This is a genomic window from Tenacibaculum aiptasiae, assembly GCF_008806755.1.
GTDB classification, from domain to species: domain Bacteria; phylum Bacteroidota; class Bacteroidia; order Flavobacteriales; family Flavobacteriaceae; genus Polaribacter; species Polaribacter aiptasiae.
Map to the genome: position 1 here is coordinate 116,133 of NZ_WAAU01000028.1, position 57,671 is coordinate 173,803.

Here is a 57,671-nt window from a genome sequence, read left to right on the forward strand (position 1 = left end):
CCAATAGTCTTACCATTCATATTTTGTGCTAACTTTAATTGATCTGTTATTGTAGTCGTTAGCATTCTATTAGGAGATTTCTTTCCTCCATCACCATCATAACCTACAGTATTATAATTACTATCATCTACACAATACACCATTTCTTTAGTGTATTTGTCATACCAAGTGTTACTAATTATAGCATGGTTTGTAGGAGTTGTTCCTGTATAAATTGAAGCATGACCAACAGCAGTATAGGTTGGTATATAATTATAATGAGCATTTTCCAGAGAGAACCCATCTTCTAATAAACGTTTAAATCCATCTTCACCATATTTAGAAGCAAAACGAATTAAATAATCATAGCGCATTTGGTCAATTACTACACCAACAACTAGTTTAGGTTTATGAGTGCTTTTTTTAGGGGCTATTACACAACTAATTAAACAAGTTGTGGCTAAAGCAGCTAAACATATTATTTTTTTCATGATTAATTTTAAAAATTTAGAATCAAAGGTAAGTAAAAAGAGTGCTAAAACTCATAAATAACGTGAAGAGTTAATGGTTTTTTAATACTTTAGCAGTAAAGAAAAATAGAATAGTTTAATGAATTATATTGAGCATATTGGAAAGTACTTTCTAATGCTAAAACAAGTTTTTACAAAACCGCAAAGAGCTAGGGTTTTTCGAGAAGCTTTATTTAGGGAAATTGAAGAGTTAGGACTTAAGTCGTTGGGGATTATAGCTTTTATATCTTTTTTTATTGGGGGAGTTATTGCTTTGCAAACAGCATTGAATTTAGAAAATCCGTTTATACCAAAATCACTAATTGGTTTTGCAGCTAAACGTTCAGTAATCTTAGAATTTGCACCAACATTTTGTTCAATTATTTTAGCAGGAAAAGTAGGGTCTTATATCACTTCAAGTATAGGAACAATGCGTGTAACAGAGCAAATAGATGCTTTAGAAGTAATGGGGATAAATTCGTTAAACTATTTAGTATTACCTAAAATTATAGCTACTTTATTTTTCTACCCTTTCTTAATTGTATTAGCTATGTTCTTAGGGATTTTTGGTGGATGGGTAGCTGGAGTACTTTCAGGACTGTTTTCTGGAATAGATTATATTACTGGGGTTCAAATGGAGTTTAATCCTTTTTTACTTACTTATGCAATTATTAAAACTTTAGTTTTTGCGTTTTTAATAGCTACGGTTCCTTCTTATCATGGGTATTATGTAAAAGGAGGTTCTTTAGAAGTTGGTAAAGCAAGTACGCAATCGGTAGTTTGGACTACTGTAATAATTGTTATCGCTAATTATTTCTTAACTCAAATGTTGTTAACGTAATGATAGAAGTAAATAAATTACATAAAGGATTTAATGGAGTTGAGATTTTAAAAGGAATTACAACCTCGTTTAAACCAGGAGAAACAAGTTTAATTATAGGGCAAAGTGGTTCAGGAAAAACAGTGTTCTTAAAATCATTAATAGGTTTACATACGCCAGAAAAAGGAACTATAACCTATGATGGTCGTGTAAATACAGAAATGACTATAGAAGATAAAAGAAGCTTTAGGAAAGAGCTAGGAATGGTTTTTCAAGGAAGTGCTTTATTCGATTCTCAAACAGTTGAAGAGAATGTGATGTTTCCTCTAAAAATGTTTACAAAACAGCCTGAGAGTGAAATGTTGGATAGAGTAAACTTTGTTTTAAAAAGAGTAAACTTAGAGAACTCAAATAAAAAATTTCCAGCAGAATTATCAGGAGGAATGCAAAAGCGTGTAGCAATAGCGAGAGCAATTGTAATGAATCCAAGATACCTGTTTTGTGATGAACCTAATTCAGGGTTAGATCCACAAACATCAATTGTTATTGATAATTTAATTCAAGAAATTACTGATGAGTATAAAATAACAACTGTTATTAATACCCACGACATGAATTCTGTTATGGAAATAGGAGATAAGATAGTATTTCTTAGAAATGGAGTGAAAGCATGGGAAGGTTCGCACAAAGAAATCTTTAAAACAGACAATGAAGCGATTGTTGATTTTGTGTATTCATCTAATTTATTTAAAAAAGTTAGAAAAGCATATTTAAATGATGTTTAGGTAACTTTCTGTGTATTAAGAAGTAAAAAAATAAGTGCAATTTTTTTGAAAATAAAGTCAAAAAAAAGTTTGTAGAATTAAAAATACCTTCTATATTTGCACCCGCTAACGCGAAAAAAAACAATGACCGGGTAGCTCAGTTGGTAGAGCATCTCCCTTTTAAGGAGAGGGTCCTGGGTTCGAGCCCCAGCCCGGTCACAAGTTTTTTAAAGTTTATTAGATTAGATAAATTTGAAAAGCTCTGGGGAGATTCCAGAGCGGCCAAATGGGACGGACTGTAACTCCGTTGTCTTACGACTTCGCAGGTTCGAATCCTGCTCTCCCCACAAACCTCAGTAAAACTGAGGTTTTTTTATGTTTTAAAATTGTTTGTTTAACTTTTTTGATTATTTGTTGAACAAATTGTATTTTAGCATAGCTTTAAATTTCTGATATATGAAACGTATACTTGTATTGTTGTCGATATTTCAAACATTTTTAACCGTAGGTCAAAATCTAGGAGAAATTTCAGGAAAAATAATTGATTCTAAAACAAGAAAAACAATTCCTTATGTAAATGTATTGGTTTATGGCACTTCAATAGGTGTTGTTTCTGATGATGAAGGTAATTTTAGAATAACTAAGGTTCCTTTAGGTTACAATAAGCTACAAGTTTCATTTGTAGGTTACCAATCGTTAATTACAAATGAATATTTAGTTACTAAAGACAATTCACCTTATATAACAGTAGTACTGAAAGAAAACTCAACAACATTAAAAGAAGTTGAGGTTAAAGCAAACTTATTTAAAAAATCAATAGAGAGTCCTTTGTCATTACAAACATTAGGGGTTGTAGAAATAGAGAAAAATCCAGGTGGAAATAGGGATGTTTTAAAAGTAATTCAATCTTTTCCAGGAGTAGCCTCAAATCCAGGTTTTAGAAATGATATCATTATTAGAGGGGGAGCAACATCAGAAAATAAATTTTATTTAGATGGTATTGAAGTACCTGTAATAAATCACTTTCAAACACAAGGAGCTACTGGAGGACCTGTTGGGATAATGAATGCAGATTTAATTAGGAAAGTAGATTTTTATTCTAGTGCTTTTCCTGCAAATAGAGGTAATACATTGAGTTCGGTTATAGAGTTTACTCAGAAAGTGGGAAATAACAAATCGTTGAATACAAGAGCTACTTTAGGAACTTCAGATGCTGGTATTACATTAGATGGACCTATTGGTGATAAAACGACTTTTATGTTATCTGTGCGTCAATCGTACCTTCAGTTTTTATTCAAGCTGATAAAACTACCTTTTTTACCAACGTATAATGATTTTCAGTTAAATGTAAAATCTGAATTATCTAAAAATAGCGAGTTGTCAATTATAGCGTTAGGGGCTATAGATGATTTTGAGTTAAATGAAACGGTAAATGATGGAGAAACTGATGAAGAAACTATAAAGCGAAACAAAGTAATATTAAATACAGTACCAGTAAATAGTCAATGGAATTATACTATTGGAGCTAGTTATAAATATTTTGCTGAAGAAGCTACACATTTATTGGTTTTGAGTAGAAATGAACTTAAAAATAAGGCTGTAAAGTATTTTATGAATGAAGAGATAGCTCCAAATTTATTATTGAATTATAATTCAAAAGAAACGGAAACCAAGTTTAGATATGAGTTGAATTTGGATACTAAAAATAATTATAAAATAAATATAGGTTCAAATCTTGAAACAGCCACATATTTAAACAACACTTATAGGAAAGTAGCAAATAGTCAAGGAGTTTTTGAAGATGTTTTTAATTCAGAAATAGATTTTATTAAATATGGTATTTTCGGTCAGATTTCAAAGGAATATTTAAATAATAAATTAGGGGTTTCTTTTGGTTTTAGGTTGGATGGTGTGGATTATAACAGTGAAATGAGAAATGTATTTAACCAGTTTTCACCTAGATTTTCTTTGAATTATTTGTTAACAGATAAATGGTCTGTAAATGGATCTATTGGGAGATATTATCAATTGCCTTCTTATACCGTTTTGGGGTTTAAGAATAATGCAGGTGAGTTTGTAAATAAAAAAGGGCTAAAATATATACAGTCAGATCATATAGTGGCAGGTTTATCGTATAGACCTAATACAAGTTCTAAAGTTACTTTTGAAGCATTTCACAAGTCTTATGATAATTATCCATTTTCGGTGAGGGATCAAATAAGTTTAGCAAATTTAGGAGATGATTTTGGTGTTGTAGGGAATGAAGAGGTGGTTTCAAATTCACAAGGAAGATCTTATGGTTTTGAATTTTTAGCTCAAAAAAAATCCTATGATGGTTTATATGGAATTGCATCTTATACATTTGTAAGAAGTGAGTTTAAAAATGCTTTAGGACAATATATACCATCTACTTGGGATAATAGACATCTTATAACTATTACAGCAGGAAAAAAGCTGAAGAAAAACTGGGAAATTGGTACTAAGTTTAGATTGGTAGGAGGAAAACCTTTTACTCCTTATGATTTAAATGCATCGTCGTTAATATCAAATTATGATGTTAGAAATGGAGGTGTTTTAGATTATACTAAATTAAATGAGGAGCGTTTGGATACTTACACACAATTAGATTTTAGAGTAGATAAGACTTGGTATTTAAAAAGAGCGGCTATAAATTTATATTTAGATATACAGAATGTTTATGCTAGTAGTTCTAAGCAACGTCCTTTTTTATTGCCAATAGAAGATCAAAATGGAAGAGTTATAGATCCTAATGATGGCTCAAGATATCTTTTAGAAGAAGTAGAGAGTACTACTGGTAGAGCTTTGCCAAGAATTGGAGTAATTGTAGATTTTTAAGAGTGTGAAATTTTTAATGATAGTTAAAAAATGTAAATTGCTCAGAAATTAAAAATAACCTCATGAAAAAAATCTTAGTAGCTGGAGCTTTTGCAGTTCTTAGTATTGGTTCAATTAATGCACAGAAATATCAATTTAAAGAAATAAAAGATATAGAGAATACTCAAGTAAAGAGCCAAGGTAGAACTGGTACTTGTTGGAGTTTTTCTACAACTTCTTTTTTAGAATCAGAAATTATACGTTTAACAGGTAAGGATATTGATTTATCAGAAATGTATACAGTGCGTAATACGTATTCAGATAAGGCAAATAATTATTTATATCGTCAAGGAAAGGCACAATTTAGTGAGGGAGGTTTAGGGCATGATGTTATCAATTCAGTAGCAAAGTACGGATTGGTGCCAGAAACTGTTTTTACAGGATTAGAAGTAGGGCAAGACAGACATAATCATGCAGAACTGGTAGCGGTTTTAAAAGCAATGTTAGATGCTTATATTAAAAACCCTGCAAGAGAGTTAAGTCCAAGATGGCGTAAAGCTACAGAGGGAGTTTTAGATGTGTATTTAGGAAAGAATAAAAAAGAGTTTACTTTTGAGGGGAAAACATATACACCAAAAAGTTTTGCTGAGTATGTGAAAATAGATCCATCAAACTATGTAACCTTAACATCTTTTGAGCATGCAAGAAAGTATGACAAATTTGTATTAAATATTCCAGATAATTTTTCAAACGGAATGTTTTATAATGTGTCTTTAGATGAATTGGTAAAAGTTACTGAAGATGCTGTAGAAAAAGGATATACTATTGAATTAGATTGTGATGTCTCTGAAAAAACATTTTCATCAAAAAATGGGGTAGCAATCATACCAGCAAGCAGTGCTGATGTAAAGAAAGGATTGACAGAAATTGTAAAAGAAAAGAAAGTAACTTCAAGTTTACGTCAGGCTGAATTTGAAAACTTTAATACAACTGATGATCATTTAATGCATATTGTTGGCTTGGTTAAAGATCAAAAAGGAAATAAGTATTTTAAAGTAAAAAACTCTTGGGGAACTAATCAAGGAAATAATGGGTATGTTTATATGTCAATTCCTTATTTTAAATTAAAAACAATATCAGTTTTATTACATAAAGATGGGATTTCTAAAGATTTAAAAAATAAATTGAAAATCTAAAAAAGAGATATAAACTTTAAGTAAAAATAAAACCTCGAACAATTAGCTTCGAGGTTTTGTTTTTATTGAGTAATGCTGGAATTTTGTATCTTCCCCGAGTTAACAAAAATCAATTTATATGGAAGAAAAGAAGAAGCAGGATGAAAATGTAGAACAATCGAAGCAAGCTGTTGAAAAGAACGCGAAAGGCTTGTGGGAAAATTCAATAATATTTTTAAAAGAGTTACTAGATTTTCGTCATGATACTGATCAAGAAGCTACTATAGAAGCAATAAAAAGTGATATTCCTTTAAAAGGAGCAACCGCATGGATTTTAATTTGTTCAATATTTATAGCTTCGATAGGTTTAAATGCAAATTCAACAGCAGTAGTTATTGGAGCCATGTTAATATCTCCTCTAATGGGACCTATTTTAGGTGTAGGAATGTCTATTGCTATAAATGATATTGATACACTTAAGAAATCGTTAATCAATTTAGCAACAATGATTGTGTTAAGTTTGTTAACGGCTTTTTTATTCTTTGCTATTTTTCCTTTAAAAGAAGAAACTTCCGAGCTTTTAGGAAGGGTAAAGCCAGATATACGAGATGTACTGATAGCCTTTTTTGGAGGATTGGCTTTAATTATAGCACGTACTAAAAAAGGAACTATTGCATCAGTAATATTTGGAGTAGCAATTGCTACAGCTTTAATGCCTCCTTTGTGTACTGCAGGTTATGGATTGGCTATAGGTAATTACGATTACTTCTTAGGTGCAATGTATTTGTTTACAATCAATACTATTTTTATCGCTTTGGCAACCTTTGTAGTACTGAAATTGTTACGTTTTACAATGATTCGTTATGTGAATTCTGTAGAAAGAAAAAGAATTGCACGTTTAGCTTCATTTGTAGCAGTATTGGTAATGGTGCCAGCAGTTTTTACTTTTATTAATGTGTATAATGAAAGTATTATAAATGCAAATTATAAGAAGTTTTTAAAAGAAGAAATTGATTCTAATAAAGATTTATGGTTGCAACGTGAAAAGTTAGATAGAGGAGAGAAAAAAATTAGTTTATTTTTCAATGGAGATGTTAACGATGCTACTAAAACATTTTTAAGAAATGAATTGAAATCATATCCAAGAATTGATACTTATGAATTACTTATTAATGAAAATAAAGCGCGTAGTGTAGATAGGGTAGTAGATGCATATGATAGAGCTATTGTTGAATTGGATCAAAAGGATAATGTAATAAAAGGATTACACAAGGAAATAGAGGAGTTAAAATCAACTATTACTGGGTTAAATCAACGAATAGAAAAAGATGCTTTAAATAGAGATAAAAACTCTGTGCCGTTTAGTACAATAGCAAAAGATGCTAAGATTAGGTATAATGATATTAAAGGTATCAGTTTTGCAAAAATATTAAGTTCTAAAGATTTTATTAAAATAGATACTATTCCAGAGTTGTCAATTACTTGGGATAAAAAAATAAAAGATTCGGTTGTCAATGCAAAAGAAAAAGAATTGAGAACATGGCTTCAAAAGGAACTTAAATTAGATACATTAATAATTAAGAAAAAATAATTTGATTTGTATGTGGTCACTAAAAAAAACCGAGCATTGCTCGGTTTTTTTATTTTCTCATCCTTTTTCTTTTATACTTTTTGAATAGGCTGCGATGAAAGTCGTGTTCTGCCATTTCTAAAGCTAAAATCTTTTTATAAGGAAGTATTTTTGAAATCTTATTATGAAACTTAGCTTTGATTTCATAACGTTGTCTATTAATCGTTCTAATGTTTTTTAGAATTTCTTTAGATTCTTTCTCAGAAAGATTTTCAATACCACCATTTTCCTTGATTCTTTTTCTAATACTTACCCTTTCTTCACGATGAAGCTCCATCATGTTCTTGTCGTATTTGTTATAAATAGGCCAAAATTTTTCTGCTTCACTAGCTGTTAAATCTAGTTTTTCAGTAAGAAAAGAAACTTTGTAAAGTCTAATTTTTTCACTGCTTTTTTTAAACTGAGCGTTTGCTGTTGTAGCAAAGAAGCTAAAAGCTATAAGTGTTAATATTAATTTTTTCATATTATTCTAATTCGTTTAAGTAGGTCGAACTGTCTATACCGTTTAAATATTCTTCTAAATTATCATCGCTAATGTCATTAAAAGTGTCACTTTCTAAATCAGTAGTGTTTAATGCTAAAGCTAATTCGTCATCATTAGTATCACCATATCCATTTTCGTACCAAGCTGATAAATCTGCATCAGAAATGTCGTCTATTGTATAAATTACACTTTTTCCATTAGTGTTAAAGTAATTTAAACCTATGAATAGTAATACAGAAGCAGCTGCGGCAATAGGGACTAATTGTAACACTCTTTTACGTAAAGAAATAACTTTTGTTTCCTTAGGTTCTAGTGTGTTTATTTTAGCAAATATATCATCTTCAATTTTATCAAAATAATTGCTTGGAACTTCAAAGCTATTCTTTTTGGAGAAGCTTTCTGTCTTTATTGAATTCAATACATCTTCTTCTATACCATTAAAATAATTTTTAGGTGTAGAAAAACCAGTTTGCTTACCTGCTTTTTGGTTTATAAAATCTATTTTATTTTTTATCTCTTTATCCATCTCACTTCTAAGACCTTATTTTTTGTAAAAGGTTTAATTGTAGTTTTTTATAAACTGTTCTATTTTTTTTACAGCAATATGGTATGATGCTTTTAAGGCGCCTACAGACGTTTCTAAAACTTCAGAAATTTGATCGTATTTCATTTCGTCAAAATACTTCATGTTAAAAACAAGTTGTTGTTTTTGAGGAAGTGTAGCAATGGCTTTCTGGAGAACTAACTGAATTTCGTCTCCAGAAAACCAATTGTCACTGTCTAGATTAGAAACTAACTGATGCTGGTAATCTGTGATGTCAATATTTCTTTCCTTGGCTTTTTTGTTGATAAATGTGATAGCTTCATTGGTTGCTATTCTATACATCCAAGAATACAGTTTACTGTTTCCTTTAAAATGATTAATGCTTTTAAAAATTTTAATGAAAGTATTCTGTAAAACATCATCTGCATCATCATGACTAATTACAATTTTTCTTATATGCCAATACAATCGCTCTTTATATTGCGATATCAAATGTTTAAAAGCTACTTCTCTTGTTTTTTGATCTTGTAGCTGCTCTATAAGTGTAATTTCGTCAGTCAACTAAATTTATGTTTAGCTGTTAGACTTTAAAGATAATAAAAGGTTTAAAAAGAATCTATAATTTTTTTATTTGCGCTTTCTTGAGCAACCAAATAAACGTTTTTCTTTAATAGTTTCTGATACTCCTTCTGGAAGCATTTCTTCCCATCCATCTTCGTCTTCTTTAATCATTTGCAATACTTTTCTAGAAAAAATATGCAAGATTTCAGGGTCAAAGTTTTGGATGTCTTTTAACTTACCATTGTTTTTAAAGAACTTGTATAGCTCTTTCATTCTAGGATGAACTTTCAGGTTATCACTAGTAATAAACTCACCAGATTCTTCATCTTTATAAGGGTACATATATACTTTTAAGTCTCGGTAAAATAACTTACCGAAAGCTTCTAAAATACCACCACTTAAATCACGATAATATTTCTCATCAAATATTTGAATAAGGTTATAAACTCCCATGGCTAGTCCCATTCTTTCTTTAGTAAATTCACTAAAGTATTCTACCAATTTAAAGTATTCTTGGTAGTTGGTAATCATTACATTTTGACCTAAAGCACAAAGTAATTCAGCTCTATCCAAGAAATCACGTTCATTAATTTCTCCTTCAGCACGAAGGTTACTTAATGTTATTTCAAAAATTATTTGTGTTTTCTCAGGATTTACTTTTTTCTCAGCTAAGAATAATTGTTTCGATCTTTCGAACATGTCCATGTTTACTTTAGTAACAGGACGATAACTACCACGTAAAGCTAAAATGTTCTTTTTATAAAGTACTTGAGCAGGTAATAAGTTATTTCCGTCAGGACCAAACATTACTGCGTTGGTCATTCCGTTTTTAACTAATTGTAAACTCATTAAACGGTTATCAACATACATAAAACGAGGTCCAGAGAAATTAATCATATCAATCTCTAAACGGTCGCTATCTATATTGTCATAAAAAGATTTTAATAAATCTTTTGGATTATCATTTAAGTAATAAGCTCCGTAAACTAGGTTTACCCCTAAGACACCTAAGGTTTCTTGTTGTTGTCTAGCGTCGGTTTCTTTAAAACGAAGGTGTAAAATAATTTCGTTATAATCTTCTAATGGGTCTAATTGAAAACGAATACCTACCCAACCATGACCTTTAAACTTTTTAGTAAAGTTTATAGTTGCCACGGTATTAGCATAACTAAAAAATAATTTATCTGGATGCTTTTGACGATCAAGACGATCTTCAATCAAATCCATTTCATGCTTTAACATTTTCTTTAATCGAGGCTCAGTTACGTATCTATTGTCTTCCTCAATCCCATAAATTGCATCTGAAAAATCTTTATCATATGCACTCATTGCTTTTGCAATAGTTCCCGAAGCACCTCCGGCTCTAAAAAAATTACGAACAGTTTCTTGACCAGCTCCAATTTCTGCAAATGTTCCATAAATGTGAGCATTTAAGTTGATTTTTAGAGCTTTACTTTTAGTAGTAGGTACTGTATTTATCTTCTGATCTCCTTTTAGCGTAATTGCCATTTTTCTATTTTTAGTTACGTAAAACAAATGTACAGAAAATCGGAATTATCAGACAATATTTGTCGTATTTTTGTGATAATAATGGAGAAAAAAAAGCAATTAAAAGTAACTTTTTTAGGTACAGGAACTTCAACTGGAGTTCCTATGCTTACAAGTAAGCACCCGGTAGCTTTATCAAAAGACCCTAGAGACAGACGTTTAAGGTCTTCGGTGCTAATTTCATGGGATGATAATGTTAATTATGTAATTGATTGTGGGCCTGACTTCCGTCAACAGATGATGAGAGAAGAAGTTATGTCTATTAACGGGATTTTATTTACACATGAACATGCAGATCATATTGCTGGTTTAGATGAAATTAGACCCTATTGTTTTCAAATGGGAGAAGTGCCTTTGTATGCATCGGAAAGAGTTCTCAATGTGCTAAAGAAGAGGTACGATTATATTTTCGCTACAGAAAACCGTTATCCAAGTGCACCAAAAGTGTCAACTACTACAATTTCCCATCATGAAAGTTTCTTTTTAGAAGGGGTAGAAGTTACTCCTATTGAAGTAATGCATGGACGCTTACCAATTTTAGGATATCGATTTAATGATCTTGCTTATGTAACCGATATTAAAACAATTTCTGAGGAAGAGAAAGAAAAATTAAAAGATTTAGATGTTTTAATTGTTACTGGGTTAAGAAGAGAATTGCATGCAACTCATTTTAATTTAGAAGAAGCTCTTGATTTTATAGAGGAAATAAAACCTAAAAAAACATATTTAACACATATTAGCGAATTATTAGGTTTGCATGCCGAAGTAGAAAAAGAATTGCCAGATAATGTGTTTTTATCTTATGATGGACTTGTTATTTAATAAGTATCATCTTTTTCAATAGTATTATTAATATAAATTAGTGAAAGTAATTGAGGTTTCTAAAATTGCTTTTTATTTTTACAAAAACATTCTGTTACATGAAAATTATTATATCTCCAGCTAAGTCGTTAGATTTTGAAAATAAAGCTAACACTACTTTATATACTGAACCAAGGTTTTTAGAACAATCAGCAAAATTAAACAAGAAGTTAAAGACTTTGTCAAGAAAGAAATTGTCTGAATTGATGAAAATTTCAGATGATTTGGCTAGTTTAAATTATGATAGGAATCAAGAGTGGTTGCCACCATTTACTATAGATAACGCTAAACAGGCTGTATACGCTTTTACAGGTGAAGTTTTTAGAGGGATAGATGTTAATTCTTTATCAGAAGACAAGGTGCCTAGCTTACAAGAAAAGTTAAGAATATTGTCAGGACTTTATGGTTTATTAAAGCCATTAGATTTAATTCAACCTTATCGATTAGAGATGGGAACAAAATTAAAGGTAGGAAGAGCTGATAACTTATATAAGTTTTGGGGAGATACATTAGCAAATTCTTTAAATGAAGAATTAGAAGAAGGCGAGTTGTTGATTAATTTAGCAAGTTCAGAGTATTTTAAAGCTTTACCAAAGAAAACATTAAAAGTACCGATGATTACTCCAGTTTTTAAAGATTTTAAAAACGGGCAGTATAAGACAATTATGACATTTGCTAAAAAAGCCAGAGGTTTAATGGTGCGTTATATTATTGAAAATGATATAAAGAATTTGGAAGAACTTAAAGGTTTTAATGTAGAGGGATATGGTTTTTCAGAAGAGATGTCAACTGAAACAGAATTAGTTTTTACAAGGTAACAACTAATTAGCATCAAAATATACCCAATGGTTATTTTCTTTGTAGAATTTAGAGTTTTCATGGATAAATTCTAAGTTTCCATTTTCAATAAAAAAAGCTTTAAATTCTACAGTACCATTGGAGTCAGATGGTTTTCCTTCAGTACTTGCTAAAACATCTAATTTTACCCAAGTAACAGATTTAGCCCATGCTAAAATTTCTTTCTTCTCACGTTTAGAAGGACGTTTTTTACTATGATGACTTTTCTGTAAATAATCAATATTCGCTAATGCGAAAGCACTATATCTCGATCGCATTAATTCTTCAGCGGTGTTAGCCATATGAATATCTTTGTGTATTCTTCCGCAACATAATTTATACTCAATATTAGGATCACAAGGGCATTTCATACTTTTTAATTTACAAGTTCATTAGAGTTTTTTATTCTAAAGCAACGTTCTTCTCCTAAATAGAGAGGATTTCCGTGTTTTTCAGACCAAAAGCCATCTAATATATCTTTAGAAAGACATTTATATACAACAACGCCTTTGTATTTGTTTTTATCAAAACCTAGGTAATTAAAATTAATAACTAAAATGTTGTCTTTAAAAAAGCCAGTTCCGTATTGTTCTTGGTCTTTATTGATAATCCATTTAGCTACAATTCTTTTATTAATATCCAATGTCAAAGAAAGAACTCCTTTATATGTATTGGCTTCAGAATCTTGGTTGTTTCCAATAATGTTATAATCTCCAATTAAATCTTCAATAGTCATTTGGTGTGAATATGAAGCAAAAATACTTATAGTATAAGGATAAAAAAAACCTCGATATAATCGAGGTCTTTTTTTAATGTAAATATGTTTTTAAGCTTCTGCTTCCATATAATCTTCAATAGGATTACAAGAACAAATTAAGTTTCTATCTCCAAAAGCATCATCAACACGACGAACTGAAGGCCAGAATTTATTGTCTGCAATATAATCTAATGGGAATGCTGCTTGCTTACGAGAATATGGTAAATTCCATTCATCGGCAGTTAGCATTTCCTGGGTATGTGGAGCGTTTTTCAAAATGTTGTTATTATCATCTTTTGTGGCTTCACTTATTTCTTTACGAATAGCGATTAAAGCATCACAGAAACGATCTAACTCAGCAACACTTTCACTTTCTGTAGGCTCAACCATAATAGTTCCAGCAACAGGGAAAGATACAGTAGGAGCATGGAAACCATAGTCCATTAAACGCTTAGCGATGTCTACAACTTCAATTCCATTTTGTTTAAACTCACGACAGTCTAAAATCATTTCGTGAGCAGCACGATTTAATTCACCAGTATATAAAGTACTAAAGTGACCGCTTAAACGCTCTTTCATGTAGTTAGCGTTTAAAATAGCATTTTTAGTAGAGTTAGTTAAGCCATCAGCACCTAGCATTGTAATGTATCCATAAGAAATTAAACAAGCTAAGGCAGATCCCCAAGGAGCAGCTGATATAGCTGTAATAGGGTTTTCTCCTCCTGTTGAAATAACTGGGTTTGTAGGTAAAAATGGAACTAATTGAGGAGCTACACAGATTGGCCCAACACCAGGTCCACCACCACCATGAGGAATAGCAAAAGTTTTATGTAAGTTTAAGTGACAAACATCAGCTCCAATAGTAGCAGGATTAGTTAATCCAACTTGAGCATTCATATTGGCACCGTCCATATAAACTTGTCCACCGTTGTCGTGAATAATTTGAGTAATTTCTTTAATAGCTTTTTCATATACTCCATGAGTAGATGGGTAAGTAACCATTAAAGCAGCAAGATTATCTTTGTGTTTTTCAGCTTTAGCACGTAAGTCTTCTACATCAATATTACCTCTTTCATCAGTTTTGGTAACAACCACTTTCATACCAGCCATAACAGCAGATGCAGGGTTGGTTCCGTGTGCAGAAGCAGGAATTAAACAGATATTTCTGTTAGTATCTCCATTAGCTTCATGATATGCACGAATAACCATTAATCCAGCAAATTCACCTTGAGCTCCAGAATTTGGTTGTAATGAAGTACCAGCAAAACCAGTAATTACATTTAATTGGTTTTCTAAGTTAGTTAAAACTTCTTGATATCCCTGAGCTTGTTCTACAGGTACAAAAGGGTGAATATTACCCCATTGTGGATTACTTAAAGGTAACATTTCAGAAGCAGCATTTAACTTCATGGTACAAGAACCTAAAGAAATCATTGAATGATTTAAAGCTAAATCTTTACGCTCTAATTTTTTAATATAACGCATCATTTCAGTTTCTGATTGATACGTGTTGAATATTTCGTTGTCTAAGAAAGAAGTGCTTCTTTGAACGTTTTCAGGAATAACATCTAATGAAGTGAATTCTGAAATGGTGATATCCTGAACATTGAAAGCTTGTTCGAAGCAATCAATAATAGCATTAATTTCTTTTAAGCTAACAGTTTCGTTTATAGAAATAGAAACGTGGTTGTTATCTACATAGTTAAAGTTAATAGCATTCTTTTCAGCAACAGAACGTAATTTCTCAGTTTCTACTTCAACTAAAATTGTGTCGAAATAAGAAGTGTTTTTTTGTTTGAAACCTAAACGTTCTAAGGCAGATGCTAGTGTATTAGTTGCTGAATGAACTTTATCGGCAATATATTGCAAACCATCTTTACCATGGTAAACAGCATACATTCCTGCCATAACAGCTAATAAAACTTGTGCAGTACAGATGTTAGATGTTGCTTTTTCACGTTTAATATGTTGTTCACGAGTTTGTAAAGCCATGCGTAAAGCACGTCCACCGTTAACATCTTTGGTAACACCAATTATACGTCCAGGGATACTTCTTTTATAAGCTTCTTTAGTCGCAAAATAACCAGCGTGAGGACCTCCATAACCTAATGGAATACCAAAACGTTGTGTTGTTCCTACCACTACATCTGCACCAAACTCAGCAGGAGCTTTTAGTTTTACTAAAGATAAAATATCAGCAGCTACTGCTACTTTTATGTTTTTGTCGTTACAGTTAGCAACAAAAGATGTATAGTCGTAAACTTGTCCATGTTTTCCAGGGTATTGAACTATAGCACCGAAGAATTCTTCTGAAAAATCAAACTCTTCATGGTTTCCAATTACAAGTTCAATTCCAATTGGGATGGCACGTGTTTGTAATACAGATAATGTTTGTGGTAAGATTTCTTCTGAAATAAAGAACTTATTAACCTCAGCTTTTTTCTGAGCACGTTCACGAACATCAAATAATAAAGCCATGGCTTCAGCAGCAGCAGTTCCTTCGTCTAATAAAGAAGCATTTGCTAATTCCATACCTGTTAAATCACAAACCATAGTTTGGTAATTTAATAAAGCTTCTAAACGTCCTTGAGCAATCTCAGCTTGATAAGGAGTATAGGCAGTATACCAACCTGGGTTTTCTAAAATGTTTCTTTGAATAACACTAGGAACAATAGCTTCATGATATCCTAAACCAATATAACTTTTAAACACTTTATTTTTAGCGCCTAATTCATTAATGTGATTTAAATATTCATATTCACTCATTGCAGGTGCTAAATCCAATTCGTTTTTTAAGCGAATATCGTCAGGAATAGTTTCATAAATTAATTGATCTAAACTCTCTACACCAATAGATGAAAGCATTTGTTTATGGTCTTTTTTACGAGGACCAATATGTCTTAATTGAAATGAATTCGTGTTCATTTGTGTTGTTGTTTTTTAAGTGGCTCAAAAATAGTGAAATTGTACGATTACTGGATGTATATTTTATGTTAAAAACGATATTTTATTAACCAAATGTTAAGGGTGTAAACATAAAAGTTATTTTTGTGTAATGAAGCTTTTAAAAATTATATTAGATTTCTATATAAACTCTAGTGTTCATGTGGCATTAGCAGTATTCGCTTTTGTTAGAATTACCCAATTGTATTTTAAATTATCATACAATGAATCACTAGATTATTTTATCTTTTATGGAACAATTACTGGGTATAATTTTGTGAAATATGCAGGAGTAGCAAAATTACATCATAGAAGTTTAACAACTCATTTAAAGATTATTCAAATTTTTTCATTGATTTGCTTCCTATTGTTATGCTATTATACCTGGCAACTTTCAATAAAAACATTGTTGTTAATTATGCCTTTTGGCTTTTTAACTTTGTTATATGCAGTTCCTTTTCTAAGTGGCTTTCAAAAGAATTTAAGAAGTATAGGGTATTTGAAAATTATAATTGTTGCTTTAGTATGGATGGGAACAACAGTTGTTCTTCCGGTTTATGATGCTGACTTAGGGTTTTCTTATAATGTTGTTTTGATTTCTATACAGCGTTTTTTATTGGTAGTAACTTTAATATTGCCTTTTGATATAAGAGATGTAAAGTATGATGCCATTTCGCTACAAACTATTCCTAAAAAGATAGGGGTTCAAAGTACAAAGAAGTTGGGTTATGTGTTGTTAACCATTTGTTTAGTGTTAGAATTTTTTATAAGTTCTAGTATTGAGTTTAGGATTTCGTTTTTGGTAATTTATTCACTTTTATTGTTTTTGTTATTTAGGTCTTCAGAAAACCAATCGAAATATTACAGTTCTTTTATAGTGGAAGCTATTCCGATTTTTTGGTTCTTTTTTCTTTCTGTTTTTTAGTTTTTTAAAGAATAAACTTCATTTCTAAAAGGAATAATAAGTTAATATGAAAATGTTATCATTTTGTGATACTTTTTTTGCCAATCATTTGTACTTTAGTGGAGTTAAAAAACAATACAACAGCAAAAATAAAAAGAGTAAAAATTTGTAACATGAACTTAGTAAAACGAAATTTCGTTTTCGATTTCGATAGTACTCTAACAAGAGTAGAGGCATTAGATGTTTTAGCAGAAATCACTTTGGTGGGAAACCCAAAGAAGGAAGAGATTATTCAAGAGATAACAAAAATAACTAATCTTGGAATTGATGGGGAAATTTCATTTCCTCAGTCTTTAGAAAGACGCATTCAATTATTGAATGCTAAGAAGTCTGATTTACCCTTATTAATAGGTGAATTAAAAAAGCATGTTTCCTCATCTATAGAGAGAAATAAAGAGTTTTTTGAGAATTTTTCTGATGATATTTATGTGATATCTGCTGGATTTAAGGAGTTTATAGATCCAATAGTTGCGGAGTATAATATTCCGTCAGAAAGAGTCTTTGCAAATACTTTTCAGTTTGATGAGAATGAAAATATTATAGGTTTTGATAAAGAAAATTCTTTATCAAAGCATAAAGGGAAAATAGAATGTCTTCAAAAATTGAATTTAGAAGGAGAGGTCCAAGTAATAGGGGATGGTTATAGTGATGCAGTAACAAAAGAAGCTGGAGTTGCTGATAAGTTTTTTGCTTATACTGAGAATGTTTCACGAGATAAAACGATTGCTAATGCAGATTATGTAACGCCAAGTTTAGATGAATTTTTATTTGTAAATAAATTACCAAGAAATATATCATATCCAAAAAACAGAATGAAAATTTTATTGTTAGAAAATGTACATCCTGATGCATTTGCAAAATTATCAAACGATGGTTTTACAGTTGAAACAGTTTCAAGAAGTTTGTCAGAAGATGAATTAATAGAAAAGTTAAAAGATGTTCATGTGTTAGGTATCCGTTCAAAAACACAAGTTACAAAAAGAGTAATTGAAGCAGCAGAGAAATTAATGGTTGTTTCTGCATTTTGTATTGGGACGAAGCAGATAGATTTAGAAGCGTGTAAGGAAAACGGGATTGTAGTTTTTAATGCACCTTATAGTAATACACGTTCGGTAGTTGAGTTGGCTATTGGAGAAATTATTATGTTAATGCGTAGTGTGTTTAAACGAAGTACAGAACTACACAATGGGCAATGGAATAAAACAGCGCAAGGTTCAAGAGAGGTACGTGGTAAAAAACTAGGGATTGTTGGTTATGGAAACATAGGGAAGCAATTATCAGTTTTAGCAGAGGCTTTGGGTATGGATGTGTACTATTATGATGTTGAAGATAAATTGGCCTTAGGAAATGCAACAAGAATAAATAGTTTAAAAGAATTGTTGAGTATTTCTGATGTAGTTACCTTACATATAGATGATAATGCAGCAAATAAAAACTTTATAGGTGAAGAAGAGCTTAGCTATATGAAGGATGGAGCGCATTTAGTAAATCTTTCAAGAGGTTTTGTGGTAGATATAGAAGCGTTAGTAAAAGCATTGAAGTCAGGTAAATTGGCAGGAGCAGCGGTTGATGTATATCCGGAAGAACCAAGAAAAAATGGTGATTTTTATACTCAATTAAAAGGATTAGATAATGTGATTTTAACTCCGCATGTTGGGGGGAGTACTGAAGAGGCTCAAAAAGATATAGCCGATTTTGTTCCTAGTAAAATAATGGCGTATATCAATTCGGGAAATACAGTAGATGCAGTAAATTTCCCAAATATTAGATTGCCGCGTCAAAAAAATGCTCATAGATTTTTGCATATTCATAGAAATACATCGGGTATAATGGCGAAAATAAATAAGGTGTTAGCAAAGTATGAGTTAAATATTACTGGTCAATATTTATCAACAGATTCTAAAGTAGGATATGTAATTACTGATGTTGATAAAGAATACAATGAAGAAGTAATTGAAAAACTACGTAAAGTAGAAGGAACTCTAAGGTTTAGAGTGCTTTATTAAAATGAATACAATTTTAAGGAAAGCGCCTTGTAATATTTTTTACAAGGCGTTTTTTTATAATGAATCAAAATCTTGTAAAGAGTTTTCGATAATAGAAGCTCCCTTTTGTAATATAGCAATATAGTTTTGGACGTTTTCAATTCTAAATCGACTAGAAGGTCCAGAAGCACTAAGGCTAGCAATAATATTTCCTTTTTTGTTAAAAATAGGAATAGCTATACAGATAAGTCCTAGTTCAAATTCTTCTAAATCTAGTGCGTATTTTTGATTTTGTATCGTTTGTAAACTGTTTTTTAGTTCATTTTTTTTGTTAATTGTATTTTGAGTAAAAGAATTTAAAGTATTGTTTTTGAAATAATTATTTTGCTTTTCTGAAGAAGAAAAAGCTAGTAGTAATTTACCAGAAGCAGTAGCATGAATAGGTTGATAGGATCCAATAGAAGTGCTAATTTTTAATCCTTGCAAACTATCGGCTTTATTAATGTAAAAAACTTGATGGTCTTTTAGTGTGCCTAATAAAACGGTTTCTTGAATTTCTAGGGCAACATTTTTAATAGGTTGATTGGTAATGGTAATCAAAGATTGATACAAAGAAACACGATTACCAAGTTCAAAAAGTTTACTTCCTAAACGATATTTTTCATTTTCATTTTGATGTATAACATTTAATGAAACTAATGTGCTTAAGAGTCTGTGTACTGTACTCTTGTTATAACCTGTTTTGTAGGCTAGTTCTCGAACACCCCATTCTTTTTTATCATTTGTAAAAGCATCTAAAAGAATAAAAGCTTTAATAATAGATTGGTTTAAGTTCTTGTTGTCCATCATATTTAAAAAAAAAACATTTTTGCTAATGTAAGAAAAAAGTGTAAATTTATAAAACACCGTTTCAGATAATGAAACACTTTAGTTTTTCATTTTGCTTGTAAATGAATTATCTTTAGTGTTTCTAAGAAAAGGTTTTTTGAAAAAAAAGAAACATGTATAAAGGAACACTTGATTACGCGCAAGAGCAGGATAAAAAAGATAAATTAGCTTATTTAAGAGAGCAATTTCATATACCAAAAGATAAAGAAGGAAACGACTGGTTATACTTTACGGGGAATTCTTTAGGATTACAACCAAAGTCAACTCAAAAGTATATTCAACAAGAACTAGATGATTGGGCAAAATATGGGGTGGAAGGACATTTTGAAGCAAAAAATCCATGGTTACCATATCATGAGTTTTTAACAGATAGTATGTCTAAAATTGTAGGAGCTAAGCCGTTGGAAGTTGTGGTGATGAATACGTTAACTACAAACCTTCACTTGCTAATGGTCTCTTTTTATCAACCAACAAAAAAGAAATACAAGATAGTAATAGAAAGTGATGCATTTCCATCTGACAGGTATGCAGTTCAATCACAATTAAAGTTTCATGGGTTTGATGTAGAAGATGGTTTAATTGAATGGAAACCAAGAGAAGGAGAAGAGTTGTTAAGGATTGAAGACCTTGAACAGATTGTTTCTGAACAAGGAGATGAAATAGCATTGTTGTTAATAGGTGGAGTAAATTACTATACAGGACAATATTTAGATTTAAAACGTATAGCAGAAATAGGTCATGCTAAAAACTGTTTTGTAGGAATAGATTTAGCACATGGTGCAGGAAATATTTCACCAGAATTACACAATTCGGGAGTAGATTTTGCAGCTTGGTGTACTTATAAATATTTAAATTCTGGTCCAGGAAGTTTAGCAGGGTTATTTGTGCATGAAAAGCATGCGAAAAATAAAGAGTTGCCTCGTTTTGCAGGTTGGTGGAATCATAATAAAGAAACGCGATTCAATATGCGTCAACCATTTGATGTAATGGAAGGAGCAGAGGGATGGCAATTATCAAATCCACCAATATTATCTATGGCAGCAATTAGAGCGTCTTTAGATATGTTTAACGATGTTGGAATGGAAGCTTTACGTGAAAAGTCGGAAAGGCTGACAGGATATTTTGAGTTCTTGATTAATCAAATAGATACAGATAGAATTAAAGTTATTACCCCATCAAATCCAAAAGAAAGAGGATGTCAGTTGTCAATACAGGTACAAAATGCTGATAAAAGTTTACATAAAAAGTTAACAGAGAATAATATAATTACTGATTGGAGAGAGCCAGATGTTATACGATGTGCACCAGTACCAATGTATAACAGTTTTGAAGATGTATTTAAAATGGTAGAAATCTTAAAAAGTTTATTATGAGTTTAGAAGTTCATGTAAAAGATGTTGTAAGAAGAAATGTAGAAGAGATTTTTAAGGCTATAGTTGATAAAGAAAAGATTTCGAAATATTTTGTTTCTGAAGCTAGTGCGAACTTAGTTCAAGGAACTGAAGTGAAATGGGAGTGGAAAGATTTTGATGCAGAATGTATGGTAAGTGTATTATCCGTAACAGAAAATAAAGAAATTGTTTTTAGTTGGGCAGGTAATCAAATTGTAACTGAGGTAGAAATGAAATTTACCAGTAATGATGATGCTACTACAGAGGTTAATATAACTGAAAAAAGTTATGAGAATACTCCAGAAGGAATAAAGAAAACAATGCAACAAACACAGGGTTGGACAGATTTTTTATGTTCACTAAAAGCATATTTGTATACAGGTATCAATCTGAGAAACGGAAAAATGAATTAATTCAGTTTTATGAATAAAAAAGATAATATAGTAGTAATAGGAGCTGGTTTATGTGGTTCGTTATTGGCCTTACGTTTGGCGCAAAGAGGATATAAAGTAGCAATGTATGAGAGTCGACCAGATTTACGTACAACAGATATATCAGCAGGTCGTTCGATTAATTTGGCATTGTCAGATAGAGGTTTTAAAGCTTTACGTTTGGCAGGAGTAGAAGAAAAAGCAAGAGAGATTTGCATTCCAATGTATGGACGTTTAATACACGACACAGAAGGGAATACATTTGCTTCAAATTATTCTGGTAGAAATGGTGAATATATCAATTCAATTTCTAGAGGAGATTTAAATGGAATTCTATTAACAGAAGCAGAAAATCATGAAAATGTAACAATACATTTTAATAAAAAATGTACTTCAGTAGATATAGAAAATACAATAGTTCATTTTAAAGATTACGAAACCAAAGAAGAGTTTTCAGTAAATGCAGACGTTGTTTTTGGAACAGACGGTGCCGGTTCTATACTGCGAAAAAGCTATTATTTAGAAAGAAAGTTTTTGTTTAGTTATTCGCAAAACTATTTAACACATGGATATAAGGAGTTAGAGATTCCGGCAGATGCTTTAGGGAAACATCAAATAAGTAAAGATCATTTACATATTTGGCCTAGAGGGAAGTATATGTTAATAGCATTGCCAAACTTAGATGGGAGTTTTACAGTAACCTTGTTTTTAAGTTATGACGAAGGAGAATACAATTTTAATAACTTAACAACAGAAGAAAAAATTACAGAGTTTTTTGAAAAAGAGTTTCCAGATGCATTAAAGCTGATACCAAGCATAAAAGATGAGTTTTTTAACAATCCTACAGGAGCGTTAGGAACAGTTAAGTGTTCACCGTGGTCTTATAAGGGGAATACCTTACTTATGGGAGATGCAGCTCATGCAATAGTACCTTTTTATGGACAAGGAATGAATGCTTCTTTCGAGGATGTAACAGTTTTTGATGAAATATTAGATAGATGCGATGGTAGTTGGGAAGAGGTATTTAAGGAATATCAAAAGCAAAGAAAAGAAGATACTGATGCAATTGCAGATTTAGCAATAGATAATTATTATGAAATGCGAGATCATGTAGCAAATCCATTGTTTAAACAAAAACGAAAAATAGAAATGGATTTGGAAAGTAATTTTCCTACAGAGTATTTCTCAAAATATTCAATGGTTACTTTTAATGATGAAATTTCATATTCAAAAGCAATGAAAAAAGGAAGAGCTCAGGATAAAGCTCTATTAAATCTCATTGCGGATAATGAAGTGATTACCTCTTTAGATATGACAAAAGAAGAGTTGGCTGTAGTATTAAAAAAGGTACAGGAAGAAACAAATGAAATTCTAGAAGAAGATAAAGTAGCAGGTTTAAAATAATTGTATCATGGAAAATAAAACAATAGAAGAACTTAACAAAAGAATAAAGTTACTAAAGGTGGTAGCTAAAGCTATGGCCGTAGCATTAATACTGTTATTAGCTGTTACTATATATGGTTTGTTAACAAAAGAAAATAAAACAGTTTTTATTACTTTATTACCAATAGTGTTTGGGTTAAGCACAATTCTTTTGTTGCAATATTCAAGCGTAAAAAAGATAAAAGAAGAGATAAAACAAAGAGAAAAGTAGAAATGGTATACATTGTTTTATTACGTGGAATAAATGTCTCGGGAAAAAATAAAATTCCAATGACAGAATTACGAGAGTTGTTAAATGACCTTGAATTTAAAAATGTTCAAACGTACATTCAAAGTGGTAATATTATTTTAGAGTCGGAAGAAACAAAAGAAACTATTAGCAAGAAGATTAAACAAGGTATACATCAAAAGTACGAGTATGATGTTCCAGTAATAGTTAGAACCGTAAGCGAATGGGAAAAAGCAATTAAAGCATATCCTTTTTCTATAGAGAATGAAAAAATAGTGGCTTTTTCATTTTTAAATACAATGTCTAGCCAAACAGAAATTGAAGTTAAAGGAATAAAAGAAGATCAATATAAAATAGATAAAGATATAGTTTATCTGCATTGCCCATCAGGTTTTGGGAGAACAAAATTGACTAATAATATTCTTGAGAAGAAGTTAGATGTAATAGCCACAACAAGAAATTATAAAACAACAGTAAAGTTGCTAGAAATGGCAACAAACCAATAAAGGAAATGGATAGTAAAGTAATCAAAGGGAAAGCAATACCAAGAGGAAAATTTCCACATGTAAAACAAGTAGGGGATTTTATATATGTATCAGGTACAAGTTCAAGAAGACCAGACAACTCTTTTGAAGGAGTAGAAGTAGATGAGTTTGGAACTACAAACTTAGATATAAGAAAACAAACAAGAGCTGTTATAGAAAATATAAGAGATATTTTACAGGAAGTAGGAGCTGATTTATCTGATATTGTAGATGTAACTTCATTTCTGGTAAATATGAATGATTTTGGAGGTTATAATGAAGTTTATGCAGAGTATTTCGATTATAACGGACCAACTAGAACAACAGTTGCAGTGCATCAATTGCCACATCCACATTTGTTGATTGAGATTAAAGTGGTGGCTTATAAAAAACAATAAATCTTTTGGAGATGTTCATTCAAAATAAAGAAGAGTTAGCCTATAAAGGATATTCAATTACTAAACAAATCTTTAGTAAAAAGGAATTATTAGCTTTAATTAGTTTGATTGAAGAATCGGAAAAGAGTTATGCAATTAGACAGCTGATTAACAAAGTACCTAAAGTGCAAGAGTTAGTTTTTAAAAATGAAAAATTTAAAAACTTATATAAATCAATTTGTGGTGAAGATTACTTTTTGTCGAAAGCAATATTTTTTAATAAACCTGCAAAGTCAAATTGGTTTGTAAGTCATCATCAGGATTTGAGTATAAGTGTTGAAAACAAAGTTGAAACAGAAAAATATTCAAACTGGACAAATAAGAATGGGCAACTAGGAGTGATTCCGCCAAAAGAAATTTTAGAAAATACGGTTACATTTAGAATACATTTGGATGACACTAATGAAACTAATGGAGCATTAAGAGTGATAGCTAAATCTCATAAAAAAGGAATTATTAGAGTAGATGAAAAGTTTGGTAAAAATGCTTTAGGGGAAGAGAAAGTATGTCGGGTGATTGAAGGAGGAGTTATGCTAATGAAGCCTTTATTATTACATGCATCTTCAAAATCAACATCTTTAAAGGATAGAAGAGTTATTCATTTAGAATTTTGTAATCAAGAAGTTCCAATGGGATGGCTTGAAAGAAAATGTGTTATATAAAATGAGAAATCTATTGATAAGACCTCATATGTTTTTTTGGGGAGTAATTCCAATAATATTATTGGTTGGAATACATAGGATTAATAATAGTATTGATGATTTTTTAGATATAAATGTTCATGATACATATTTTATTGTAGATAGATTGCATTTGTTGGGATTTACGGTGTTTTTATTTGTTTTACTAGGTTTAGGTTATTGGGGAGCATATGTGAATAAACGAAAATTAATTAACGGAATAACATTTTTACATGTTATTTTAACTTTTATAGGATTGTTAAGTTTTATGTGTCTGTTTTTCCCTTCGCTTGGAGATGAAAATGTAATTTTAACAATAGGTTTTTTGATTTTTGTTTTAGGACAGTTGTTGTATCCGATAAATATTTTGTCAGCTTTAATAAGGGAAAAGAATGATTAATATAAAGAATTATATAAACGGAGAATTTCAATCGCCAATTAATGGAGAATATATAGATAATTATAACCCGTCAGTTGGAGAGGTTTATGGGCAGATACCAAATTCAACAAGAGAGGATGTAGAATTAGCTTATAAATCAGCAGAGTCTGCTTTTAAAGAATGGTCAAATACTACTTTAGAAGAAAGAAGTAATATTTTGTCTAGAATAGCCCAGTTAATTCAAGAAAAATTACCTGAATTAGCTAGAGCAGAAGCAAAAGATAATGGAAAACCTTTAAGTTTAGCAATAGCGATAGATATACCAAGAGCTTCATCTAATTTTCAGTTTTTTGCCAATGCAATAACTCAATTTTCTTCTGAAGCACATGAAAGTGTTGGGTTAGGGGCAATGAACTTTACATTACGTCAACCAATAGGAGTAGTTGGTTGTATATCACCATGGAATTTACCGTTGTATTTATTTACTTGGAAAATAGCTCCAGCTATTGCAGCAGGAAACTGCGTAGTAGCCAAACCAAGTGAAGTAACTCCAATGACTGCTTATTTGTTAGGAGAAATATGTACCGAAGCAGGTTTACCAAAAGGAGTATTAAATATAGTACATGGATTAGGAGGAACAACTGGTCAAGCAATTGTTGAACATCCAAATATTAAAGCCATATCATTTACAGGTGGAACTACCACAGGAGCGCATATAGCTCGAGTTGCAGCTCCAATGTTTAAAAAGCTTTCTTTAGAACTAGGAGGAAAGAACCCTAATATCATATTTGCAGATTGTGATTATGATAAAATGTTAGCAACTACAGTACGTTCATCATTTGCGAATCAAGGGCAAATTTGTTTATGTGGAAGTAGAATTCTTGTGGAAGAAAATATCTACGAACAGTTTAAAAAAGATTTTGTTCAGAAAGTAGCTGAGTTAAAAGTTGGAAATCCATTTGATGAGGATACTAATGTAGGAGCCTTAGTGTCAAAACAGCATTTAGAGAAAGTAAAATCCTATATCGAAATAGCGGAAGAAGAAGGTGGAAAAATACTTTTTGGAGGAGAAACAGTTACAGTTGAAGGAAGTGAGAAAGGATATTATCTACAGCCAACAATTATAGAAGTTCAAAGTAATGATTGTAAACTCAATCAAGAAGAAATTTTTGGACCTGTTGTAACAATAATGTCTTTTAAAACAGAGGAAGAAGCACTTTCGCTAGCCAATGATGTAAAATACGGACTGTCATCAACTTTATGGACTAATAACTTAAATAGAACAATGCAATTTAGTAAACAATTGCATGCAGGTATTGTTTGGGTGAATACTTGGTTGTTGCGCGATTTAAGAACACCGTTTGGAGGGCAAAAAGATAGTGGAGTTGGAAGAGAAGGAGGATTCGAAGCTTTACGATTCTTTACCGAGCCTAAAAATGTTTGTATTAAATATGAATAAAGAAATAAGGCAAAAAATTGTAAGAATTTGCGATGAAAAGATAGCTAAGAAAGGAGAGAATGTTGGAGTGTCTTTTTATGCATTTTTCAAAAATAAAAATGACAATCCAGAATTGTTAATGGAAGTAGCAACTTGGTGGATACAAAAACATAGGTTAGATCACTTTGAAAAAGCGATTAAAATAAAAACAATGATTTGTAATAACGATTAGAAATGAATTTAAATATAGATAATAAAAATGCATTAGTTTGCGGTAGTACTCAAGGGATAGGAAAAGCATCAGCAATACAGTTGGCAGAAGAAGGAGTAAATGTAACGTTAATAGCTCGTAATGAAGAAAAGTTAAAAGCAGTATTGGCAGAATTACCAAATAAAAACCAGAATCATAATTATATCGTAGCGGATTTTTCTAATCCATTAGAGCTAAAAGAAAAAATTGAAGCTTCTGATTTAAATTTTCATATTCTAGTAAATAATACAGGAGGACCAGCAGGAGGGCCAGTATTTAATGCACAATTAGACGAATTTGAAAGAGCGTTTACGCAGCATTTAAAATGTAATCATGTATTGGTTCAAGCTTTAGTGCCGTTTATGAAAGAAGCAGAATATGGTAGAATTATCAATGTAATATCAACTTCTGTGAAACAACCGTTAGATGGATTAGGAGTTTCGAATACAATTCGAGGTGCGGTAGCAAATTGGTCAAAAACGTTAGCAAATGAGTTAGGGCAGTTTAATATTACAGTAAACAATGTTTTACCAGGTGCTACAGGTACAGAACGTTTAAATGAGATAATTAATAACAAGGCTAAAAAGACAGGTAAATCTGTTGAAGAAGTTGCTGAAACAATGAAAAATGCATCGCCAGCAAAACGTTTTGCAAAACCAGAAGAAATTGCCAATGCAGTAGTTTTCTTAGCGAGTGAGCGAGCTAGTTTTATTAACGGGATTAATGTTCCTGTAGATGGAGGAAGAACAAAATCATTATAAAATCTAAATAGTCATGAGTAAGTTAGTACAACCTTTGAATTTTAAAAAGTGGATAGATGAACATCGTCATTTGTTAAAGCCACCAGTGGGGAATAAACAAGTATGGAAAGATGGTGAATATATTGTAATGGTAGTAGGAGGTCCTAACAACCGTAAAGATTATCACTATAATGAAACACCAGAGTTTTTCTATCAAGTAGAAGGAGATATGGTATTGAAAATTATTGATGATAAAGGTGAAATGGTTGATGTAGAAATTAATGAAGGAGATATTTATTTATTACCAGGAAAAGTACCACACTCTCCACAAAGAAAAGAAAACACCGTAGGTTTGGTAATAGAGTATCCTAGAGCTGAAGGAATGATGGATGCTTTAGAATGGTACTGTGAAAATTGTGGGTCGCAATTATATAGAGAAGAATTTGCTTTAGATAATATTGAAACAGATATGCCTATAATTTTTGATAAATATTATTCAGATAAAGAAAAATGTACTTGTTCTAATTGTGGAACAGTAATGGAAGCTCCAAACAAAGTAAAATAATGATTGAGGCTGCAAAAGAGAGTTTTTTAAAACAAGGTTTTATGAAAACCTTAGGAGCGGAAATTATTCATATAGAAAAAGGACTGCTCAAAATCCGATGTAAAAAGCATGAAGGCTTAACACAACAACATGGATTTTTTCATGCTGGAGTATTAACAAGTATAATGGATGTAGCTTGTGGGTATGCAGCCTTAACAACTATGCAAGAAGGTTCAGATGTTTTATCAGTAGAGTTTAAAACTAATTTACTGCGCCCAGCAAAATCCGATGTTATCATTGCTACAGGACATGTAGTGAAAAGCGGAAGAACCTTAGTGTTTTGCGAAGCAAAAGTTACTGATGAAAAAGAAGAAATACTATACACAACAATGCAAGGAACAATGATTTCCTTAAAACCAACCAACTAAAATGAAACGTAAATTAAGAATAAACGGACATTCACATTTGTTACCTTATCCGGAAGAAATTCCACAGTTTATGAAAGATAAAGGGATTTTTTGGGTAGACAAGGATAAAAAATATATGCTTCAAAAAAACTGGAAACGACCAGTTACTGACTCTTCATTTTTCTTGGAAGAAAAGTTGGCTTGGATGGAGCACTTTAAAATAGATCATGCAGTAGTTTTGAACTTATCTCAACTATATGGAAATGGTTTACGTCTAGAGGAAATGAAGCAAGCTTTACGCTTTCAGAACGATTTCAATGCGCGAGTACAGCACGACCATCCAAATAAATTTACTTGTGGATTTGTAGTACACCCAGGTTTTGTTAGAGGGGCTTTATGGGAAATAGAACGTTGTGTTGAGGTATTGGGTATGAGATTGTTGTGTTTGCCAACACATTATATGGATACTATAGGTACATGGCGTTGTATTTTTGATGAAGAAAACGAACCTATTTTTGAATTAGCTAATAAGTATAATTTAGCTATTGAAATTCATCCATATGATGGAGAAAAATTTATTAAACTAGAAAATACTTCTTGGCGTTTTCATTTAATTTGGATGTTAGCACAATGTGCAGATGCTTATCATTTCTTAACGCTTAATGGATATTATGAAAAATATCCTAATATGCGTATATGTTTTGCTCATGGAGGACAATTAGCGCAAATGAATATAGGTCGTCGTATTCAAGGTTTTGATGGGCGTTCAGATTTGTTCGAGGGTAAACAACACCCAAGAAAAGCAGTAGGACATAAGAATATCTTTTTTGATACTTTAGTACACGATACAGGTTCTTTAGAGTTATTAATAAAAAACCAAGGGTCGAAGCAAGTATTAATAGGGTTAGATGACCCTTATCCATTAGGGGAAATGGAAAGTGATAAACAATCGTCATATCCAGGAAAAATATTAGATTTAGCCATCGATAGAAGTATTATTAGTGAACAAGAGAAAGATGAGATATGGGAAGATAATGTACTTCAGTGGTTGTATGGAGATGATGAAAAAGCAAAACAAAATTTAATCAATAAAATTATTCAATAAATGAATCAAGTAACACAGTTTCATAACCTATCACATATTTGTATATCGTTCATTGGAGCTGTGTTACTATTAGCAATTTATTATAATATTAGAAAACGATTTAGAGCAGTTTTAGAAGAAGGGAATTCTATAAAAAGGGTTGACAGAGGTTTGCTTTATTTTAGTTTTGGAATGTTAGTTTGGGTGGTTTCAGGTACTTGGGCTTTTGTTGCAAATTACTTTTTATTTGAAACCACAACAAAGTACCAGATAGGGGTCAATATTTTGTCTACAATAAATAACTTGTTTTGGTTGTTGGCTTTGTATTATGTATATGATGCGCCAAAGTTTATTTATAGAAATGAAAAGAATGTAAAGATTATTGCTGTAATAATTTTGGCAGTTGCGAGTATAACTTTGTTATTGTCATCTATGGTGGGTAATGAAGTGTTTTATGGAATAAAACTTGCTTCAGTACCAGATGTCCTACTTACTACCTTTTTGTGTTTTTTAATGGGAGTTTCTTTTTACAGAACCTTTATGCATCGCGATTTAAAACTAGTAGCTTTTATTTCTATTATTGCAATAACATTATTGTTTGTTTCACAATTATCAGATGTATTTGTGAATTTGGATGATGATTTTATGAATCAATTAATACGAATCATTGCTAAAACATCTTTGGTTTCAGTTTTTTTAGTTTTAGGAACAAGTTGGGTAATACAGTTGGCTAGTATGCCTAAGCCTAATGAAATGAAAATTAGTTTTCTAGATTGGTCGTTAGTGCAGTTAAGTATTCCATCAAAAGGAATTATTAATGAGAAAATTGATTTTGGTTCAAAAACAACTCAGTATAAAAACCTTATGAATTTTGCTTATAAGAGAAAGTATTTAGAGCCAGAAAAGCAATCGATAGTAGTAAATTCAGGAGGAGAAATTAAAAGTCAAACATATTTAACACGAATAATAGATAATATTAATGGGATACTTTCTTTAGAGGAGGAAAATAAGTTAGAGCGCAAAGATTTAATTACTTTTATTGGAGAAAGTAAATATCGTTTGCGCATATTACCTGAATATATATCATTTGATAAAGCTCTTTTAAAAGAGTTTGAAAGAGAATTATAACGTGTTTAATTTTCCAAGTAGTTTGAAAAATTTACTTTGTGTTTTAGCAAATTTATAATTGTTTTCAATTGCCTTTAATTGGGTTTCAATTAGTTTTACTTCTCTATAATTAATTAAAAAAACAGAACTTTCTCCTAGGGTAAATTTTCTTTCTTCACTTTTTACAATAGTATTGTAATCGTTTACAAGATTTTTTAGAATATTATTTTGAGTTTCTAAAGAGGCTATTTCTTGTTCGGTAGCCTTAATTTTGTTAAGTAAACTTGTTTTGGTTGAAGCGATTTCAAAGTCTATGTCTTGTAGTTTTATTTTGGCTAACTTTAAATCACCTCTAGACTTTCTTAAAAATAAAGGGATGCTTACTTGAAGTGATTTTTTATAGTTGGCAACTTTAAAAGAATCGAAATTATTAATATCTGAGCTTAAAAGGTTGTACTGGAAATCTACTTTAGGTAACAAATTGTTGATTTTTAGGTTTTTGTTAATTTGTAGGTTTCTCCTCTTTAACTCTAATAATTTTAATTTAGGATGTCCATCGATACTAGTTGAGGCATTGATGATAGAATTGTTTAAAAGAATTTCAATTTTTGAAAAAGTATCAGGTGTAGGAGTTATATTTTCTCTTAATACCATAGGAGTGTTGTCTCCAATCCATAAATAGTTAGATAACTCTAAAGTCGATTTAACATATTTAATTCTGGCTTTTTCTAAATCAAGTTTTCTGTTATCAAAATTTATTCGAGCCTCTAAGGTGTCAATAGCAGGTTTGTCTCCAGCGTTATAACTTTTTATAACATTGTCTAATCTAAACTTAGCATTGTTTTTATAGTTTTTAAAAACATCAAAACTTTGATAGTGTTTAGCCCAATTTAAATAAGCACTAATGGAGTTAAAAAGAATGTCATTTACAACAAGTTGTTGTTCTAGTTTTCCTTGTTTTACGTATAGTTTAGCCTGTTTTAAAGCAGCCATTCTTTTATTTATAAAAAGGTTTTTAGCAAGAGAAACAGAAATACCTACGTTATATAATCCATCTTCAGGAACATTTAGCTCTGGATTTAAATATTGACCTGAGTTGTTTTCATAACTACCTTTTAGTTCAATTCCATACCAAGTAGGAATTTTAAAAACTGAGTTTAATTTCTCAAAATATTCGGTGTTTTTAAATTCTTTTTTTTCGAAATCTACTTCAATTTTAGGATCAAAAGCTCCTCTTGCTTTTAGTAATTTAGCTTCATTTGTACTTGTAATTAAATTTGCTTGTTTAATTACAGGGTGAAACTTCTTTACATATCCTAAATATTCTTCTAAGCTTAATTGATTTAAACTAGTGCTGTTTTGAGAATATGTGCAAAAACCTATAAATAAAAATATAAAAAGTAAACTCTTAAACTTCATTATTTCTTCTTCTTGTCTTTTTGATTATTATCTTTTTTTGGTTGATAGAAGTTAGGAGGGAAGCTGTTTATTTGTCTCCATAGTTCAAACCAAATAGGTACATTTTCTAATAAGGCAATGGTTTTAGCTCCAGAACCTACTCTAATAGCTTTTGGCCATGGTTGAGAATCATTGTTAGGAACAATCAATACACGGTATTTACCATTGTCACTAATAAAATTTTCTATTGCAATCACTTTAGCACTATAAGTACCATAAGATGCGTTGGGCCATCCACTAAAAACAATAGCAGGCCATCCATCAAATTGTACACGTACTTCTTCGTCAATATGAATAAGAGGTAAATCTATTGGTTCTATGAACATTTCTACTGCTAAATCGTAATTTGCAGGCATTATTTTAACTAAGGCTTCACCTTCTTTAAAAGTCTCACCAATACCAGACTTAATAGCTTTATTAATGTACCCATCTTGAGGTGCAGTAACATATAATAGAGAATTTCTTTTGCTATAATTAGATAAGCTTGTTTCTAATTTAGATACTTGAACTTCTGCATCTAATGCATTTGATTCAGCAGTGTATAAATTACTTTCAGCCTTTGAAATTTTATCAGTATAAGATGCCTGAATACTATTTATTGCAATTTGTGCATTTAATACGTTGTTTTTAGAATTAAGTAGCTTATTTTCTTGAGAAACCAATTTAGCTGATTGTTCTTGAAGCTTTGCTCTTTTTTCTTCTACATCCTTTACAGCTTTTAAACCCTCTTTTTCAAGCATCACTGTTCTGTCAAATTGAGTTTTTGCAATTTGTAGTTTTATTTTTACAGCTTTTAAATCTATGCTGTCAGTTTTAACTTTTAAATGAGATTGCTCTAGTTTATTTTTAGCTTGCTGTAGTTTTAAAACACGCTCGCTTTTTAAGGCGCTAATTTGTGTTTTTAAAGCGTTTGCTTTGTTGTTGTATGCTTTTACAGAAAGACTTTTAGAGTTTAATTGTTGTCCAGTTCTTTCGGTTAACTTACTGTCAAAATAATCACTTTTTATTTCTGAGATTCTTAAAATTGTATCACCTTTTTTTACAAAAGTACCTTCTTGAACAAACCATTGCTCAATTCGCCCAGGAATTTGAGATTGTAAAGTTTGTGGACGTTGATTAGGTTTCAAAGTAGTTACTCTACCAGTACTAGAAACATTTTGTGTCCATGGTAAAAACAGTATAATTGCTAGAGCAAATAAAAATCCTAATAAAAACTTTCTAAAAAGTCTATGGTGTACTTTAGTAAAGATAACTTTACCAGATTTCAATTTGGTTACATCAATATGGTTTGAGATACTATTTGTAGATATGTTTAACATATGTATGTTCTTTTTAGTTTACAATAACTCCTTTTACAAGTGTTATTTGTTTGTTGCATTTCTTTTTCCAAGCATCATTACTGCTTATTATAATTAATCCCCAAGGTTTTGATTCGTCTGTGATGTAATCAATTATTTTTTGAGTTTCCTCTTTTTCTAATTGATCAAGAGGGTCTTCTAGTATTAGCAGTTTTGGTTTACTTATTATAGCTCTTGCTAAAATTAATTTTTTAGCTACTGTGTAACCAATTAACTTACCTTCTGGTTGAATAAAAGTGTCTAAGCCGTTAGGTTGATGTTTTAGAAAATAAGACAAGCCAATGGCATCAAATAATTCATAAATTTCTTCATCGGTAATTTTTTCATCACCAAAAGTTATGTTTTCACGAATAGTACCTTCAAATGGAGTTTCTTCTGAAAGTGATAACCCTAAATTTGATCTATAACTATTTAATAAAAGGCTTTTTATCGATAAATTATTGATAAAGATATTTCCAGAAGTTGGTTCAATAACTCCAGCGATCATTTGCAATAAGCTAGATTTACCTGAGCTACTTTTTCCTTGAACTAAAACTCTATCTTTTGGATTAATTGTAAAAGAGATATCATTAAGTATAGGTGTTTCCTTTGCTGAAGTTACATAGCTTGCATTTTGAATCTCTATTTTAAATTCGTCAAAATTCTCAACATTTGTTCCTTTTTGAGATTCAATAGGTTTATCTACTACTTGACCTAGTTTTTCAATTGAAGTTAATACATCGTAAAAAGATTCAAGTCCAACAATAAGTTTTTCAACAGAGTTAATAACCAATAAAATGATGATTTCTGCTGCAACGAATTGACCAATATTCATTTGCTGGTTCAATACAAGAAATCCACCAATTAATAATAGTCCAGCAGTTACTATGACTTTAAAGCTAATCATTTGAATATACTGAGTAACTAATACTCTAAAGTGGCTTTCTCTTGACTGTAAGTATTCACTTACTAGATCATCACTTTTTTGAAGCGCTAAAGTTGTTTTACCTGATAACTTAAAGCTAATAATAGTACGAGCAATTTCTTGTAGCCAGTGTGCTACTTTATATTTGTTTTTAGATTCTTTTAAACTAGTTTCTAACCCTTTTTCTGCAGTGAATTTAAATACTACATAAATTAATAGCAGTAAAAGAATTCCAAATACAATAAAAAATGGATGATAAAATGAAAGTAATATTAAGGCAAAAATAATTTGTAAAAATGCCGAAGGTACATCAATAAGAACTTTTGAAAGTCCTTTTTGAATAGTTAGGGTATCAAAAAATCTATTAGCCAATTCAGGAGGGTAATAGTTTTCTAATTCTTTCATTTTTATTTTAGGAAATCGATAACTTAACTCAATAGAAGCTCTGGTAAATATTCGTTGTTGAATAGTTTCTATGATTCTAATTTGCATCAATTTTAAAACTCCACTAAAACCTACACCACAGGTAACTAATATTACCAAAACAATCCAAGAAGCTGATACTTGAGCAGCTTGAAGTAAATTAATAATAGCTTGTATTCCTAAAGGAAGAGATAGGGCAACAATTCCTTCAAATATGGCGTAGTATCCAATTTGGAATGTATCTTTTTTTTCAAGGTTTAATAAGCCAACAAAACGTTTCCAAGGGGTTAATGTTTTATTATCGTTCATTAGCAAGAGTGTTAAGAGTTAAGTCAATAAAAAATGATGTTGGTGTTATTTGATCATCGCAATTCGTTAATGTTTTAAAATGTTGTCTAATGAATTGTTGATGTAAAGCTCCTTCAATAATAGTACTAGCTAATGTTAAAGGGTGTTTGTATGAAGGTGTATATTGGCTAATAATGCTTGCTAACCGTCTAACCACTTCTTTGTATAATCTAAAAAAGCCTTCTTTGTTTTCTGAATCTACTTTTTTTGTAGAATAAGATTTAGAATTTTCATCTATTACAATTCGGTTTAATAAAATCTCATTAATGTGAGAGAAATTACTATCCTGTTTAGTAGTTTTAGTAACTACTTCAATGGCTTTACTTAGCTTATCTTTTGAATCTTGAATACTATAAGTTTCAATAACTAATTGATATTGTATCCATCCCCAATACCAGGAAGTTAGATAGATTAATAGCTTGTGCTTACTTTCAAAATATCTATAAATAGAACTTTCGTTTGAACCTATTTTTTGACCTAGTTTTTTAAAGTTAAATTTTTCAAAACCAATTTCTTCAATAAGTACAATACTATGCTCAATAATTCTTTTTCCTAAATCGGATGTCTCAGGGTCTTTAATATATATTCCACAAGGAATTTCAATTTTAAGATTTGAAAGTAGATTTTTCATAAATAATTATTATATCTGCAAATTTAATAGTATTACTATTAACTTAGTGAGTTAAAATGTTAAATCTTTATTAATGCTAGGTTTTTTAAGGGTTACAAAAACTCACAAAACTTATTTTTTATAACAATTTACTACAGTGTTTTAAAAAGTTTTAGTCAAAAAATAGTTTAGCTAAAACTTTTATTTATATGAAAACTTATACGTCAACAACAGATGTTTTTGGTCACCCAAGAGGACTATTGTATTTATTTTTTGCAGAATTATGGGAGCGTTTTTCCTTTTATGGTATGAGAGCCTTGTTGGTGCTTTACATGACAAAACATTTACTTTTTTCAGATGAAATGTCTTTCGGGATTTATGCAGCTTATATGTCTTTAGTGTATGTAACTCCAATGATTGGAGGTGTACTTGCTGATAAAATTTTAGGCTTTAGAAAGGCTATTATATTAGGAGGTGTTTTAATGGCTTTAGGTCACTTTTTTTTAACTTTTGAACATCCAGTGTTTTTCTATAGTTCATTATCACTAATAATAGTAGGAAATGGTTTTTTTAAACCGAATATATCTTCTTTTGTAGGAAAGTTATATAAGAAAGAAGATACCAGACGAGATGCAGGGTTTACAATATTTTATATGGGGGTTAATATAGGAGGAGCAGTAGCTCCATTATTATGTGCATGGTTAGCAGAATCATATGGCTGGCATTATGGATTTGTTTTAGCTGGTATAGGGATGTTAATAGGTTTGTTCGTTTTTAACAATGGGCTTAAAAGAGAAGTTTTTGAAGATCACGGTTTAATTCCTAACGAAACATTGTATAATAGAAAAAGTTTAGGGATAAAGTCAGGAAATTTAGTAACAATTGGAGCTTTTTTGTCAGTACCTATTTTTGCATTAATTGTACGTTTTCATCAATTTGAGCATTATTTGGTTTGGGTAGTTTCGCTTTTTTTAATTGTTTACTTAAGCTATATTCTAAAACAGGTTACTTTGTCAGAACGTAAACAGTTATTAGTGGCAGTATATTTTACAGTTTTGTATACATTATTTTCGGCCATTTTTGAACAAGCAGGGAGTTCGTTGACATTATTTGCTGATAGAAATGTTAATTTAGTTTTAATGAATGCAGCTCAAACGAACAGTATAAATTCAGGTTTTATAATACTGTTGGCAATACCATTTTCAATGCTTTGGATCTTTTTAAACAAGATAAAAAGAAACCCTAACTCAGTAGTTAAATTTGGTTTAGGATTGTTCTTTTTAGGTTTAGGATTTGTTGTATTTGGTTTATCGGCTCAACAGGTAGATGAGTTTGCTAAAACGCCAATGTTTTATTTGGTGTTAGGAACTTTTGTATATACAGTAGGGGAGTTGTTTTTGTCACCAATAGGTTTGTCGAAAATGACAGAATTATCACCGTTAAAATATGTAGCTTTCATAATGGGAGTTTGGTTCTCTGCTAATTTTTACGGACATTTTTTTGCTGGAAAAATAGCTAAACTAACAGCTGTTTCTAATGGCGAATTAGGAGTGTTTTCAAAAGGCGTCTTTGGAAAAGTTACAGAGTTTGTAACTGGTTTGTCGAGTGAGGTTATAATGCAAAAAACAGAAGTATTTAAACAGTTGTATACTTATGTGTCAGTGTATGCAAATTTTGGAATTATAGCTTCGTTAATAGGGGTATTAGTAATAATCTTTTCTTTGCCTATAAAACGAATGATGAAAGGTGTTCATTAAATTAAATATTAATCAAAAAAAAGCCTAAGATTTGTTCTTAGGCTTTTATATATATGTGTAATAAGTTTTATTTAAAAGTAGAAGTGATGTTGATAGCAACTTCGTCCCAAGTTTTTGAAACACCATCTTCACCTTTGTGTAAATCTTTACAAGCTTCGTTTAAAGAAGCTAATGCTTTTTCAGCTTTCCAATCGGTAATCTTCATTACTCCACTTAGACTAAAGTTTTTTCCATTAATAGAATACTTGAAAGGAAGCTTTTTGGTAACTCCATTCATAGTTAAATCAGAATATCCAATAGAATCGTTTTCTAGAACTAATTTTCCAGAAAGTAATTCAGTTTTGTCCATTACAGCAAAAAAGAATTTTTTGATTTTAAAATCTCTACTAGAATCTTTAGTGAAAATACTGCTAACAGGAATAGAGAATTCAGCATTGTTAATAGCTTCTTTTGCTGTGTTTCCTTCTCCGTTTGAAGTAATAGTTACTTTTTTAAACTGACCATTAACAGGGGTTTTACTAGTGGTTTTATATGCTGTCCAGTTGATAAGATTATCTGCATCTTGTAAAACAAAAGCAGCCTTTTTTTCTACTTTAACCTCTGGTTTAGCAGGAGCTTCTTTTTTTGCTTCCGATTTACACGATACTAAGCTACCTATAGTAGCACATATTAATAATGAAGAAATAATTTTTTTCATAAGGATTGTTTATTTTATAATTGAGTTGACTAAGTTGATATATTCTCTTTTTGCATCATCTTCACTCATTCCTTTTAATTGCATCCAAGCATTAAACTTAAAAGCATTTCTCAAGTTATCATCGGTATTAAAAGAAAATTGGTCTCCTTTAACAGCTTGCTTATAATATGCATATAGTTTAAGCATTATATCAGGAGGGAGTTTTTCTTTAATCCGAGAAGCTTTTTCGTAAGCTTTATTAAACTCTATATCTAGATCGTTAATCATGAAGAATGATAAGGTGTATAATTACATTATATAATGTACATACAAATATACGAAGGGAGCAAGAAAAAACAAGCTATCTAGCCTATCTAATAGTCCACCATGTCCAGGCATAATTGTACCGCTGTCTTTTACTTTTGCTTGTCTTTTAAATTTCGATTCAACTAAATCGCCCAAAGAACCTAAAATAGAAACTATAATCGCGATAACAATCCAGTTTATAGTTGAGAAAACATTGGAGAATTTTGCAATTAAAATACCAGCAAGAATAGAAAAAGCTAAGCCTCCAATAAAACCTTCAATTGTTTTTTTAGGAGAAACAGATTCAAATAATTTATGTTTTCCAAAATTTTTACCAACTAAATAGGCAAAACTATCGTTAGTCCATATGATAATAATGATATAAATAATCATATTAGGAACATAGTTATCATCTATAAAAGGTAGTTTTATTAAAAAATAAAAAGGAAGTATTAGGTATATAATATGTAACCCTAACTTTTGAATAAAACTGCCGTATTTAATCGGTTTTGTGCTAATAAGTAAATAAAGTAATCCAGTTAGTCCAACTAAAGAGATTGCAATTAATGGTTCTGTCAATGAAAAAGCTGGTTGTTTTATTGATAAGAGTACAATTGCAATTAAAAATACATAAGGGATAATGTTTTTAAGATTTATGATTTTAGAAAATTCATAAATACAAACGGTTGCAAAAATTGCAAGTAATCCTATATATGTTTCTGCTGAAAATAGAATAGCAGAAATAAAAATTATAGCATAAACAAGTGCAGAAATACTTCTTGTTATAAGATTGGACATATTTATATCTTAAAGGTCTTCAAAGAGCAGCAAATATAAGTTTTTTGAGTTACTATTTCCATAACTTAAAAAACTATCATCTTCAATATCTATTTTGTAATTTGTAGTTGAGCTAATGTTGGTAGGAATATTACCACTAAAATGAGTTTTAATTCCAGTTAAGCCTTCTCCCATGTTTTTAACGAGTTGACTTGTAGTAGCATAAACAATAAAATGCTTAGAGTGAGATGATAATTTGTTGCTTCCTAGTTGGTTAGAGGAGAATAAGATGTCTCCTTTGTTGGCTATTAAATGTTCACAAGAAGTGAAGAAAGGAATAGATTCAGAAGAATGTTTTTGGATACTAACATCTACATTTTCAACAATTTTTAATAGGTCAAAATCGGTACAAGTAACTTTTTTCCAGTTGTTTTCTTGTAGAATATGCTTTAAATTATTGGTAACTTCTTTAATAGATGTACAGTATAAAAATTTCCCTCCTTTATTGATAAAGTTGTGTACGAAAGAATCATCTAGAGAAAGATTGACCTCTTGTTCGTTAATCTTTTTTTCTCTAGATGATTCTGTATATGATTTAAATAATTTTTTAAAAAAACTCATTAAATAATAAAACTATTCTTCAGTTAATGTGTTTGTTTTCTCGTTATCTTCTTTTTTTTCAAATGGTCTTTCACCAAATACTTTTACTAAATCAGCTTTAAAGATAACTTCTTTTTCAAGTAATAATTCTGAAAGTAAAGTAAGTTTATCTTTATGTTCTTCTAAAATATCAATAGCTCTTTGATATTGTCCTTCAATTATTTTAGAAATTTCTTCATCAATTGTTTTAGCAGTATCGTCACTATATGGTTTTACAAAAGAATCGTTTCCTGATGAATCGTAATAAGTGATGTTTCCTACTTTTTCATTTAAACCATAAACGGTAACCATGGCACGAGCTTGTTTTGTAACTTTTTCCAAGTCGCTTAAAGCTCCTGTAGATATTTTATCAAATATTAATTTTTCTGCGGCTCTACCTCCCATAGTAGCACACATTTCATCTAACATTTGTTCTGTTTGAACAATTTTTCTTTCTTCTGGTAAATACCAAGCAGCACCTAATGATTGTCCTCTAGGTACAATAGTTACTTTTACTAATGGAGCTGCGTGTTCAAGCATCCAGCTAACTGTAGCGTGACCAGCTTCATGATAAGCAATAACTTCTTTCTCTTTAGGAGTAATTACTTTGTTTTTCTTTTCTAAACCACCAACAATTCTATCAACAGCATCTAAGAAATCTTGATGTTCAATAGCAGGTTTGTTGTTTCTAGCAGCAATTAAGGCAGCTTCGTTACATAAGTTTGCTATATCCGCACCAGAGAAACCTGGAGTTTGTTGTGCTAAGAATTCTAAATTAGCATTGTCAGCTAATCTTAATGGTTTAATATGTACTTCAAAAATCTCTCTTCGTTCGTGTAAATCTGGTAAATCTACGTATATCTGACGATCAAAACGACCAGCACGCATTAAGGCTTTATCTAACACATCTGCACGGTTAGTAGCTGCCAATACAATAACATTTGTGTCAGTGCCAAAACCATCCATTTCAGTTAATAACTGGTTTAAAGTATTTTCACGCTCATCATTACCACCTGTCATACTGTTTTTACCTCTAGCTCTACCGATAGCATCAATCTCATCAATAAATATGATTGAAGGTGATTTTTGTTGTGCTTGTTTAAATAAATCTCTTACACGAGAAGCACCAACACCAACAAACATTTCAACAAAATCAGAACCAGATAAAGAGAAGAAAGGAACTCCAGCTTCTCCAGCTACTGCTTTAGCTAATAATGTTTTTCCTGTACCAGGAGGGCCTACTAGTAAAGCTCCTTTAGGAATTTTACCTCCTAATTTTGTGTATTTTTCAGGAGTTTTTAAGAAGTCAACAATTTCTTGAACCTCTTCTTTAGCACCTTCTAAACCAGCAACATTTTTAAAAGTTGTTTTTACTTTTGTGTCTTGATCAAAAAGTTTTGCTTTAGATTTTCCAATATTGAAAATTTGACCACCACCAGCGCCACCACCAGCTCCTCCAGACATTCTTCGCATAAAGAATAACCAGATAGCTATTAGTAGTATAAAAGGTAAAAAGCTGATAATAGTATCAAACATACTTGTTCTTTCGATGTTAGCTTTATCGAAATCAAGATTGTTTTCTTTTTTAGCTTTGTCAATTTCGTTTTCAAAATTCTGTAAATCACCAAAGTTATAACTATATAAAGGTGCTCCTTTTCTGTAAAAAGGAGAATCAGTTAATTTTTTGTGATCCTCTTTTTTCTCAGCTTCAGGCTTTAAGAATATTTGAGCTACATTATTATTCTCAACAACAATCTTTTCAATATCGTTTGCCTTTAAGATTTTTGTGAACTCATTTTTAGAAATATTTCTAGAGCCTAAATCTCCAGAATTAAAATAGCTTATTCCTAAAAGAATAACTAAGATTGGTATGTACAGCCAAAACGAATTAAAAGTAAATTTTGGCGTATTTTTTTTCTTTTCACTCATAAAATAAGGTGTCTAAATTTGTTAGCAATTAAGCTGGGTTAATTTCAGTGATTTTTGCATCTCCCCAAAGACTTTCAATATCATAGTATTCACGTACTTGCTTTTGAAATATATGTACAACAACATTTACGTAATCCATAAGAACCCATTCAGCATTTCCTTGCCCTTCAACATGCCAAGGCTTATCTTTAAGTTCTTTACTTACTAATTTTTGTATAGAGCCAGAAATGGCATTAATTTGTGTGTTAGAATTACCAGAACATACTATAAAATAATCGCAAACAGTATTCTCTATTTCTCTTAAATCTAGTAGTTGGATGTCTTCTCCTTTTACCTCATCAATCCCCTTTATAATCACAGCTATTAAATCGTCCGCGCTTGCTTGTTCTTTTGTCATCAAAAAAATTTAAGTTTTAGCAAAGTTATTATTTTTTTGCGAGTAATTTATGTAATATTGATACTTGTTTTACTTGCAAAACTTATATGAAAATAATCAAACTTGATGCCATCGATTCTACTAATTCTTTTTTGAAGGAAATGGCAGAAAATTCTATTGTTGAAGACTTTACTGTTGTAGTAGCAAAAAGTCAAACTTCTGGTAGAGGTCAGATGAATGCTAAATGGGAGGTGAAGTCTGGTAAAAACTTGACTTTTAGTGTGTTTTGTGAGTTTAGAGACTTGCAGATTATTAATCAAAAAAGTTTAAGTTATAGTGTTGTATTAAGTATTTTTGAAGTGCTAAATCGTTTAAAATTACCTAAGTTATCTGTAAAATGGCCTAACGACATTATGTCAGGAAATAAAAAAATAGCAGGTGTTTTAATTGAGAATGTTTTAAAAGGAAAACAAATTAGTTCATCAATAATAGGAATTGGAATTAATGTAAATCAAGATAGTTTTCCTATTAATTTACCCAATGCATCGTCTTTAAAAAAAATTCTAAATAAAGAGTTTAATTTGGATCTTCTATTAAACGAAATAATTTTAAGTCTTCAAGAAAAAATTGAAATTTTAAAGAAGAAGGAATATTCATTTTTAGAAAAAGAATATTTGAAGGTTTTGTATAAAAAAAATGTTCCGTCTATGTTTAAAGACAAACAGAACATTTTATTTATGGGTAAAATAATTGGAGTTTCAAGTATTGGAAAACTCCAAATAGAATTAGAAGATGAAACCGTTAAGGAATTTGACCTTAAAGAAGTTTCATTTGCTTAATTTATATTTTTGAAATATTATCTGTTAATGTTTCAATAAATTTAGTTAATGGCTTTTTTACCATCATTGCCATCATAGGATTAAAATCTCCATTGAACTTTAATACAACTTGACATTCGTTTTCAGAAACTTCACTAATATCTGAAGATAAAGTAAATGGTAATTTACTACTAGCAGCTCCTAAGGTAATGTTTGAGTACTCAGTTTTCTCTTTCATAACTAATCTTATTTCTGGCATTCCTTTTAAACCAAAAATAAAACTGTCACCATCAACTTCAAATTTTTGAGTGTTTTCTGGCATTAATTGTTCAAAGTTTTCAAGTTTAGAAAAAAAATCAAAAATATCTTTTGCCGATTTTTTTACTGTTACTTTATTTCCTTCAATATTCATGTGTTTATTTTTTTATGATTCTTGTTTCCATTCACTAGGACCAACTCTCCAATCTTCTAAAAGTCTTAATTCTTCGCTGGTAATATATTTACTATCTAATGCTTGTTCTAGTAAATATTCATAATTACTTAAAGTAGTGAGCTCAACATTTGCAGCTTCGAAGTTTTCAGTTGCTACAGCAAAACCGTAAGAAAAGATAGCAATCATTCCTTTAACGTTTGCATGCGCTTCTTTTAAAGCTTTAACAGCATTTAAACTACTTTTACCAGTACTAATTAAATCCTCAATTACAACAACATTTTGACCGCTTTCTAAATGTCCCTCAATTTGATTTTTTCTACCGTGTTTTTTTGGTTCAGGGCGAACATAAATAAAAGGAACACCTAATTCTTGAGCTACTAATATACCAATAGCAATAGCTCCAGTAGCAACTCCTGCAATTACATCAGGTTTACCATGTTTTTCCTCAACTAGTTTTGCTATTTTTTCTTTTAAAAAATTTCTAACTGGTGGGTAAGATAAAGTAACTCTATTGTCACAGTAAATTGGTGATTTCCAGCCTGAAGCCCAGGTGAAAGGCTCGTTAGGGCTTAATTTTATTGCTTTTATCTGCAAAAGAAGTTCAGCTGTTTTTTTTGCCGTATCTTTGTTAAAATCCATAACGCAAATGTATAAAGTTTTTGTTAATGATAAGCCAATAATTTTTACAACTTCAATAAAAAATGAAGAAAATTATCCTGCTTTTATATACAAAAACACAACTTTAGATGAAGTTATTTATAAGTTGAAGTTGGGTAAGTTACAAGGCGTTTATTTATTTTCAACCAATTTGCCTAAAGACTGGGAAGATTTTAGAATGAAGTTTAAAGTAATGATTGCTGCAGGAGGATTGGTTTTAAATGATAATGAAGAAGTCTTATTTATTTATAGAGGAAATAAATGGGATTTGCCAAAAGGACGAATTGAGAAAGGAGAAGGCATAGAAGAAACCGCAATTAGAGAGGTTGAAGAAGAATGTGGAGTTTCAAACTTAGAAATTATAAGGAAGTTAACAAATACCTATCACTTATTCCTTCAAAAAGGAGAGCATCGATTAAAAGAAACACACTGGTATCTGATGCATTCTACACACCAAGGAGCATTGACTCCACAAATAGAAGAGGGAATAACCAAAGTTGTTTTTAAGAATACAGAAGAAACAATTCTAGCACTACAAAATACTTACTGTAATATTAAATTGGTATACAGTCATTATAAAGAAATGATTAATTAGTGACACTATGTCATCTGTTGTGTATGTTTTTAAAACTTTTTCTGCCAAAATAAAAGCAAAAAGTTATTGGCATACACTTTGACTATAACTACTCGTAAAATTGAATTAAAATTTAAAAAAGATAAATAACAATTATGAGTAAAATTATAGGTATAGATTTAGGTACTACCAACTCATGTGTTTCTGTAATGGAAGGAAATGAGCCAGTAGTAATTCCTAACGCTGAAGGAAGAAGAACTACGCCATCTATTGTGGCTTTTGTTGAAGGAGGAGAAAGAAAAGTAGGAGATCCAGCAAAGAGACAGGCTGTTACGAATCCAACAAAAACTGTTTATTCTATCAAGCGTTTTATGGGGAATAAATTTTCTGAGTCTGAAAAAGAAGCAGGAAGAGTTCCTTATAAAGTAGTAAAAGGAGATAACGATACACCACGTGTAGATATCGATGGTCGTTTATATACACCACAAGAAATTTCTGCAATGGTATTACAGAAAATGAAAAAAACTGCTGAAGACTACTTAGGTCAGGATGTAGCAGAAGCTGTAATTACTGTTCCAGCATATTTTAATGATGCACAAAGACAAGCTACAAAAGAAGCTGGTGAGATTGCAGGATTAAAAGTTCGTCGTATTATAAACGAGCCAACTGCAGCAGCTTTAGCTTATGGATTAGATAAAGCAAATGACGATAAGAAAATTGTAGTATTTGATTTTGGTGGAGGTACACATGATGTTTCTATCTTAGAATTAGGAGATGGAGTATTTGAAGTATTAGCTACTGATGGAGATACACACTTAGGAGGAGATGATGTTGATGAGAAAATAATCAACTGGTTAGCTGATGAGTTCATGGCAGAAGAAAATATGGACTTACGTAAAGATCCAATGGCTTTACAACGTTTAAAAGAAGCTGCAGAAAAAGCTAAGATTGAATTATCTAGTACAACTTCTACTGAAATAAACTTACCATATATTACTGCTACTGCTTCTGGACCAAAGCACTTAGTTAGAACAATGACTAGAGCTAAGTTTGAAGCTTTAATAGACGATTTAGTAAAGAGAACTATTGAGCCATGTCAAGCAGCGTTAAGAAATGCTGATTTAAGTACTTCTGATATTGATGAAGTAATTTTAGTAGGAGGTTCAACTCGTATTCCAGCTATTCAAGAGGCAGTTGAGAAGTTCTTTGGAAAAGCACCTAGTAAAGGAGTTAATCCAGACGAAGTTGTTTCTTTAGGAGCAGCAATTCAAGGTGGAGTTTTAACTGGTGATGTAAAAGATGTATTATTATTAGATGTTACACCTTTATCATTAGGAATTGAAACTATGGGGAATGTATTTACTAAATTAATCGAAGCAAATACTACGATTCCAACTAAGAAATCTCAAGTATTCTCTACAGCAGTAGATAACCAACCATCGGTAGATATTCACGTATTACAAGGTGAAAGAGCAATGGCAGCAGATAACAAAACAATTGGTCGTTTCCAATTAACAGATATTCCACCAGCTCAAAGAGGGGTTCCTCAAATCGAAGTAACTTTCGATATTGATGCAAATGGAATCATTAATGTATCTGCAGCAGATAAAGCAACAGGAAAGTCTCAAGATATTCGTATTGAAGCTTCTTCTGGATTATCTGATGAAGAAATCGAGAAAATGAAAGCAGAAGCAGAAGCAAATGCAGATGCAGATGCAAAAGCGAAAGAAACAGCTGAGAAAATTAATGGAGCAGATTCTATGATTTTCCAAACTGAGAAGCAATTAAAAGAATTTGGAGATAAATTATCAGATGATAAAAAAGGTCCAATTGAAACAGCTTTAACAGAATTAAAAGCTGCTCATGAATCTAAAGACCTTGCACAAATTGATGCTGCAATGGAAAAGATTAATGAAGCTTGGAAAGTTGCCTCTGAAGAAATGTATGCTGCACAGCAACAAGCTGGAGGAAATGCAGGAGCTCAACAAGGTCAACCTGAAGGAAATAATGCTCAGGGAGATAATGTTGAAGATGTAGATTTCGAAGAAGTGAAGTAAAATTTAACTTGCATATATATTATTTAAAAGAGATTGTTCTATTTAGAACAGTCTCTTTTTGTTTTTATGGAAGTTTAAAATTTCCATTCGGAAACAATATGTTGCTATTCGGAAAGAATATCGTTTATTCTGTAGAAAAAAATATTGATTAGCAGTTTGTTTAAATACAATTGTAATCCCTTTAAAACAATAATGTTAATTGGAAATTAAAATATTTTATTTTTAAGTTTATACTATTACTTAAAAATGTAGCTTTGAATTATGATAAATAAAATTACGCTATATCTCTACTTTATCTTGTTGTTTTCTAGTGCGGTGTCGTTCTCTCAGCACCCCGTTTTTGAACATTTAACAGAAAAAGATGGATTGCCAGATATTGAGTTCTATGATGTATTAGAAGATGAAAAAGGCTATATCTGGTTAGCAGCTGATAAAGGGCTTTTTAGGTATGACGGAAAGGAGTTTAAAAACTATTCGCACCCTAAAAAAAGAGCGTTGTCTGTTTTTGGTTTAAGATTAGACAGTCAAGGAAGAGTTTGGTGTAATAATATTACAGGTCAATTTTTTTATGTAGAAAATGATGAATTAAAGCTTTTTATAGATATAGAAGAGCAAGCTAATGGTCAATTAGCAGAGTTTCTATTTTTTAAAGACTATTTAATAATTATTAATTATTGGTATATTTTAAATGTGAACTTAAAAACAAAAGAAAGCAAGTTGATAAATAACAACAATTATATTGCTACTGTTTTTAAGAAGAAAGATACTTTGTTTTATCTGAGTGAGAGCAAAATGAACTATTCAACAAATGGGAAAACATTTAAGAGGATTCAAAGTTTAAAAAATACAGTTAAATATTCAGGTATAAACTGGAGGAGTTTTAAGTTTCAAAATAAACAGTTTCATTATAGCTATGATTTTAATGGTGATGTAGTTAAAAGCCATAAAGGAATGTTAGTTGTAGAGGAGAATAATGAATTGATTAAAGTAAAACTACCAGAAGATTTAAAAAAACATTTTACAATTAGGATTTTTATTAGGAATAATGAGTTGTGGTTTTGTACAGAAATAGGGGTTTATATATGTAAATATGAGAATAAAGAGATAAAACATGTAAAAAGTTATTTTAAGGGTAAACAAATAACTCAAGTTATCACAGATTCTAATAACAATTATTGGTGCTCTACTTTGAGAGATGGGATATTCATAATACCTAATATTTATTTAAATAAATATAAAAGTAAGGATGTTAATCAGAACATAAGTGCGATGAGTAAGGTTGGAAAAGATAAAGTATTGTTTGGGTCAACTAATGGGTACTTAACACTTTTAAATGTCGTAACTGGAGAGAAAAAGGATATTGATGTAGGGTCTAAAGAAAAAGTGTTTTCAATTATTGGATTGGATAAGGAAAAGGCTTTAATAAGTTTTGCATCAAATTCAGTAATATTAAATGTTAATACATTAAAATATCGGAAGCTTAAATCATATGGAAATGCAAAAGATTTTTCTTTGTATAAAGATGGGAAAATAATATTTGCCGCATTTGCATATGCTTCTATTAATCATGTAAAGGATAATGAAGAACGAGTTAGAATAGGGGGAAAAAGATCTTATTCAGCTCATTATAGTAAATTAAGCAAAAAAATATATGTAGGATATGTTGATGGTGTAAAAGTGTATGATGAAGAATTAAATTCTACCCCAGTTTTATATAAAAACAAGCCAATTTTTGCACTTGATATAGAAGAAACGGCTGATGGAACCATATGGATGTCTACTTTTAAAGATGGTTTGATAGGGGTGAAAAATGGAAAAGCCTATGTAAATTATACAAAAGAAAACGGATTGATATCTAATCTGACAAGTGTAATTAAAGCAAGTGAAAATTCACTTTGGATTTCCACTAATAGAGGAATTCAGGTATTGGATGTGAAGAGTGGAACGTTTAAAAATTTAACAAAGAGAGACGGAGTTAACTCTTATAATATATCAGATATAGTAGTGTTTGATAAATCTGTGTTTTTTAGTTCAAATAAAGGTGTTTTTGAAGTAGATAAAGACAAGGTTTTTAAAGAGATGGATGTACAGGATTTTTATTTTTCAGATGTTTTGGTAAATGACGAACACCTTGAAATAAAAGATACTTATAGCCTAAAGCATAATGAAAATAAAATACAATTTAAATTTCATGCTAATGGTTTTTTGACAGAGGAAAGTTTACAGTATAAATATCGCTTAATAAAAGATAAGAAGAATGATAAATGGGATGTTTTGTATAAGGGTGTAGATCAGATTACATTTAATGATTTGTCGGCAGGAAAATATAGGTTTGAATTAAAAACGGTTGATTTTAATGGTGATAAAGAAAGTGATATAAAAAAGATCGATATTGAGATTCAATTACCATTTTACAAAGAATGGTGGTTTATAATAAGTGGGATTACATCTTTGTTTTTAGTGATTTGGTATAGGTTTAATGCTCGATTAAAGATGTTAAAAAGAAAGCAAGAGGAGGTGCTTGAAAGGGAAAGAATGCAGAAGCAATTAGTGTCGTCTAAATTAGAGAGTTTACAATCTCAAATGAATCCGCATTTTACATTCAATGCTTTAAATTCAATTCAAAACTTAGTTTTAAAGGGCGATAAATATAAAGCCTACGATTATTTAACGAAATTCTCTCTTTTAATTAGAGAAAATTTAAATATGAGTAAGAAAAGTTTTGTTCATTTTGATGAAGAGTTACAATTATTAAAAAAATACTTAGAGTTAGAAAAATTACGTTTTAAAGAAGAGTTTTCGTATAAAATTATAGGAAATGAAAATGTAGGAGATATAAAAATACCAACTATGATTATTCAGCCCTATATAGAGAATGCATTAAAACATGGGCTTTTACATAAAGAGGGAGATGATAAAAAAGTACTTATAGAATTTAAGCAAGAGGATGTTCTGATTTGTATAATAACAGATAATGGTATAGGAATTAAAGCAGCTAAAGAACTCAAAATTCAAAATAAAGTAACAAGAGAATCTTTTTCTACAAAGGCGATAGATGACAAATTAATTTTCTTAAAAGAGTATTATAAAGTAGATATAGGTGTGTCTTTTGAGGATCTAGAAGAAGGGACTAGGGTAGTGGTAAGACTTCCTTATACAATTGGATTATAAATTTATTAGGAAGTTAATTTTTAAGGTTAGGAAGAAGTTTTTATTAAAAACAAACTAAAAAAATAAATTTAACTCAGCCTTAAAAGGTGGGGGACAAATAAAATGAAATCTTTTATATACAAAATATTCGATATAGGTTTATTGTCATCTAATGATGCAAAAGAAAATAAAAAGATAAAGTTGTTAAATATCTTTTGTTTCACATGGTCAATACTGATAGTGGTTATAACTATTTTTGATATTATTTTTGAAAGAGAATTGGAGGGGAGTTTAATAATGCATGGAATTTCTTATATTCTCATATTTATTATTTTTCTTTTTCAGTATAAGCATTTTTATATATTGGCAAGGGTATTGTTTATATGTTCTATAATAGGAATCACTTTTGTTTTTGCAAATTATACCACGCCATTAAGTTTGATAGAAAACTTTTATTTTATATATCCATTAATTGGATTGATTTTGATTGAAAAAAAATGGATAAACATAAGTATTCTTGTGCTTTGCTTCATATTGTATTTTGTTCCAAATTTAATTTACAAGCATTATCCCGATAATACGATTTTACCAGTATTAGTATTCTCTGTATTTGTTGCAGCTTACGTAATTTTAAATTATTCAGATAATTTAAATAAAAAGCACGAAAAAGAATTATTGTTAAGTAAAGAGAAGTTAGAACAAGCTTATTTAGAGTTGGAAGAACGAAAGAGAAGTGAATTGGCAAGTCTTCAATTGAAAGCACTCAAATCTCAAATGAATCCACATTTTTTATTCAATACAATCAATTCAATACAGAGCTTAATATTAGCAGGAAATAAGGAGGAAGCCTATAAGTATTTAACAAAATTCTCTTTATTAATGAGAGAGAGTATAAAAACAAGCGAAAAAAGTTTTGTAGATTTTAGTGTAGAATTATCAATGTTAAAAAAGTATTTAGAATTAGAGAAGTTACGTTTTAAACAAGATTTTGAATACGAAATAAGAGGAGAGAAAAATATAGAAGAAATAAAAATACCATCAGCGGTAATACAGCCATTTGTGGAAAATGCAATTCGTTATGGATTACTTCATAAGGTTGAAGGAAAGAAGAAAATAGTAATAGAGTTTTATCAGGAAAATATATTTATATGCTCGGTAACTGATAATGGAATCGGTATAGAAGCTTCAAAACAAATAAGCATACTGAATAGGAAATCAGAAACAGAAGATACATCAATAAAAGTTATTGAAAACAGGTTGAAATTGCTTAAAGAGTTTTATAAAACAGATATAGGAGTTGTTTATGAAAAAGTAGAAAAAGGAACAAAAGTAGTTGTAAAAATACCTTATGTAAATTAAGATGACAAAGATACAAGCGGTAATAGTAGATGATGAGTTGAATGCAAGGGAGAATTTAAAATATTTATTAAATGCTTTTTGCAAAGAAATTGAAGTGGTTTCAGAGGCTTCTAATGTAGATGAGGCGGTTGAAGAAATAAAAAGCAACAAACCACAACTGGTCTTTTTAGATATTGAAATGCCAAGAAAAAATGGATTTCAACTTTTAGAAGAGTTTGAAGATATTAATTTTCAAATCGTTTTTATAACTGCTTATGATATGTATGCGATTAAAGCATTTGAGGTTGCAGCGATAGATTATTTATTAAAGCCAATTGATATAGAAAGATTAAAAGAGGCTGTAAAAAAAGTAATGAAAAATGTAGGGAATTCTAATGTTAATTTAGAAGTCTTAAAGAGTAATAAAAAAGAACTTCAAAGAATTGCAATTCCTTATAAAACAGATTACGCTATTGTAAGCTTAAGTGATATTTTATGTATAGAGGCCGATAGAATGTATTCTATAATTTACACTAATAATGATAAAAAGTATGTGGTGGCTAAAAAGCTAAGCTATTATCAAAAATTATTATGTACAGATAATGATTTTGCTCGAGTACATAGATCGTGGATTATCAACGTTAATCAAATAGAAATATACTCTAAAAAAGAGAAAGAAGTAAAATTGAAAACAGATTTTAAAATACCGATTAGTAAGAGTTATAAAGAGTATTTTGAAGAACTTTTTTGTTCTTAGGAATTTAAACAAAATTTTAATAAGAAAACTAACCACCTATAATTGAAATAGGTGGTTTTTATTTTTGGAAGTTAAAAAAGGTAATTAGGAAATGAAAAAATGGAAATAAGTTAAATATCACGTTAATTTATATGTGTATAAACCATGAATGTAAATAGACAAAATTGTTTTTATGTGGAATAAAAAAGTTTTAAGAGTTACAGGAATTCCAAAAGGAGAAACCAAAGTATTTGTTTTTGATTCTTTAGGAAAAGAGATTGTCAAGGCGAGAACTAAATTTAAAGGAAAAGGGTTTAATACAATTAAGTTACCAAATTTAAAAAGAGGAAAATATATAGTTAGATTGAAGACTGAGGAAGGAGCATTTATTAAGAGAAGTATAGTTTTATAATAGGATTAAAAAAAGTAGAGAATTTAAGTTTGATAAAGCTTTTTGACTTAAGAGTGAAATAGTTTTTATGTTGTAAGGTCTTCACAATTAGTTATGTGGAGGCCTTTTTTTGTTTGTAGATATTTCTTTTCGGAAAAGAAAATTATTCATTCGGAAGTAATTTATGACTAAATATTGAAAACTGAATTTTATTTGTCTCAAAATAATCTAAAGCAAAAATGGGGTTTAAAACGAGAAAAAGTATTTCAGTAATATTCATGTTTTTGACAGTCTTATGTCAGGCTCAAGAAAATCAAAATAAAATATTAGAAGCATTTCAGTCGGGCAAGTATACTGTTTTTAAAGTTGAAAAAGTTTCGTACAAAAAATACAAAATGGTCAAAGTAAAAAAGCAATGGCCAATAACATTTACAAAAGATGGAAACAATGTTTCAAATGTTTTAGTAAAGAGGGCTGGGATTTTGGATGAGAATTTCAAACCAGATGTACCAGGACATCCAGCGTATTTTAGTTTTTCTACCTACCGATTAACGTTTGTAAATGGAATAGGAGTGTATTATAGTTGGAATGGAAAAGAAGAAGCAACTACAAAATATGTTTTTACAAAAGGAGGTAGCCTTTCAAAAAAATATAATGAACTAAATAAACTAGTAGAAGAGTATTCTAAATCTGTATTTAAAAACCAAACTACAGCAAGAGCTGAAGTGAAAGAACAAAAAGCGGCATTGGTTGAAGTAGAGAGGAAGAAAAATTCCTTAGAAGCTAAGGAGGTTAAAAGTATAGAAATTAAGTTGGTAAGCACACCAAAAAAAGTAGCGCATTTTTCAGAAGCAATAAAGTATGGAGTAATTGCAACACTTAAAGATGGAAGTAAATTATCAACAAAAAATTTAGGTGGAAAAATTCCTTGGAGTGATTTCAAGTTAACACACAAAGGATGTAGCAATACTATTGATGAAGTAAGGGTAGATGAAGATGCAAAATCATTAAAGAGTGATAGAGTAACATTGGAAATAACTTCTAAATATCATCCGCAGCTAAAAGCAAAAAAGCATATCAATACAACTAACAATGTTTCTATTCAAGTTAATCAACAGGGATTTTGGGGGCACGAACGTCATAAATACGTAACTGTTTTTCAAGGTAAAGATGGACAGCATGCAGGAAGAGGTGATAATCTTACCATAAAAGTAAAAACAGTAAGTCATAAACAAACTGGGGTTAAACTGAATAAAATAGACATTTACAATACTACCAAAAATAAGCACGTAGCTAGGTATAAGCTGACTACTGATACAAAGTTAATTATCAATAATCAAGGAGGAAGAGGAATGAATGGAGATGAAGGTCGTAAAAGTTCACCAAACGGAGGAAATGGTGGTTATGGAGGAGCTGGAGGAAATATCTTACTAATAAAAGATCCATCTGTAACAAAACTAAATATAGAGTTTAATAACCAAGGGGGAGACGGTGGAAATGGAGGAGCTCCTAAGTATTCACATTCAAGTAGAGGAAGAAATGGTAAAAGAGGAGATAATGGAAGAATAACAAAACAAGTAAAATCAATAAAACTAAATTTTTAACTAAACTAAAAATTAAATTAAAATGAGAAAACAAGTAATATTAACATGTGTATTGAGTGCAATGATGTTTCTAGGGGGTACTACAGAAACGAACGCACAATTTAAAAGTTTAATAAAAAAAGTAACTTCTAAAAAGAAATCAAAAAGAGGTTCAAAATCATCAGGAGCATCATCAGGAACATTTGGATATTTAAATAGTGTAAACGATGAACTTGGTATGAGTGGAGAGTATCATGGTTTAAAAGATAAAAAAGCTTTCGGATTTAAATTTGTTAAAGAAGATCAAGGGAAGGTTGTAAATCAGTTGCATTACTGGGAAAGAAAGCAGGAGAATCCACAGTTAAAAATGAACTTTAAAGAAAGTTATTTTAGAAAAAAACAAGTAAAGATGTTTTTTGTATGGATGTCATCATCAGCAAAATCATACATAGAAGTTTTTGAAGTGGCTCCAGGAGTAATTGCACAAACTCAACAAACTGATAGAAGTATAAATAGCTATGATGAATCTGTGCCATTAGATTCAAAAAGAACAGTAATCGAGGTAATGGCAAAGAATAAAGCCGATTTAGATACTTGGGATATTGAAACAGCACAAGCAAAAGTAGATATGATTATAAGTGATTTGAATTCACTTAAAATGGCTAAAACTAAAAAGAAATTAATGCGTTTCGATTCGTATAAAAATTATCATGGGAAAGTTGCTTTTGCTAAAGGAACTAACTATTTAAGAAGTTCAAGATCAAATCAGCCAGTAGAAAAAGTAGCTAACTTTATTACTAAACAAGAGTTAGGTTCAACAGTAGCATTTAAGCCTTATTTTGATCAGCCTTTATCGGTTTCTCATCCAGGTTCTTGGTTTAATATTACTTATGAAATGGCAGGAAAGAAAACAGGAAGAGAAGAATTGAGAAAAACTAGTACAAAGTTTGCTAAAAATATTCCGCAGTTAGATAAGTATAAAAACGACTTCTATTTCTTTTATCCAAAAGTAACAGTGAACCGTTCAAATAATATTGCAGATTATGCATTTTTAGAGTTGTTAAGGCAAGCTCAAGACGATTTAAAAGAAGGGCAAACATATGATTTAAAAGTTACTGTTTGGGCATATAAAGATGGGCAAAATATAGATCCAGTAGCAACAGGAACTATTCAATTAGAGTACACGGCAAATACTGAAAAACTATTACTGGATCCAGTTAAGGGGTGGATTACAGTTTTAGAGGATTATTTAGATGAATAAAATCCTATTTTTTGATTATTTTAAACCGAATTGTTTATTACAATTCGGTTTTCTTAATTCTGAATTAACGAATGTATAAGAAAATAGTTGTAGCAGTATTCTTTTTAATGACTTTTAGTCTAACTGCTCAGAATAAAAAAACAGAACCAAATTATTCATTTATCAAACTGGTAATAACAAATAGTTCCAAAGAAGTGTTGCTAGTGAAGTGGAGAAATGATTGGGAGATACAAGGAAGAAAATTTGCTGGAGATTTTGCTATGAAAGAGTTTGTAAAAAGCATGGCAAAAAGTGTTGGGGTAAAAGTGAAAGATATCAAATTAAGAGGTTTGTTTACTTTTCATTTTGAAGGATATCCTAAGCCAACGTTGATGCATTATTACCAAGCAAGCTATGTTTCAGGAACTATAAAGCCTCCACCATCATGTAGTGATGTGGCTTGGGTGTCCATAGATCAATCTTTAGAAAAAATGGCTTACAAAGATATGAAGGCAATTATGAAAAGAATATTTAAAGATAAAAGTGTTTGGGGAGGAGCCTTAGTAATAAGGGAAAAAAGTAAGGATGAGCCTAGAGATTTTAAATTAAGAACTAACTTTTATAGATTTTGATTAAGTTGTTTGTTTTAAAAGTCATTGATATTACATTAGTGGCTTTTGTTATTTTTGGATTATGAAAATATATCAAAAAGAAATCCAATTACCAGAATTTAGAAGAGGGTATCATATTATTACTGATATTTTAGAAAATGCTATTCCAGAAATACAAACTATTATGAAAGGGCAGTTTCAGGCTTTTATAAAGCATACATCTGCTAGTTTAACAATTAACGAAAATGCAGATCCTACTGTTAGAGAAGATTTCGAGTCGCATATTAATAAAATGATTCCGGAAAATATGCCTTATTATAAGCACGATTATGAGGGAGCAGATGATATGCCTGCTCATATTAAGAGTTCTATGCTAGGTTGTCAGGTGCAAATACCAATAACCAACGGAAGGTTAAACTTAGGAACTTGGCAAGGAATCTATTTAGGAGAACATCGTAATTATGGAGGTAGGAGAAAAATTGTGATTACTGTTTTTGGGAATTAATATTAGAAGAAATAAATTCAAAAAAGAAACCACTGTTTACTAATAAACAGTGGTTTCTTTTTTATTAATCTCCTCCACAAGAAGAGCAACTAGAGCAGCTTGAACATGAAGAGCAACTTGAGCATGAGCTAGAATCAGAGTCGAACCAGCTAGGGTCGGAATCACTTCCCCATGAGCTTGAGTCAAACCAACTAGTAGATTCTGTAACCTCAGGTTCATTAATACTTAAAGGATCTTCATCAAAAGTGCTAGAGTTTACGGTTTCGCTATTAGATTCGCTATCAAAAATATCATTTGAAGTTTCCACTTCTTTAGCGTACCCTAAATCTTCACCTTTGTCATTTTCATAATAAGAATCTTTGATTACAATTGAAGGTTTTTTATGTATGATATCAGACCATATAAAACTATAGAATACAAAATCATCAAAACCATGATGTTTTTCATAAATACCACCTCTTTGTGTGTTTTGATTTGTTTCCTTATTTAAGACAGGTTTTTTCTTGAATAATATTTGTTTAGTTTTTGTGTAGGTTTGTATATCGTCTGTTTCTATTTGTTTTATTATGCCGAATCTAATTTGGTCTATAAAATTGTCAAACTGGTCTGTTTTCTTTTGTCTAAATTGTTCAAACTTATCTTGTGAATCTATTGTTTGATCTATTTTTTTAATTATATCTCCTTTACTGAATTCTTTAAACAATCCAGAAATTTTTATAACAATTGGGTAAACACCAATTTTATGGTCTCTATTAATTTCTGTTTCTATTAAATATTTAAAGCCATTGTCTTCGTGTTCCAAAACAAGTTTTAATTGTTTGAAATGAATAGACATGGCGTCATTTATTT

58 protein-coding genes and 2 tRNA genes (2 of these 60 cut by a window edge) are annotated in these 57,671 nt (G+C 30.4%); 38 read left to right on the forward strand and 22 right to left on the reverse strand.

What is annotated here, in order from left to right:
* Positions 1 to 470 carry the beginning of an alkaline phosphatase PafA gene (gene pafA / locus F7018_RS13725; protein ID WP_150900669.1) on the reverse strand. It extends 1,177 nt beyond the left edge of the window, so 470 of the gene's 1,647 nt are visible here — the first part of the coding sequence; the start codon lies at positions 468 to 470; the stop codon falls past the left edge of the window.
* A 118-nt stretch (positions 471 to 588) separates the two neighbouring features.
* Here pafA and F7018_RS13730 point away from each other — a divergent pair, with 118 nt between their 5' ends.
* From F7018_RS13730 to F7018_RS13760, 7 genes are all read left to right on the forward strand, one after another.
* Positions 589 to 1,329, forward strand: coding sequence for an MlaE family ABC transporter permease (locus F7018_RS13730; protein WP_150900670.1), 741 nt, complete (start codon positions 589 to 591; stop codon positions 1,327 to 1,329).
* Positions 1,329 to 2,093, forward strand: a complete 765-nt coding sequence (locus F7018_RS13735) for an ABC transporter ATP-binding protein (RefSeq protein ID WP_150900671.1) — start codon at positions 1,329 to 1,331, stop codon at positions 2,091 to 2,093. Before F7018_RS13730 ends, F7018_RS13735 begins: the two co-directional genes overlap by 1 nt.
* 125 nt (positions 2,094 to 2,218) lie before the next feature.
* Positions 2,219 to 2,291, forward strand: a tRNA-Lys gene (locus F7018_RS13740).
* Between the two features lie 45 nt (positions 2,292 to 2,336).
* Positions 2,337 to 2,419, forward strand: a tRNA-Tyr gene (locus F7018_RS13745).
* 109 nt (positions 2,420 to 2,528) lie between these two features.
* On the forward strand, positions 2,529 to 4,928 hold the full coding sequence (locus tag F7018_RS13750; RefSeq protein ID WP_150900672.1) for a TonB-dependent receptor: 2,400 nt from the start codon (positions 2,529 to 2,531) through the stop codon (positions 4,926 to 4,928).
* A gap of 62 nt (positions 4,929 to 4,990) precedes the next feature.
* A complete protein-coding gene (locus tag F7018_RS13755; RefSeq protein WP_150900673.1) occupies positions 4,991 to 6,103 on the forward strand; it encodes a C1 family peptidase in 1,113 nt (370 codons plus the stop codon).
* Between the two features lie 118 nt (positions 6,104 to 6,221).
* Positions 6,222 to 7,673, forward strand: coding sequence for a DUF389 domain-containing protein (locus F7018_RS13760; protein ID WP_150900674.1), 1,452 nt, complete (start codon positions 6,222 to 6,224; stop codon positions 7,671 to 7,673).
* Between the two features lie 49 nt (positions 7,674 to 7,722).
* Here F7018_RS13760 and F7018_RS13765 read toward each other — a convergent pair whose 3' ends face one another.
* The 4 genes from F7018_RS13765 to F7018_RS13780 all read right to left on the reverse strand — a co-directional run bounded on the left by F7018_RS13765 (position 7,723) and on the right by F7018_RS13780 (position 10,810).
* Positions 7,723 to 8,175 carry a Spy/CpxP family protein refolding chaperone gene (locus F7018_RS13765; protein WP_150900675.1) on the reverse strand — a complete coding sequence of 151 codons (453 nt, stop codon included), beginning with the start codon at positions 8,173 to 8,175 and terminating at the stop codon, positions 7,723 to 7,725.
* Between the two features lies 1 nt (position 8,176).
* A complete protein-coding gene (locus F7018_RS13770; RefSeq protein WP_150900676.1) occupies positions 8,177 to 8,722 on the reverse strand; it encodes a hypothetical protein in 546 nt (181 codons plus the stop codon).
* Positions 8,723 to 8,755: 33 nt separating this feature from the next.
* A complete protein-coding gene (locus F7018_RS13775; protein WP_150900677.1) occupies positions 8,756 to 9,301 on the reverse strand; it encodes an RNA polymerase sigma factor in 546 nt (181 codons plus the stop codon).
* 66 nt (positions 9,302 to 9,367) lie between these two features.
* Entirely contained in the window at positions 9,368 to 10,810 is a 1,443-nt protein-coding gene (locus F7018_RS13780; RefSeq protein WP_150900678.1) for a TonB-dependent receptor, read from the reverse strand.
* Between the two features lie 27 nt (positions 10,811 to 10,837).
* Here F7018_RS13780 and F7018_RS13785 point away from each other — a divergent pair, with 27 nt between their 5' ends.
* Together F7018_RS13785 and yaaA are read left to right on the forward strand one after the other, a co-directional pair.
* The gene (locus F7018_RS13785) at positions 10,838 to 11,671 is read left to right on the forward strand and encodes an MBL fold metallo-hydrolase (protein WP_175578739.1); all 834 of its coding nucleotides are present in this window, start codon (positions 10,838 to 10,840) and stop codon (positions 11,669 to 11,671) included.
* A 98-nt stretch (positions 11,672 to 11,769) separates the two neighbouring features.
* Complete coding sequence (yaaA, locus tag F7018_RS13790; RefSeq protein WP_150900679.1) at positions 11,770 to 12,528, forward strand: peroxide stress protein YaaA; 759 nt, start codon at positions 11,770 to 11,772, stop codon at positions 12,526 to 12,528.
* A 3-nt stretch (positions 12,529 to 12,531) separates the two neighbouring features.
* Here the strand turns inward: yaaA and F7018_RS13795 are convergent, their stop codons facing one another.
* The 3 genes from F7018_RS13795 to gcvP form a co-directional block, all read right to left on the reverse strand.
* On the reverse strand, positions 12,532 to 12,918 hold the full coding sequence (locus F7018_RS13795) for a YchJ family protein (RefSeq protein WP_150900680.1): 387 nt from the start codon (positions 12,916 to 12,918) through the stop codon (positions 12,532 to 12,534).
* Positions 12,919 to 12,923: 5 nt separating this feature from the next.
* Positions 12,924 to 13,283 carry a hypothetical protein gene (locus F7018_RS13800; RefSeq protein WP_150900681.1) on the reverse strand — a complete coding sequence of 120 codons (360 nt, stop codon included), beginning with the start codon at positions 13,281 to 13,283 and terminating at the stop codon, positions 12,924 to 12,926.
* 90 nt (positions 13,284 to 13,373) lie between these two features.
* Positions 13,374 to 16,229 (reverse strand): aminomethyl-transferring glycine dehydrogenase, encoded by a 2,856-nt coding sequence (gene gcvP / locus F7018_RS13805; protein WP_150900682.1) that lies wholly within the window; start codon positions 16,227 to 16,229, stop codon positions 13,374 to 13,376.
* Between the two features lie 130 nt (positions 16,230 to 16,359).
* Here gcvP and F7018_RS13810 point away from each other — a divergent pair, with 130 nt between their 5' ends.
* Positions 16,360 to 17,172, forward strand: coding sequence for a UbiA prenyltransferase family protein (locus F7018_RS13810; RefSeq protein ID WP_150900683.1), 813 nt, complete (start codon positions 16,360 to 16,362; stop codon positions 17,170 to 17,172).
* Positions 17,173 to 17,324: 152 nt separating this feature from the next.
* Positions 17,325 to 19,217, forward strand: a complete 1,893-nt coding sequence (gene serA / locus F7018_RS13815) for a phosphoglycerate dehydrogenase (RefSeq protein WP_150900684.1) — start codon at positions 17,325 to 17,327, stop codon at positions 19,215 to 19,217.
* A gap of 54 nt (positions 19,218 to 19,271) precedes the next feature.
* On the opposite strand, the gene F7018_RS13820 is transcribed toward serA, so the two are convergent.
* Positions 19,272 to 20,045: an IclR family transcriptional regulator gene (locus F7018_RS13820; RefSeq protein WP_150900685.1), complete on the reverse strand. Its 774-nt coding sequence runs from the start codon at positions 20,043 to 20,045 to the stop codon at positions 19,272 to 19,274.
* Positions 20,046 to 20,197: 152 nt separating this feature from the next.
* Here F7018_RS13820 and kynU point away from each other — a divergent pair, with 152 nt between their 5' ends.
* From kynU to F7018_RS13895, 15 genes are read left to right on the forward strand one after another with little or no spacing between them, the layout of a single operon-like run.
* Entirely contained in the window at positions 20,198 to 21,457 is a 1,260-nt protein-coding gene (gene kynU, locus F7018_RS13825) for a kynureninase (RefSeq protein ID WP_150900686.1), read from the forward strand.
* Positions 21,454 to 21,888, forward strand: coding sequence for an SRPBCC domain-containing protein (locus F7018_RS13830; protein ID WP_150900687.1), 435 nt, complete (start codon positions 21,454 to 21,456; stop codon positions 21,886 to 21,888). The genes kynU and F7018_RS13830 overlap by 4 nt, the downstream gene beginning before the upstream one ends.
* A gap of 9 nt (positions 21,889 to 21,897) precedes the next feature.
* A complete protein-coding gene (locus F7018_RS13835; RefSeq protein ID WP_150900688.1) occupies positions 21,898 to 23,310 on the forward strand; it encodes an FAD-dependent oxidoreductase in 1,413 nt (470 codons plus the stop codon).
* Positions 23,311 to 23,317: 7 nt separating this feature from the next.
* Positions 23,318 to 23,560, forward strand: coding sequence for a hypothetical protein (locus F7018_RS13840; protein ID WP_150900689.1), 243 nt, complete (start codon positions 23,318 to 23,320; stop codon positions 23,558 to 23,560).
* Positions 23,561 to 23,562: 2 nt separating this feature from the next.
* Positions 23,563 to 24,084, forward strand: coding sequence for a DUF1697 domain-containing protein (locus tag F7018_RS13845; protein ID WP_150900690.1), 522 nt, complete (start codon positions 23,563 to 23,565; stop codon positions 24,082 to 24,084).
* Positions 24,085 to 24,089: 5 nt separating this feature from the next.
* Entirely contained in the window at positions 24,090 to 24,500 is a 411-nt protein-coding gene (locus tag F7018_RS13850) for a RidA family protein (RefSeq protein ID WP_150900691.1), read from the forward strand.
* An 11-nt stretch (positions 24,501 to 24,511) separates the two neighbouring features.
* Positions 24,512 to 25,201 carry a phytanoyl-CoA dioxygenase family protein gene (locus F7018_RS13855; protein WP_150900692.1) on the forward strand — a complete coding sequence of 230 codons (690 nt, stop codon included), beginning with the start codon at positions 24,512 to 24,514 and terminating at the stop codon, positions 25,199 to 25,201.
* A gap of 1 nt (position 25,202) precedes the next feature.
* Entirely contained in the window at positions 25,203 to 25,619 is a 417-nt protein-coding gene (locus F7018_RS13860; RefSeq protein ID WP_150900693.1) for a hypothetical protein, read from the forward strand.
* The gene (locus F7018_RS13865; protein WP_175578740.1) at positions 25,612 to 27,057 is read left to right on the forward strand and encodes an aldehyde dehydrogenase; all 1,446 of its coding nucleotides are present in this window, start codon (positions 25,612 to 25,614) and stop codon (positions 27,055 to 27,057) included. Before F7018_RS13860 ends, F7018_RS13865 begins: the two co-directional genes overlap by 8 nt.
* Positions 27,050 to 27,268 carry a DUF6500 family protein gene (locus F7018_RS13870; RefSeq protein ID WP_150900694.1) on the forward strand — a complete coding sequence of 73 codons (219 nt, stop codon included), beginning with the start codon at positions 27,050 to 27,052 and terminating at the stop codon, positions 27,266 to 27,268. The genes F7018_RS13865 and F7018_RS13870 overlap by 8 nt, the downstream gene beginning before the upstream one ends.
* Positions 27,269 to 27,270: 2 nt before the next feature.
* Complete coding sequence (locus F7018_RS13875; RefSeq protein ID WP_150900695.1) at positions 27,271 to 28,047, forward strand: SDR family oxidoreductase; 777 nt, start codon at positions 27,271 to 27,273, stop codon at positions 28,045 to 28,047.
* Between the two features lie 13 nt (positions 28,048 to 28,060).
* Complete coding sequence (locus tag F7018_RS13880; RefSeq protein ID WP_150900696.1) at positions 28,061 to 28,591, forward strand: 3-hydroxyanthranilate 3,4-dioxygenase; 531 nt, start codon at positions 28,061 to 28,063, stop codon at positions 28,589 to 28,591.
* A 41-nt stretch (positions 28,592 to 28,632) separates the two neighbouring features.
* Positions 28,633 to 28,998 (forward strand): PaaI family thioesterase, encoded by a 366-nt coding sequence (locus F7018_RS13885; RefSeq protein ID WP_175578741.1) that lies wholly within the window; start codon positions 28,633 to 28,635, stop codon positions 28,996 to 28,998.
* Position 28,999: 1 nt separating this feature from the next.
* The gene (locus F7018_RS13890) at positions 29,000 to 30,082 is read left to right on the forward strand and encodes an amidohydrolase family protein (protein ID WP_150900698.1); all 1,083 of its coding nucleotides are present in this window, start codon (positions 29,000 to 29,002) and stop codon (positions 30,080 to 30,082) included.
* Positions 30,083 to 31,189 carry a hypothetical protein gene (locus F7018_RS13895; RefSeq protein ID WP_150900699.1) on the forward strand — a complete coding sequence of 369 codons (1,107 nt, stop codon included), beginning with the start codon at positions 30,083 to 30,085 and terminating at the stop codon, positions 31,187 to 31,189.
* Here F7018_RS13895 and F7018_RS13900 read toward each other — a convergent pair.
* From F7018_RS13900 to F7018_RS13915, 4 genes are read right to left on the reverse strand one after another with little or no spacing between them, the layout of a single operon-like run.
* Positions 31,184 to 32,587: a TolC family protein gene (locus tag F7018_RS13900; protein WP_150900700.1), complete on the reverse strand. Its 1,404-nt coding sequence runs from the start codon at positions 32,585 to 32,587 to the stop codon at positions 31,184 to 31,186. The two genes, F7018_RS13895 and F7018_RS13900, sit on opposite strands and share 6 nt — an antisense overlap.
* Complete coding sequence (locus F7018_RS13905; RefSeq protein WP_150900701.1) at positions 32,587 to 33,945, reverse strand: HlyD family secretion protein; 1,359 nt, start codon at positions 33,943 to 33,945, stop codon at positions 32,587 to 32,589. Before F7018_RS13905 ends, F7018_RS13900 begins: the two co-directional genes overlap by 1 nt.
* 13 nt (positions 33,946 to 33,958) lie before the next feature.
* A complete protein-coding gene (locus tag F7018_RS13910; RefSeq protein WP_150900702.1) occupies positions 33,959 to 35,620 on the reverse strand; it encodes a peptidase domain-containing ABC transporter in 1,662 nt (553 codons plus the stop codon).
* Positions 35,610 to 36,290, reverse strand: coding sequence for a TetR/AcrR family transcriptional regulator (locus F7018_RS13915; protein WP_150900703.1), 681 nt, complete (start codon positions 36,288 to 36,290; stop codon positions 35,610 to 35,612). Before F7018_RS13915 ends, F7018_RS13910 begins: the two co-directional genes overlap by 11 nt.
* 188 nt (positions 36,291 to 36,478) lie before the next feature.
* On the opposite strand from F7018_RS13915, the gene F7018_RS13920 reads away from it, so the two are divergent.
* Positions 36,479 to 38,026 (forward strand): peptide MFS transporter, encoded by a 1,548-nt coding sequence (locus F7018_RS13920; protein ID WP_150900704.1) that lies wholly within the window; start codon positions 36,479 to 36,481, stop codon positions 38,024 to 38,026.
* Positions 38,027 to 38,093: 67 nt separating this feature from the next.
* Here the strand turns inward: F7018_RS13920 and F7018_RS13925 are convergent, their stop codons facing one another.
* Genes F7018_RS13925 through rsfS form a run of 6 tightly spaced genes read right to left on the reverse strand, consistent with a single transcriptional unit; the run spans position 38,094 to position 42,750 of the window.
* The gene (locus F7018_RS13925; protein WP_150900705.1) at positions 38,094 to 38,723 is read right to left on the reverse strand and encodes a YceI family protein; all 630 of its coding nucleotides are present in this window, start codon (positions 38,721 to 38,723) and stop codon (positions 38,094 to 38,096) included.
* 9 nt (positions 38,724 to 38,732) lie between these two features.
* On the reverse strand, positions 38,733 to 38,990 hold the full coding sequence (locus F7018_RS13930; protein ID WP_150900706.1) for an acyl-CoA-binding protein: 258 nt from the start codon (positions 38,988 to 38,990) through the stop codon (positions 38,733 to 38,735).
* 21 nt (positions 38,991 to 39,011) lie between these two features.
* Entirely contained in the window at positions 39,012 to 39,806 is a 795-nt protein-coding gene (locus tag F7018_RS13935) for a phosphatidate cytidylyltransferase (protein WP_150900707.1), read from the reverse strand.
* Between the two features lie 9 nt (positions 39,807 to 39,815).
* Positions 39,816 to 40,406, reverse strand: coding sequence for a hypothetical protein (locus F7018_RS13940; protein WP_150900708.1), 591 nt, complete (start codon positions 40,404 to 40,406; stop codon positions 39,816 to 39,818).
* Between the two features lie 12 nt (positions 40,407 to 40,418).
* Positions 40,419 to 42,353: an ATP-dependent zinc metalloprotease FtsH gene (gene ftsH, locus F7018_RS13945; RefSeq protein ID WP_150900709.1), complete on the reverse strand. Its 1,935-nt coding sequence runs from the start codon at positions 42,351 to 42,353 to the stop codon at positions 40,419 to 40,421.
* A 28-nt stretch (positions 42,354 to 42,381) separates the two neighbouring features.
* On the reverse strand, positions 42,382 to 42,750 hold the full coding sequence (gene rsfS, locus F7018_RS13950) for a ribosome silencing factor (RefSeq protein ID WP_150900710.1): 369 nt from the start codon (positions 42,748 to 42,750) through the stop codon (positions 42,382 to 42,384).
* Between the two features lie 86 nt (positions 42,751 to 42,836).
* Between rsfS and F7018_RS13955 the strand changes: the two genes are divergently transcribed.
* Complete coding sequence (locus F7018_RS13955) at positions 42,837 to 43,568, forward strand: biotin--[acetyl-CoA-carboxylase] ligase (protein ID WP_150900711.1); 732 nt, start codon at positions 42,837 to 42,839, stop codon at positions 43,566 to 43,568.
* A gap of 1 nt (position 43,569) precedes the next feature.
* On the opposite strand, the gene F7018_RS13960 is transcribed toward F7018_RS13955, so the two are convergent.
* Together F7018_RS13960 and pyrE are read right to left on the reverse strand one after the other, a co-directional pair.
* Positions 43,570 to 43,959: an SRPBCC family protein gene (locus F7018_RS13960; RefSeq protein ID WP_150900712.1), complete on the reverse strand. Its 390-nt coding sequence runs from the start codon at positions 43,957 to 43,959 to the stop codon at positions 43,570 to 43,572.
* 12 nt (positions 43,960 to 43,971) lie between these two features.
* Positions 43,972 to 44,619, reverse strand: coding sequence for an orotate phosphoribosyltransferase (gene pyrE, locus F7018_RS13965; RefSeq protein WP_150900713.1), 648 nt, complete (start codon positions 44,617 to 44,619; stop codon positions 43,972 to 43,974).
* A 7-nt stretch (positions 44,620 to 44,626) separates the two neighbouring features.
* Here pyrE and F7018_RS13970 point away from each other — a divergent pair, with 7 nt between their 5' ends.
* The 10 genes from F7018_RS13970 (at position 44,627) to F7018_RS14015 (ending at position 56,822) form a co-directional block, all read left to right on the forward strand.
* Positions 44,627 to 45,232 (forward strand): NUDIX hydrolase, encoded by a 606-nt coding sequence (locus F7018_RS13970; RefSeq protein ID WP_150900714.1) that lies wholly within the window; start codon positions 44,627 to 44,629, stop codon positions 45,230 to 45,232.
* 134 nt (positions 45,233 to 45,366) lie between these two features.
* Complete coding sequence (gene dnaK / locus F7018_RS13975) at positions 45,367 to 47,268, forward strand: molecular chaperone DnaK (protein WP_150900715.1); 1,902 nt, start codon at positions 45,367 to 45,369, stop codon at positions 47,266 to 47,268.
* Between the two features lie 261 nt (positions 47,269 to 47,529).
* Entirely contained in the window at positions 47,530 to 50,439 is a 2,910-nt protein-coding gene (locus tag F7018_RS13980; protein ID WP_150900716.1) for a sensor histidine kinase, read from the forward strand.
* 102 nt (positions 50,440 to 50,541) lie between these two features.
* Positions 50,542 to 51,777, forward strand: coding sequence for a sensor histidine kinase (locus F7018_RS13985; RefSeq protein WP_150900717.1), 1,236 nt, complete (start codon positions 50,542 to 50,544; stop codon positions 51,775 to 51,777).
* 1 nt (position 51,778) lies between these two features.
* A complete protein-coding gene (locus tag F7018_RS13990; RefSeq protein ID WP_150900718.1) occupies positions 51,779 to 52,513 on the forward strand; it encodes a LytR/AlgR family response regulator transcription factor in 735 nt (244 codons plus the stop codon).
* 172 nt (positions 52,514 to 52,685) lie between these two features.
* Complete coding sequence (locus F7018_RS13995) at positions 52,686 to 52,904, forward strand: T9SS type A sorting domain-containing protein (RefSeq protein WP_150900719.1); 219 nt, start codon at positions 52,686 to 52,688, stop codon at positions 52,902 to 52,904.
* Positions 52,905 to 53,122: 218 nt separating this feature from the next.
* A complete protein-coding gene (locus F7018_RS14000) occupies positions 53,123 to 54,487 on the forward strand; it encodes a hypothetical protein (protein WP_150900720.1) in 1,365 nt (454 codons plus the stop codon).
* 22 nt (positions 54,488 to 54,509) lie between these two features.
* Positions 54,510 to 55,727: a hypothetical protein gene (locus F7018_RS14005; protein WP_150900721.1), complete on the forward strand. Its 1,218-nt coding sequence runs from the start codon at positions 54,510 to 54,512 to the stop codon at positions 55,725 to 55,727.
* A 71-nt stretch (positions 55,728 to 55,798) separates the two neighbouring features.
* The gene (locus F7018_RS14010; protein ID WP_150900722.1) at positions 55,799 to 56,338 is read left to right on the forward strand and encodes an NUDIX hydrolase; all 540 of its coding nucleotides are present in this window, start codon (positions 55,799 to 55,801) and stop codon (positions 56,336 to 56,338) included.
* Between the two features lie 61 nt (positions 56,339 to 56,399).
* Positions 56,400 to 56,822, forward strand: a complete 423-nt coding sequence (locus F7018_RS14015; RefSeq protein ID WP_150900723.1) for a secondary thiamine-phosphate synthase enzyme YjbQ — start codon at positions 56,400 to 56,402, stop codon at positions 56,820 to 56,822.
* 64 nt (positions 56,823 to 56,886) lie between these two features.
* On the opposite strand, the gene F7018_RS14020 is transcribed toward F7018_RS14015, so the two are convergent.
* Positions 56,887 to 57,671, reverse strand: partial view of a hypothetical protein gene (locus F7018_RS14020; RefSeq protein ID WP_150900724.1) — the 3' portion only. The gene runs 295 nt beyond the window's last position; the window shows 785 of its 1,080 coding nt (coding positions 296-1,080); the start codon falls outside the window, past its right edge; the stop codon is at positions 56,887 to 56,889.

What these genes read in the sequence shown, in the direction of transcription:
- F7018_RS13730 (WP_150900670.1), top strand. Translation starts at nt 589, where the DNA reads ATGAATTATATTGAGCATATTGGAAAGTACTTTCTAATGCTAAAACAA.
- F7018_RS13735 (WP_150900671.1), top strand. Translation starts at nt 1,329, where the DNA reads ATGATAGAAGTAAATAAATTACATAAAGGATTTAATGGAGTTGAGATT.
- F7018_RS13750 (WP_150900672.1), top strand. Translation starts at nt 2,529, where the DNA reads ATGAAACGTATACTTGTATTGTTGTCGATATTTCAAACATTTTTAACC.
- F7018_RS13755 (WP_150900673.1), top strand. Translation starts at nt 4,991, where the DNA reads ATGAAAAAAATCTTAGTAGCTGGAGCTTTTGCAGTTCTTAGTATTGGT.
- F7018_RS13760 (WP_150900674.1), top strand. Translation starts at nt 6,222, where the DNA reads ATGGAAGAAAAGAAGAAGCAGGATGAAAATGTAGAACAATCGAAGCAA.
- F7018_RS13765 (WP_150900675.1), bottom strand. Translation starts at nt 8,175, where the DNA reads ATGAAAAAATTAATATTAACACTTATAGCTTTTAGCTTCTTTGCTACA.
- F7018_RS13770 (WP_150900676.1), bottom strand. Translation starts at nt 8,722, where the DNA reads ATGGATAAAGAGATAAAAAATAAAATAGATTTTATAAACCAAAAAGCA.
- F7018_RS13780 (WP_150900678.1), bottom strand. Translation starts at nt 10,810, where the DNA reads ATGGCAATTACGCTAAAAGGAGATCAGAAGATAAATACAGTACCTACT.
- F7018_RS13785 (WP_175578739.1), top strand. Translation starts at nt 10,838, where the DNA reads ATGTACAGAAAATCGGAATTATCAGACAATATTTGTCGTATTTTTGTG.
- yaaA (WP_150900679.1), top strand. Translation starts at nt 11,770, where the DNA reads ATGAAAATTATTATATCTCCAGCTAAGTCGTTAGATTTTGAAAATAAA.
- F7018_RS13795 (WP_150900680.1), bottom strand. Translation starts at nt 12,918, where the DNA reads ATGAAATGCCCTTGTGATCCTAATATTGAGTATAAATTATGTTGCGGA.
- F7018_RS13800 (WP_150900681.1), bottom strand. Translation starts at nt 13,283, where the DNA reads ATGACTATTGAAGATTTAATTGGAGATTATAACATTATTGGAAACAAC.
- gcvP (WP_150900682.1), bottom strand. Translation starts at nt 16,229, where the DNA reads ATGAACACGAATTCATTTCAATTAAGACATATTGGTCCTCGTAAAAAA.
- F7018_RS13810 (WP_150900683.1), top strand. Translation starts at nt 16,360, where the DNA reads ATGAAGCTTTTAAAAATTATATTAGATTTCTATATAAACTCTAGTGTT.
- serA (WP_150900684.1), top strand. Translation starts at nt 17,325, where the DNA reads ATGAACTTAGTAAAACGAAATTTCGTTTTCGATTTCGATAGTACTCTA.
- F7018_RS13820 (WP_150900685.1), bottom strand. Translation starts at nt 20,045, where the DNA reads ATGATGGACAACAAGAACTTAAACCAATCTATTATTAAAGCTTTTATT.
- kynU (WP_150900686.1), top strand. Translation starts at nt 20,198, where the DNA reads ATGTATAAAGGAACACTTGATTACGCGCAAGAGCAGGATAAAAAAGAT.
- F7018_RS13830 (WP_150900687.1), top strand. Translation starts at nt 21,454, where the DNA reads ATGAGTTTAGAAGTTCATGTAAAAGATGTTGTAAGAAGAAATGTAGAA.
- F7018_RS13835 (WP_150900688.1), top strand. Translation starts at nt 21,898, where the DNA reads ATGAATAAAAAAGATAATATAGTAGTAATAGGAGCTGGTTTATGTGGT.
- F7018_RS13840 (WP_150900689.1), top strand. Translation starts at nt 23,318, where the DNA reads ATGGAAAATAAAACAATAGAAGAACTTAACAAAAGAATAAAGTTACTA.
- F7018_RS13845 (WP_150900690.1), top strand. Translation starts at nt 23,563, where the DNA reads ATGGTATACATTGTTTTATTACGTGGAATAAATGTCTCGGGAAAAAAT.
- F7018_RS13850 (WP_150900691.1), top strand. Translation starts at nt 24,090, where the DNA reads ATGGATAGTAAAGTAATCAAAGGGAAAGCAATACCAAGAGGAAAATTT.
- F7018_RS13855 (WP_150900692.1), top strand. Translation starts at nt 24,512, where the DNA reads ATGTTCATTCAAAATAAAGAAGAGTTAGCCTATAAAGGATATTCAATT.
- F7018_RS13860 (WP_150900693.1), top strand. Translation starts at nt 25,203, where the DNA reads ATGAGAAATCTATTGATAAGACCTCATATGTTTTTTTGGGGAGTAATT.
- F7018_RS13865 (WP_175578740.1), top strand. Translation starts at nt 25,612, where the DNA reads ATGATTAATATAAAGAATTATATAAACGGAGAATTTCAATCGCCAATT.
- F7018_RS13870 (WP_150900694.1), top strand. Translation starts at nt 27,050, where the DNA reads ATGAATAAAGAAATAAGGCAAAAAATTGTAAGAATTTGCGATGAAAAG.
- F7018_RS13875 (WP_150900695.1), top strand. Translation starts at nt 27,271, where the DNA reads ATGAATTTAAATATAGATAATAAAAATGCATTAGTTTGCGGTAGTACT.
- F7018_RS13880 (WP_150900696.1), top strand. Translation starts at nt 28,061, where the DNA reads ATGAGTAAGTTAGTACAACCTTTGAATTTTAAAAAGTGGATAGATGAA.
- F7018_RS13885 (WP_175578741.1), top strand. Translation starts at nt 28,633, where the DNA reads ATGAAAACCTTAGGAGCGGAAATTATTCATATAGAAAAAGGACTGCTC.
- F7018_RS13890 (WP_150900698.1), top strand. Translation starts at nt 29,000, where the DNA reads ATGAAACGTAAATTAAGAATAAACGGACATTCACATTTGTTACCTTAT.
- F7018_RS13895 (WP_150900699.1), top strand. Translation starts at nt 30,083, where the DNA reads ATGAATCAAGTAACACAGTTTCATAACCTATCACATATTTGTATATCG.
- F7018_RS13900 (WP_150900700.1), bottom strand. Translation starts at nt 32,587, where the DNA reads ATGAAGTTTAAGAGTTTACTTTTTATATTTTTATTTATAGGTTTTTGC.
- F7018_RS13905 (WP_150900701.1), bottom strand. Translation starts at nt 33,945, where the DNA reads ATGTTAAACATATCTACAAATAGTATCTCAAACCATATTGATGTAACC.
- F7018_RS13910 (WP_150900702.1), bottom strand. Translation starts at nt 35,620, where the DNA reads ATGAACGATAATAAAACATTAACCCCTTGGAAACGTTTTGTTGGCTTA.
- F7018_RS13915 (WP_150900703.1), bottom strand. Translation starts at nt 36,290, where the DNA reads ATGAAAAATCTACTTTCAAATCTTAAAATTGAAATTCCTTGTGGAATA.
- F7018_RS13920 (WP_150900704.1), top strand. Translation starts at nt 36,479, where the DNA reads ATGAAAACTTATACGTCAACAACAGATGTTTTTGGTCACCCAAGAGGA.
- F7018_RS13925 (WP_150900705.1), bottom strand. Translation starts at nt 38,723, where the DNA reads ATGAAAAAAATTATTTCTTCATTATTAATATGTGCTACTATAGGTAGC.
- F7018_RS13930 (WP_150900706.1), bottom strand. Translation starts at nt 38,990, where the DNA reads ATGATTAACGATCTAGATATAGAGTTTAATAAAGCTTACGAAAAAGCT.
- F7018_RS13935 (WP_150900707.1), bottom strand. Translation starts at nt 39,806, where the DNA reads ATGTCCAATCTTATAACAAGAAGTATTTCTGCACTTGTTTATGCTATA.
- F7018_RS13940 (WP_150900708.1), bottom strand. Translation starts at nt 40,406, where the DNA reads ATGAGTTTTTTTAAAAAATTATTTAAATCATATACAGAATCATCTAGA.
- ftsH (WP_150900709.1), bottom strand. Translation starts at nt 42,353, where the DNA reads ATGAGTGAAAAGAAAAAAAATACGCCAAAATTTACTTTTAATTCGTTT.
- rsfS (WP_150900710.1), bottom strand. Translation starts at nt 42,750, where the DNA reads ATGACAAAAGAACAAGCAAGCGCGGACGATTTAATAGCTGTGATTATA.
- F7018_RS13955 (WP_150900711.1), top strand. Translation starts at nt 42,837, where the DNA reads ATGAAAATAATCAAACTTGATGCCATCGATTCTACTAATTCTTTTTTG.
- F7018_RS13960 (WP_150900712.1), bottom strand. Translation starts at nt 43,959, where the DNA reads ATGAATATTGAAGGAAATAAAGTAACAGTAAAAAAATCGGCAAAAGAT.
- pyrE (WP_150900713.1), bottom strand. Translation starts at nt 44,619, where the DNA reads ATGGATTTTAACAAAGATACGGCAAAAAAAACAGCTGAACTTCTTTTG.
- F7018_RS13970 (WP_150900714.1), top strand. Translation starts at nt 44,627, where the DNA reads ATGTATAAAGTTTTTGTTAATGATAAGCCAATAATTTTTACAACTTCA.
- dnaK (WP_150900715.1), top strand. Translation starts at nt 45,367, where the DNA reads ATGAGTAAAATTATAGGTATAGATTTAGGTACTACCAACTCATGTGTT.
- F7018_RS13980 (WP_150900716.1), top strand. Translation starts at nt 47,530, where the DNA reads ATGATAAATAAAATTACGCTATATCTCTACTTTATCTTGTTGTTTTCT.
- F7018_RS13985 (WP_150900717.1), top strand. Translation starts at nt 50,542, where the DNA reads ATGAAATCTTTTATATACAAAATATTCGATATAGGTTTATTGTCATCT.
- F7018_RS13990 (WP_150900718.1), top strand. Translation starts at nt 51,779, where the DNA reads ATGACAAAGATACAAGCGGTAATAGTAGATGATGAGTTGAATGCAAGG.
- F7018_RS13995 (WP_150900719.1), top strand. Translation starts at nt 52,686, where the DNA reads ATGTGGAATAAAAAAGTTTTAAGAGTTACAGGAATTCCAAAAGGAGAA.
- F7018_RS14000 (WP_150900720.1), top strand. Translation starts at nt 53,123, where the DNA reads ATGGGGTTTAAAACGAGAAAAAGTATTTCAGTAATATTCATGTTTTTG.
- F7018_RS14005 (WP_150900721.1), top strand. Translation starts at nt 54,510, where the DNA reads ATGAGAAAACAAGTAATATTAACATGTGTATTGAGTGCAATGATGTTT.
- F7018_RS14010 (WP_150900722.1), top strand. Translation starts at nt 55,799, where the DNA reads ATGTATAAGAAAATAGTTGTAGCAGTATTCTTTTTAATGACTTTTAGT.
- F7018_RS14015 (WP_150900723.1), top strand. Translation starts at nt 56,400, where the DNA reads ATGAAAATATATCAAAAAGAAATCCAATTACCAGAATTTAGAAGAGGG.